The organism is Leisingera sp. SA215, assembly GCF_055902035.1.
Window position 1 is genome coordinate 1 of sequence record NZ_JBVVXU010000025.1, and the last position, 57,671, is coordinate 57,671.

At 66.6% G+C, this 57,671-nt stretch carries 43 protein-coding genes (1 of these 43 running past the window's edge); 28 read left to right on the forward strand and 15 right to left on the reverse strand.

All coding sequences use genetic code 11. From position 1 onward, the window contains the following. Positions 1–6 precede the first annotated feature (6 nt). The 3 genes from AC0KW6_RS19150 to AC0KW6_RS19160 all read left to right on the forward strand — a co-directional run bounded on the left by AC0KW6_RS19150 (position 7) and on the right by AC0KW6_RS19160 (position 4,407). Positions 7–1,740 carry a type I secretion system permease/ATPase gene (locus AC0KW6_RS19150; RefSeq protein WP_323776287.1) on the forward strand — a complete coding sequence of 578 codons (1,734 nt, stop codon included), beginning with the start codon at positions 7–9 and terminating at the stop codon, positions 1,738–1,740. Then, positions 1,737–3,041, forward strand: a complete 1,305-nt coding sequence (locus tag AC0KW6_RS19155; protein ID WP_323776285.1) for an HlyD family type I secretion periplasmic adaptor subunit — start codon at positions 1,737–1,739, stop codon at positions 3,039–3,041. Before AC0KW6_RS19150 ends, AC0KW6_RS19155 begins: the two co-directional genes overlap by 4 nt. A gap of 124 nt (positions 3,042–3,165) precedes the next feature. Next, positions 3,166–4,407: a glycosyltransferase family 4 protein gene (locus AC0KW6_RS19160; RefSeq protein WP_474035710.1), complete on the forward strand. Its 1,242-nt coding sequence runs from the start codon at positions 3,166–3,168 to the stop codon at positions 4,405–4,407. A 365-nt stretch (positions 4,408–4,772) separates the two neighbouring features. On the opposite strand, the gene AC0KW6_RS19165 is transcribed toward AC0KW6_RS19160, so the two are convergent. Next, on the reverse strand, positions 4,773–5,456 hold the full coding sequence (locus AC0KW6_RS19165) for a response regulator transcription factor (protein WP_474035711.1): 684 nt from the start codon (positions 5,454–5,456) through the stop codon (positions 4,773–4,775). 691 nt (positions 5,457–6,147) lie between these two features. Here AC0KW6_RS19165 and AC0KW6_RS19170 point away from each other — a divergent pair. From AC0KW6_RS19170 to AC0KW6_RS19190, 5 genes are all read left to right on the forward strand, one after another. Next, positions 6,148–7,236, forward strand: a complete 1,089-nt coding sequence (locus AC0KW6_RS19170) for a helix-turn-helix transcriptional regulator (protein WP_474035712.1) — start codon at positions 6,148–6,150, stop codon at positions 7,234–7,236. Beyond that, entirely contained in the window at positions 7,233–7,925 is a 693-nt protein-coding gene (locus AC0KW6_RS19175; protein WP_474035713.1) for a hypothetical protein, read from the forward strand. The genes AC0KW6_RS19170 and AC0KW6_RS19175 overlap by 4 nt, the downstream gene beginning before the upstream one ends. A 181-nt stretch (positions 7,926–8,106) precedes the next feature. Continuing rightward, positions 8,107–10,539 (forward strand): calcium-binding protein, encoded by a 2,433-nt coding sequence (locus tag AC0KW6_RS19180; protein ID WP_474035714.1) that lies wholly within the window; start codon positions 8,107–8,109, stop codon positions 10,537–10,539. Positions 10,540–10,693: 154 nt separating this feature from the next. Beyond that, positions 10,694–12,466, forward strand: a complete 1,773-nt coding sequence (locus AC0KW6_RS19185; protein WP_474035715.1) for a type I secretion system permease/ATPase — start codon at positions 10,694–10,696, stop codon at positions 12,464–12,466. After that, positions 12,463–13,881, forward strand: coding sequence for an HlyD family type I secretion periplasmic adaptor subunit (locus AC0KW6_RS19190; RefSeq protein ID WP_474035716.1), 1,419 nt, complete (start codon positions 12,463–12,465; stop codon positions 13,879–13,881). The genes AC0KW6_RS19185 and AC0KW6_RS19190 overlap by 4 nt, the downstream gene beginning before the upstream one ends. A 367-nt stretch (positions 13,882–14,248) precedes the next feature. Here the strand turns inward: AC0KW6_RS19190 and AC0KW6_RS19195 are convergent, their stop codons facing one another. After that, on the reverse strand, positions 14,249–15,256 hold the full coding sequence (locus AC0KW6_RS19195; RefSeq protein ID WP_474035717.1) for a replication initiator protein A: 1,008 nt from the start codon (positions 15,254–15,256) through the stop codon (positions 14,249–14,251). 482 nt (positions 15,257–15,738) lie between these two features. Here AC0KW6_RS19195 and AC0KW6_RS19200 point away from each other — a divergent pair, with 482 nt between their 5' ends. Further along, a complete protein-coding gene (locus AC0KW6_RS19200; protein ID WP_474035718.1) occupies positions 15,739–17,163 on the forward strand; it encodes an AAA family ATPase in 1,425 nt (474 codons plus the stop codon). Between the two features lie 64 nt (positions 17,164–17,227). Further along, positions 17,228–18,400 (forward strand): ParB/RepB/Spo0J family partition protein, encoded by a 1,173-nt coding sequence (locus AC0KW6_RS19205; protein ID WP_474035720.1) that lies wholly within the window; start codon positions 17,228–17,230, stop codon positions 18,398–18,400. Positions 18,401–18,588: 188 nt separating this feature from the next. Here AC0KW6_RS19205 and AC0KW6_RS19210 read toward each other — a convergent pair whose 3' ends face one another. Beyond that, complete coding sequence (locus AC0KW6_RS19210) at positions 18,589–19,899, reverse strand: UDP-glucose dehydrogenase family protein (protein WP_474035721.1); 1,311 nt, start codon at positions 19,897–19,899, stop codon at positions 18,589–18,591. A 342-nt stretch (positions 19,900–20,241) separates the two neighbouring features. Beyond that, positions 20,242–21,243, reverse strand: coding sequence for an NAD-dependent epimerase/dehydratase family protein (locus AC0KW6_RS19215; RefSeq protein WP_474035722.1), 1,002 nt, complete (start codon positions 21,241–21,243; stop codon positions 20,242–20,244). A gap of 218 nt (positions 21,244–21,461) precedes the next feature. Between AC0KW6_RS19215 and AC0KW6_RS19220 the strand changes: the two genes are divergently transcribed. Continuing rightward, complete coding sequence (locus AC0KW6_RS19220) at positions 21,462–22,556, forward strand: glycosyltransferase (RefSeq protein WP_474035723.1); 1,095 nt, start codon at positions 21,462–21,464, stop codon at positions 22,554–22,556. Between the two features lie 38 nt (positions 22,557–22,594). On the opposite strand, the gene AC0KW6_RS19225 is transcribed toward AC0KW6_RS19220, so the two are convergent. After that, a complete protein-coding gene (locus AC0KW6_RS19225) occupies positions 22,595–23,443 on the reverse strand; it encodes an ABC transporter permease (RefSeq protein WP_474035725.1) in 849 nt (282 codons plus the stop codon). A gap of 105 nt (positions 23,444–23,548) precedes the next feature. Here AC0KW6_RS19225 and AC0KW6_RS19230 point away from each other — a divergent pair, with 105 nt between their 5' ends. The 3 genes from AC0KW6_RS19230 (at position 23,549) to AC0KW6_RS19240 (ending at position 27,758) form a co-directional block, all read left to right on the forward strand. Then, positions 23,549–24,967 (forward strand): KpsE/RkpR family capsule polysaccharide export protein, encoded by a 1,419-nt coding sequence (locus tag AC0KW6_RS19230; protein ID WP_474035726.1) that lies wholly within the window; start codon positions 23,549–23,551, stop codon positions 24,965–24,967. 114 nt (positions 24,968–25,081) lie between these two features. Then, positions 25,082–25,735, forward strand: a complete 654-nt coding sequence (locus tag AC0KW6_RS19235) for an ABC transporter ATP-binding protein (RefSeq protein ID WP_474035728.1) — start codon at positions 25,082–25,084, stop codon at positions 25,733–25,735. Positions 25,736–25,916: 181 nt separating this feature from the next. Next, positions 25,917–27,758 (forward strand): glycosyltransferase, encoded by a 1,842-nt coding sequence (locus AC0KW6_RS19240; RefSeq protein WP_474035729.1) that lies wholly within the window; start codon positions 25,917–25,919, stop codon positions 27,756–27,758. A 71-nt stretch (positions 27,759–27,829) separates the two neighbouring features. On the opposite strand, the gene AC0KW6_RS19245 is transcribed toward AC0KW6_RS19240, so the two are convergent. The 3 genes from AC0KW6_RS19245 to AC0KW6_RS19255 all read right to left on the reverse strand — a co-directional run bounded on the left by AC0KW6_RS19245 (position 27,830) and on the right by AC0KW6_RS19255 (position 31,169). Further along, positions 27,830–28,855 (reverse strand): hypothetical protein, encoded by a 1,026-nt coding sequence (locus AC0KW6_RS19245; protein WP_474035730.1) that lies wholly within the window; start codon positions 28,853–28,855, stop codon positions 27,830–27,832. A gap of 106 nt (positions 28,856–28,961) precedes the next feature. After that, entirely contained in the window at positions 28,962–30,110 is a 1,149-nt protein-coding gene (locus tag AC0KW6_RS19250; protein WP_474035731.1) for a hypothetical protein, read from the reverse strand. A 126-nt stretch (positions 30,111–30,236) separates the two neighbouring features. Beyond that, positions 30,237–31,169: a sulfotransferase family protein gene (locus AC0KW6_RS19255; RefSeq protein ID WP_474035759.1), complete on the reverse strand. Its 933-nt coding sequence runs from the start codon at positions 31,167–31,169 to the stop codon at positions 30,237–30,239. Positions 31,170–31,380: 211 nt separating this feature from the next. On the opposite strand from AC0KW6_RS19255, the gene AC0KW6_RS19260 reads away from it, so the two are divergent. Genes AC0KW6_RS19260 through glf form a run of 3 tightly spaced genes read left to right on the forward strand, consistent with a single transcriptional unit; the run spans position 31,381 to position 34,613 of the window. Next, positions 31,381–32,229 (forward strand): glycosyltransferase, encoded by an 849-nt coding sequence (locus tag AC0KW6_RS19260; protein ID WP_474035732.1) that lies wholly within the window; start codon positions 31,381–31,383, stop codon positions 32,227–32,229. 42 nt (positions 32,230–32,271) lie between these two features. Beyond that, on the forward strand, positions 32,272–33,453 hold the full coding sequence (locus tag AC0KW6_RS19265; RefSeq protein WP_474035733.1) for a hypothetical protein: 1,182 nt from the start codon (positions 32,272–32,274) through the stop codon (positions 33,451–33,453). After that, positions 33,450–34,613, forward strand: coding sequence for a UDP-galactopyranose mutase (glf, locus tag AC0KW6_RS19270; protein WP_474035735.1), 1,164 nt, complete (start codon positions 33,450–33,452; stop codon positions 34,611–34,613). The genes AC0KW6_RS19265 and glf overlap by 4 nt, the downstream gene beginning before the upstream one ends. Positions 34,614–34,634: 21 nt before the next feature. Here the strand turns inward: glf and AC0KW6_RS19275 are convergent, their stop codons facing one another. From AC0KW6_RS19275 to AC0KW6_RS19295, 5 genes are all read right to left on the reverse strand, one after another. Next, a complete protein-coding gene (locus AC0KW6_RS19275; protein ID WP_474035736.1) occupies positions 34,635–35,630 on the reverse strand; it encodes a glycosyltransferase family 2 protein in 996 nt (331 codons plus the stop codon). A gap of 13 nt (positions 35,631–35,643) precedes the next feature. Then, positions 35,644–36,174, reverse strand: a complete 531-nt coding sequence (locus AC0KW6_RS19280; protein ID WP_474035738.1) for a hypothetical protein — start codon at positions 36,172–36,174, stop codon at positions 35,644–35,646. Between the two features lie 5 nt (positions 36,175–36,179). After that, on the reverse strand, positions 36,180–36,917 hold the full coding sequence (locus AC0KW6_RS19285) for a sulfotransferase family protein (protein ID WP_474035739.1): 738 nt from the start codon (positions 36,915–36,917) through the stop codon (positions 36,180–36,182). 22 nt (positions 36,918–36,939) lie between these two features. Then, positions 36,940–37,746 carry an ATP-grasp fold amidoligase family protein gene (locus tag AC0KW6_RS19290; protein ID WP_474035740.1) on the reverse strand — a complete coding sequence of 269 codons (807 nt, stop codon included), beginning with the start codon at positions 37,744–37,746 and terminating at the stop codon, positions 36,940–36,942. A 90-nt stretch (positions 37,747–37,836) separates the two neighbouring features. Next, positions 37,837–41,148, reverse strand: coding sequence for an exostosin domain-containing protein (locus AC0KW6_RS19295; protein WP_474035741.1), 3,312 nt, complete (start codon positions 41,146–41,148; stop codon positions 37,837–37,839). A gap of 171 nt (positions 41,149–41,319) precedes the next feature. Between AC0KW6_RS19295 and AC0KW6_RS19300 the strand changes: the two genes are divergently transcribed. After that, the gene (locus AC0KW6_RS19300; protein ID WP_474035742.1) at positions 41,320–41,862 is read left to right on the forward strand and encodes a hypothetical protein; all 543 of its coding nucleotides are present in this window, start codon (positions 41,320–41,322) and stop codon (positions 41,860–41,862) included. Positions 41,863–41,870: 8 nt separating this feature from the next. Here AC0KW6_RS19300 and AC0KW6_RS19305 read toward each other — a convergent pair whose 3' ends face one another. Continuing rightward, on the reverse strand, positions 41,871–42,950 hold the full coding sequence (locus AC0KW6_RS19305) for a glycosyltransferase family 10 domain-containing protein (protein ID WP_474035743.1): 1,080 nt from the start codon (positions 42,948–42,950) through the stop codon (positions 41,871–41,873). A 270-nt stretch (positions 42,951–43,220) separates the two neighbouring features. On the opposite strand from AC0KW6_RS19305, the gene AC0KW6_RS19310 reads away from it, so the two are divergent. From AC0KW6_RS19310 to AC0KW6_RS19340, 7 genes are all read left to right on the forward strand, one after another. Next, a complete protein-coding gene (locus AC0KW6_RS19310) occupies positions 43,221–44,186 on the forward strand; it encodes a hypothetical protein (RefSeq protein WP_474035744.1) in 966 nt (321 codons plus the stop codon). Between the two features lie 3 nt (positions 44,187–44,189). Next, complete coding sequence (locus AC0KW6_RS19315) at positions 44,190–45,011, forward strand: hypothetical protein (protein ID WP_474035745.1); 822 nt, start codon at positions 44,190–44,192, stop codon at positions 45,009–45,011. Further along, on the forward strand, positions 45,008–45,949 hold the full coding sequence (locus tag AC0KW6_RS19320) for a hypothetical protein (RefSeq protein WP_474035746.1): 942 nt from the start codon (positions 45,008–45,010) through the stop codon (positions 45,947–45,949). The genes AC0KW6_RS19315 and AC0KW6_RS19320 overlap by 4 nt, the downstream gene beginning before the upstream one ends. Before the next feature lie 99 nt (positions 45,950–46,048). Next, positions 46,049–47,167, forward strand: coding sequence for a GDP-mannose 4,6-dehydratase (gene gmd, locus AC0KW6_RS19325; protein ID WP_474035747.1), 1,119 nt, complete (start codon positions 46,049–46,051; stop codon positions 47,165–47,167). Between the two features lie 4 nt (positions 47,168–47,171). After that, entirely contained in the window at positions 47,172–48,161 is a 990-nt protein-coding gene (fcl, locus tag AC0KW6_RS19330) for a GDP-L-fucose synthase (protein ID WP_474035760.1), read from the forward strand. 80 nt (positions 48,162–48,241) lie between these two features. Beyond that, positions 48,242–48,979, forward strand: coding sequence for a hypothetical protein (locus AC0KW6_RS19335; protein WP_474035748.1), 738 nt, complete (start codon positions 48,242–48,244; stop codon positions 48,977–48,979). 171 nt (positions 48,980–49,150) lie between these two features. Beyond that, on the forward strand, positions 49,151–50,587 hold the full coding sequence (locus tag AC0KW6_RS19340; protein ID WP_474035749.1) for a mannose-1-phosphate guanylyltransferase/mannose-6-phosphate isomerase: 1,437 nt from the start codon (positions 49,151–49,153) through the stop codon (positions 50,585–50,587). Between the two features lie 74 nt (positions 50,588–50,661). Here the strand turns inward: AC0KW6_RS19340 and AC0KW6_RS19345 are convergent, their stop codons facing one another. Then, complete coding sequence (locus AC0KW6_RS19345) at positions 50,662–51,843, reverse strand: peptidase G2 autoproteolytic cleavage domain-containing protein (RefSeq protein WP_474035750.1); 1,182 nt, start codon at positions 51,841–51,843, stop codon at positions 50,662–50,664. A 282-nt stretch (positions 51,844–52,125) separates the two neighbouring features. Between AC0KW6_RS19345 and AC0KW6_RS19350 the strand changes: the two genes are divergently transcribed. The 3 genes from AC0KW6_RS19350 to AC0KW6_RS19360 form a co-directional block, all read left to right on the forward strand. Beyond that, positions 52,126–54,417: a calcium-binding protein gene (locus AC0KW6_RS19350; RefSeq protein WP_474035751.1), complete on the forward strand. Its 2,292-nt coding sequence runs from the start codon at positions 52,126–52,128 to the stop codon at positions 54,415–54,417. A gap of 1,109 nt (positions 54,418–55,526) precedes the next feature. Next, positions 55,527–56,939, forward strand: a complete 1,413-nt coding sequence (locus AC0KW6_RS19355; protein ID WP_474035752.1) for a mannose-1-phosphate guanylyltransferase/mannose-6-phosphate isomerase — start codon at positions 55,527–55,529, stop codon at positions 56,937–56,939. A gap of 277 nt (positions 56,940–57,216) precedes the next feature. Continuing rightward, positions 57,217–57,671: the 5' end (the start) of a hypothetical protein gene (locus AC0KW6_RS19360; protein WP_474035753.1), read on the forward strand. It continues 922 nt past the right edge of the window; the window shows 455 of its 1,377 coding nt (coding positions 1–455); its start codon is at positions 57,217–57,219; the stop codon falls past the right edge of the window.

Sequence of the window (57,671 nt, forward strand, 5' to 3'; positions counted from 1 at the left end):
CTGACCATGAATAAAAGCATTTATAAGAGCGGCTACGATGAGCTTCGTTCTGTGCGGCGGCAGAGCCGGGGGCTGTACTGGTTCACCGGGGTCTTCAGCTTTTTTGTGAACCTGCTGATGCTGACCGGGCCTCTGTATATGATGCAGGTCTATGACCGGGTGCTGGGCAGCCGGTCGGAGGCGACGCTGCTGGCGCTGTCCTTGCTGGTGGTGTTCCTCTACGGCATGATGGGGCTGCTGGACTACGCCCGCGGCCGGATCATGGCACGGGTCGGGGCGCGGCTGCAGGCGGCGCTGGACCACCGGGTGTTCGATGCGATGATCCGCCGCTCGGCGGTGGCGCCGGATCCGGCGGCGCAGACCGGGCTGCAGGATCTGGAAGCGGTGCAGCGGCTGATCTCCTCGCCGGTGCTGACCGCCGCCTTCGACCTGCCCTGGACCCCGGTGTTTCTGGCCGGCATCGCCCTGTTCCACCCCTGGCTGGGCCTGCTGGCGCTGGCGGGCGGCGCGGTGCTGGTGGGGATTGCCATCCTCAACCAGCTGTTCACCAGGGCGCCGCAGCAAAAGGCCGGCATGACCGGCCACAAGGCCAATCTGATGTCCGAGGAGATCCGCAACGAGGCTGAGATGATCCAGTCGATGGGCATGCGCGGCGCCTCGTTCCAGCGCTGGAAGCTGGCCCGCGATGCCGCCCTCGCGGACAGTGTGACGGCCAATGACACCGGCGGCGGCTTCACCACGCTGACGAAGACGCTGCGGCTGTTCCTGCAGTCGGCGATGCTGGGCCTGGGCGCCTATCTGGTGCTGCAGGGCGAGGTGACGCCGGGGGCGATGATTGCCGGGTCGATCCTGATGGGCCGGGCGCTGGCGCCGATCGAGCTGGGCCTGGGCCAATGGGCGATGGTGCAGCGGGCGCTGAAGGGCTGGCACAGCCTGGCCGAGCTGCTGAGCAAGGTGCCGGAGGAGGACGCGCGCACGGCGCTGCCGAAACCCAAGGCGCTGCTGGAGGTGCAGGGGATGGCGGTGGTGCCGCCGGGCAGCAAGACGCCGCTCCTGCGCAACGTCAGCTTCCGGGTGCAGCCGGGCCAGGCGATCGGGGTGATCGGGCCGTCGGGCTCGGGCAAATCGACCCTGGCGCGGGCGCTGACCGGGGTCTGGACGCCGGCGGCCGGCTCGGTGCGGCTGGACGGGGCGGCGCTGGATCAATACGCGCCGGATGTGCTGGGCGGCCACATCGGCTATCTGCCGCAGCGGGTGCAGGTGTTTGACGGCACCATTGCCCAGAACATCGCCCGGCTGCAGCAGCAGCCGGATGCCGAAAAAGTGGTGGAAGCGGCGCGCAAGGCCGCCGCCCATGAGATGATCCTGAAGCTGCCCGACGGCTATGACACCAAGGTCACCGCCACCGGCGGGCGGCTGTCGGGCGGCCAGTTGCAGCGGGTCGGGCTGGCCCGCGCGCTCTATGCCGATCCGGTGATCGTGATCCTCGACGAGCCGAACTCCAACCTCGACAACGAGGGCTCGATTGCCTTGAACCGGGCGATCAAGCAGATCAAGGCCGAGGGCCGCTCGGTGCTGATCATGGCGCACCGCCCGGCGGCGATCCAGGAATGCGACATGCTGCTGGTGATCGACAAGGGCACCCAGACCGCCTTCGGCCCCAAGGACAAGGTGCTGCAGGAAATGGTCGCCAACCATCAGACCATCCGCCAGGCCACTGGCACAGGAGGCGTGCGATGAACGGGCACAGCAACTGGCCGGCCCGGCGGCCGCTGATCATCGGCCTCCTGGCGCTGCTGGTGCTGGTCGGCGGCTTCGGCTCCTGGTCGGTGCTGTCGTCGATTTCCGGCGCAGTGGTGGCGACGGGCCGGATCGAGGTCGACCGCAACCGCCAGATCGTGCAGCATCTGGATGGCGGCATCGTTGCCGAGATCCTGGTCGAGGAGGGCGATACGGTGGCCGAAGGCGACACGCTGATCCGGCTGGATGCCAATGAGCTGACCTCGCAGCTGGTGATCACCGAGGGCCAGCTGTTCGAGCTGATGGCGCGCCGCGGCCGGCTGGAAGCCGAGCGCGACACCGCTGCCGCGATCCGCTTTGAGCCGGAACTGCTGGCGGCGGCGGAGCGTCTGCCGGATGTCAGCGATCTGGTGCAGGGCCAGCGCCGCCTGTTCGAGGCCCGCAACGACACCACCGCGCGCGAGATCGAGCAGCTGGAGAAGCGCCGCACCCAGATCCAGGAGCAGATCCGCGGCGTCAAGGCGCAGCAGACCTCGATGAATGTGCAGCTGGAGCTGATCGGCGAGGAGCTGGAGAACCAGCAGTCGCTCTTGGACCGCGGCCTGGCGCAGGCGGCGACGGTGCTGAACCTGCGCCGGACGCAGGCCGATCTGCAGGGGCGGCTGGGCGAGCTGGTGGCCTCGGAAGCGCAGTCCGAGGGGCGTATCACCGAGATCGACATCGAGATCCTGAAGCTGGCCACCAGCCGCCGCGAAGAGGCGATCAGCCGGTTGCGCGACCTGCGCTACCAGGAACTGGAGCTGGCCGAAAACCGCCGCTCGCTGCAAGGGCGGCTGGCGCGGCTGGAGATCACCGCGCCGGTCTCCGGCATTGTCTACGGGCTGCAGGTGCAGACGCCGCGCTCGGTGATCCGGCCGGCCGATCCGGTTTTGTACCTGGTGCCGCAGGACCGGCCGCTGGTGATTGCGGCGCAGGTGGCGCCGACCGATATCGACCAGCTCTACACCGGCCAGCAGGTGACCCTGCGGTTCTCGGCGCTGGACCAGCGCTCGACGCCGGAGCTGTTCGGCCATGTCACCCAGGTCTCGGCGGATGCCTTCGAGGATCAGGGCAGCGGGGTTTCCTATTACCGGGCAAGGATCGAGCTCAATCCCGGCGAGCGCGGCCGCCTGCCTGCGGGCACGGTGCTGATTCCGGGGATGCCGGTGGAAAGCTACATCCGCACCGCCGACCGCTCGCCGCTGGCCTATCTGGTCAAGCCGCTGGCCGATTATTTCAACAAGGCCTTCCGCGAAAGCTGACGGCCCTCTGCAACCGGAACTGTGAAACCGGCGCGGTTTCACAGTTCCGGTGTTGCATGGCCAGGAATGCGCAAAGCCGCGCAGACGCTTGCATCCGGCGGCCGGGCTTGGCAAGCATGCTCCCATGAAAATCCTGTTTGTGCATCAGAACATGCCCGGCCAGTACCGGGAGCTTGCGCCCTGGCTGGCGGCGCAAGGCGGCCATGAAATTGTGTTCCTCACCCAGCGCAAGGACGTGCAGCTGAAGGGGATCAGAACCGTCACCTACACACCCTTCCGCACCCCTGCCAAGGATGCCTTCGGCCTCTCCAGGGACTGGGAGGCGGCGGCGGGCGCGGGTCTGGGCGCGGCGCTGGCGGCGCGGCAGCTGAAAGCGGCCGGCTTCACCCCTGACATCATCCTCGGCCACACCGGCTGGGGCGAGCTTTTGTTCATCAAGGACGCCTATCCGGATGTGCCGGTGATCGGCTTTTTCGAGTATTTCTACCGCACCTCCGGCGGGCTGGTCGGCTTTGATCCGGAAAACCCGCCCAACGACCAGGCCTATTTCTTTGCCGAGGCGCGCAACACCGTGCCCTATGCCAGCATCGAACTGGTCGACCAGGGCCATGTGCCCACCGCCTGGCAGCGCGACCGCTTCCCCGAAAGCTTTCATGACCGGATGTATCTCTGCCATGACGGCATCCGCACCGACAGGCTGGGGCCGGACCCGGAGGCCACGGTCGGGCTGGGGCGGCTGGAGAAACCGCTCAGCCGCGACGACGAGGTGGTGACCTATATTGCCCGCAACATGGAGCGCGCCCGCGGCTTTCACATCATGATGCGGGCGCTGCCGCGGATCCAGGCGCAGCGCCCGGGCGCCCGGGTGCTGATGATCGGCGGCAATGACACCTCTTACGGCGCCGAAAGCAAACACCCCGGCGGATTGCGCGGCGAGATGGAGGACGAGCTGGGCGGCAGCGTCGACTGGAGCCGGGTGCATTTCCTCGGCAAGGTGCCCTACGACGACCTTACCCGGATCATCCAGATCAGCCGCTGCCATATCTATCTGACGATGCCCTTTGTGCTCAGCTGGTCGCTGCTGGAAGCGATGGCGATGCAGGCCACGGTGGTGGCGGCGGATGTGGCGCCGGTGCGCGAGGCGATCAGCCATAATGAGACCGGCCTGCTGGTCGATTTCTTCTCGCCGGAGAAGCTCGCCGATCAGGTGGCGGACGTGCTGGCCAAACCCGCGGACTACGCCCATATCGGCCCGGCGGCGCGGGCCCATGTGGTGGAGAAGTATGATTTCCTGACCCGCTGCCTGCCGGAGCATATCGCCCGGATCAATGCACTCGTGCCGGAGGCACGGCAAATCAAACTGTAGCCGGAGGCGCGGCACATCAAGGTCTAGCCGCAGGCGCGGCGGGTAAAATTGCCGCCGCAGGCGCGGAATACAGACCCTAAAGGCCGTTTCCCGCCCGGTCCGGGTCAAGGGCGGCGCAGCCGCCGCGCCAGCGGCTTGCCCTTGACGCGGCACTTCGGATCACAATTGAAAACGGCCTTGAAGGCACCCCCGTCCTTCAAGGCCTTCTCAGCAAAACAAGCGGCGCCCTTGGGCTCCGTCCGTTCGAATCTGAAATGATCCGCCGGATCATTGCCACTCCGGTTCTCACTCCCCGGAGCCTTTCCGGGCAGCCTGCTCACTCCGAAACCTTTGCAGCCCGTCCGCGGCGGTGCCGCCTGCTGCCGTCAGTGGCGGCGCAGATCCGGCGCCTGCGGCGGCAGCTGCTCGGAGGCCCAGAGCGCGGCCTGGGTGCGGTTCTTGGCGCCGATCTTGCGGAAGCAGGTGCGCAGATGCACTTTCACCGTGGCCTCGCAGATGCCCAGCTCATTGGCGATGCTCTTGTTGGTGGCGCCCTCGGTCAGCTTGCCCAGGATCAGCTGTTCACGCTCCGACAGGCCATGGCCGTTGCCGGGCCCGTTACCCTGCCCGGTATTGGCCCCGCTGCCGGATCCGTTGCGCCACGGCTGCACCGTCCTCGCCGCGGCCCCCTCCGCCGCGGCCCCGGGCAGCACAATCCGGTAGCCGTCCTGCACCACCTGCAGCGCGGCAATCAGCGCATCGGCCGATTTGCGCTCCGGGATCACCGCTTCGGCATATTGGCTCAGCTCCGCCTGGACCGCGGGCGGGCATTGGTCGCCGGTGATCAGGATCAGATAGGCCCCGCCCTTCTGCGCGCGAAAGGCCCGCAGCTCCGCCTCCAGCGCCGCGCCGGCGCCATGGCTGTAGAACAGCACCAGGTCCTTTGGCGGCAGCGGCGGCAGCTCCGCCAGACGGCCGCAGCAGCGTCCGGTCTCGTAATCATGCGCTTCACAGATGGCCAGAAACATGTCCCTGAGAAGCCTGCTTTCCCCCACAATATGGACAGGCATCAAAAAACTCCTTTACTCGTAACACCAGCCGGATCCTGGATCCGGCGCCGTCCCTCCAGGCGCGCGCTTTTACCGCTGCCTGCCTGCGCAGGCGGCCCTGATTGCGATGCGCCGCCGCTCCCTGGAACACAGTTCACCCGCCTGCCGCCATTTCGGCCCCGGCCGCGCTCTGCGCCGCCGTTTCCGGATCGTGATAAAAACAGAACATGCCCGCAAAAAAACCTGTTGGGGCGGGCTGCGCAGACGGGCGTCCAAACACTTTTGATGCGCATTGCTGTGGATAAACCGTAGCGAATCCAGCCGATTTTGTTAAGAAACTTCCCCTCCTGGCGCAGGGCTTTCCGGCGGCACCGCGCCGCCTGCCGCGGCAGCCTCCGCCGTACCGGCTTGTTTTTCCACAGGTTCTGCCGGAACCGCCTGCCCCCGCCGGCGGCGCCCCCAATAGGGAAACGCTATGTTTCCAGGCTGGAATTTACAATTTAAGGAAACATTAACTACAATAAAAACAACCCAGGATTTTTTGATTCGAGCCCCGCTGCCGCAAACGGCTACCCCCTTGGTGGTATTCTGCAGCCGCCGCCCGCTGCCGCCCGCCGCCGCTCCGGCCTTTGGCGTACCCCCTCTGCCCGGTTTGACACAGCCGCCGCCGTGCTACCTTCAAGACATTCATTATGTCATGCCGGGGGGCAACATGGTTATGTTGAGTGCGTCCGTTGCGCAAACGGGCAAGGTATTGTTTTCCAAGTCTCTTCAAAGGCAAATCTCTTCTCTGGCCCGGCTGGCGCTGGTGCAGCCGGGGCATCGCGGCGCCCCGGTGCTGACCAGCGCCGCCAGCCTGGGCGCACCCTGCCCGGACACCGCTGCGGCGGCGCTGCGGCGCCAGCTGCAGCCGGGGGCTGCCACGGGCTTCCGGCCCCGGCGCGCCGCCGGCGCCGCAGCCCGGGCCCTGGCGGCCCGGCTGCCGGATGCCGGGCCGGCCGCAGATCTGGCCGCCGATCTGGCCGCGGGCCGCGGCTGGACCCTGTTTTCCTGCAGTTTCGAGGACGGCAGCGAGGATCTGATTGCGCTGAAACTGGAAGACGGCCCGCATGATGCCCATTGCGGCGACATCCTGCAGGCGATCTGGCCGGTGCTGCGCGAGGATGCCTTGCGCGAACTGGCCGGCGAGACCCAGGCGGCGGTGACCAGCGCGCTGTTGTGGACGATTTCCAAAAAGACCGACAGTGCGGTGCTGGTGCTGGATACCGAGGGCAGGCTGCTGCATTGCAATGAAGCGGGGCGCGACATGCTGGACGGCGGCGATCTGCTCAGCGACGGCACCGGCCGCCTCAGCTGCGCCAGCCCGGGCGAGACCGCGGGGTTTTATGCGGCGGTGGCCGAATGCGCCCGCAGCCGCCGCGGCGGCTCCGGCCAGCAGCCGCGCGAGCTGATCCTGTTCCTGGAGGACCGCCGCAGCGGCATGCGGCTGCCGGTGTCGCTGACCCGCTACCGCTGCGCCGGCGCCGACATGCCGCTGGTGGTGGCGATCCTGCCGCGCCAGCCCGACCGCACCCGGATCGAGATGCTGGCCCAGAAAATGGGGCTGTCGCCGTCGGAGGCGCGGGTGGCGGCGCTGATCCAGCTGGGGCTCTCCAACCGCGAGGCGGCGCATATCGCGGGCCTTAAGGAGCAGACCTTCAACACCTATGCCAAGCGGGTGCTGGCCAAGCTGCAGTCGGGGGGCCGCGCCGAGATGGCGCAGCGGCTGACCTGGCAGGCCTCATTGGGGAGAGCGTCATGAACAAGCTGACGCTTGACGCGCCCGTGCAGGGCCCGCCCGCCCCGGCCGGCAGCCCGCGCCCCGCAGCGGCCGCGCAGGGCCCCTCTGCACAGGACCGGCCCGCGGCGGAACAGGCCCCGGAACAACAGGCCCCGGCGCAGCAGAAAACCGCCGGCCCCGCCCCGGAAACCCGGACCGCCCAAGAGGCGCCTCAGCAGGCCAGCGCGGCCAGCCCCGGCCCAGCAGACAAACCGGCCCAGCCGCCGCGGCTGAGCGCGGCGGTGCTGGCGCAGATCGCCGCCGCCCTGCGCCAGGGCGGGCCCGATGGCGCGCCGCTGGCGGCACAGGCGGATCTGGTGGCGCTGCACAAGCGCATCGCCGAGATGTTCACCACTCTGAACGAGGGGCTGGGCGCCCAGGCGGCGCAGAAGGCCGCCGCCGACCGCGCCGCCCTGAGTGCCCGCATCGACCAGCTCGAGGATGCGGTGAACCGGATGGAGGGGGCGCTCAGGATCGAGTTTGAGCCGGTGCTGAAATCGGCGCTGGCCGAGGCTTTGGCGCAGGCCGCGCCGCCGCCGCGCCGCCGCTGGCGGCTGGGACTGGCGGCAGCGCTTCTGGCCGCGGCGGCCCTGGCGGCCGGCGCCTGGTGGCACCTGCCGCTGCAGGCGGCTGCGGCAGCGGCGGCGCAGATAATGGAGGGATGGCTCTAAACAGCTGATTTTGTCCCCATTTGGGGGCATCGCAGACCCGGCCTTTGCGCTGCAATACATCCAGAAGGCATAGTTTCGCCTTTTTGCCGAACCGCCTTGCGCGGCCGCGGCACCGGCGGGGGCAAGACCCGGGCAGCAGCTGCTGCCCTGCCCCGGACAGTTAATGAGGAGGACGTTTACCATGGGTATCGAAGACAGAACGCCAGACTGGGAAGTCTGCAACCCGGACTGCGACATCCGGTTCAGCGACAGGAAAACCGACCCGGATTACAATGACGGCACCACCGAAATCGGCGGCACCGACGGCAATGTGATCAACCTGAACGACCATGACGCCGGCGACAATGCCCGCGCCGGGGCTGGCGATGACGCGATCTACGGCAACGAGCGCAACAACCGGCTCGATGGCGAAGCCGGTCAGGATTATGTCGAAGGCCAGGACGGCGACGACGCGATCGAAGGCGGCACCGGCAATGACACCCTGTTCGGCGGCGATGCCGACGGCAAGGGCCATTATGAAACCGTGATCACCGGCTATGAAACCCGGGTCAACAAGGAAACCTGGGAAGAATACCAGGTGCCGGTCTACGGCAAGGTCTACATTGATGACGGCGACGACTGGATCGACGGTGAAGAAGGCTGCGATTACATCGACGGCGAAACCGGCAATGACACCCTGCTGGGCGGCGAGGAAAGCGACAGCGTCTTCGGCGGCAAGGGCGACGACCACATCTTCGGCGACGATGCCGACGGCAACTACAGCTATGCCGACGGCGACCGCGGCGACTACCTCTATGGCGAGCTCGGCGACGACTGCATGGACGGCGAAGGCGGCGACGACTGGATGTGGGGCGACATGGGCCAGTCCGGCGAAACCAAATATGACGGCCATGACACCATGTACGGCCGCGACGGCGACGACCGGATGAACGGCCAGGGCGGCCACGACCGCATGGCAGGCGGCCTCGGCGACGACCTGGTGATCGGCGGCTCCGGCAACGACGAGATGTTCGGCGACGAACGCCAGTCGCAGAACGACGATCTTGATTTCGGCGCCGACAGCGGCACCGGCAACAAGACCGAACAGGTCGATGGCGACGACTGCATGCTGGGCGGCACTGGCAACGACACCATGGACGGCCAGGGCGGCGACGACACCATGTTCGGTGAAGACGACGACGACCTGATGCAGGGCGGCCGCGGCAACGACCTGATGGATGGCGGCGCAGGCCGCGACGACGTCAACGGCGGCGCCGGCCATGACACCATGCGCGGCGGCTCCAACAACGACGTGCTGGAAGGCGGCGCCCAGGGCGACCTGATCTTCGGCGACAGCGGCACCAACCTCGGCGCCGATGTCAATGGCTACCGGATCGACTGGGACTGCTGCGACGAGGACGAAGTGCCGACCGAGGCCGCGCAGGGCCATGAAGTCGACGGGCTGAAAGAAGTCGATTGCCCGGATTGCTACACCCCGGAAGACGAAGGTGAAGACGGCAATGACCGCATCCGCGGCGGCTCCGGCGACGACACCATGTTCGGTGAAGGCGGCGATGACGTCATCGTCGGCGGCCGCGGTGCCGACTACGGCTATGGCGGCGACGGCAATGACCGTCTCTATGGCGGCAAGGGCGGCGATCTGCTGCACGGCAATGAGGGGGATGACTGCGTCCACGGCAATGCCGGCCATGACCGCCTCTATGGCGATGGCGGCAATGACACCATCAAGGGCGGCGGCGACAGCGACAAAGCCTGGGGCGGCACCGGCGACGACGTTGTCAAAGGCAATGACGGCGATGACTTCCTCTTCGGCGAGGACGGCAACGACAAAGTCTGCGGCGGCGACGGCAATGATGTGGCCCATGGCGGCGACGGCAGGGACACCGTCAAAGGCGACAAGGGCGACGACTTCGTGGACGGCGACGGCGGCAATGACAAGGTCTACGGCGGCGGCGGCAACGACGTGCTGGAAGGCGGCGAAGGCAATGACTACCTGAACGGTGGCTACGGTGCCGATTGCCTGTATGGCGAAGCCGGCAATGACAGGTTGGACGGCGGTCAACAAGACGATTTCCTGGACGGCGGCGCAGGTGACGACACCCTGTTCGGCGGCGACCGTAACGGCAACGACTTCCTGAAAGGCGGCGAAGGCGATGACTGCCTCTATGGCGGTGACGGCAAGGATGTCTTCATCATCGACCTGACCTGGAACGGCATGTCGTTCAGCTCCAACGATGGCAATGACACCATCAAGGACTTCGACATCGACCAGGACCACGATGTGCTGCTGTTCCGTGTCACCAATGTCGGCGGCGGCCTCGGCACCTCGGCGCAGGATGCCTTCGGCGCCCTCGACGGCGGCGGCGCCACCGTCACCGACAACGGCACCGACACCAGCATCAGCGCAGGCGGCGCCACGGTGAACATCCTCGGCCTGACCGGCAACGAGGCGCCGTTCACCTCGCTGGGACAGGACGCCATCCCGATCGGCGGCGTCGGCATCAACGCGGTGACCACCGGCGATGCGGGCTCTTACGAGGCGATCCGGGTGCTGACATCCGACACCGGCTTCGATGACAGCTTCGACAATATCTGGAATCACGCGGTCATCTGAGCCTTAGGAACGGCGGGCCCGGGGGCAACCCCGGGTCCGTCCAGCCCTGGTTCAGGACAGCGATTTGGTCCCCGGCCAAGGATTGCATCCTTGGACCAGGGCGCTGGTCTCCAGATTTTATAGCTTCAATTCGTGCAGCCGGGGGGCTACGACAATGAAGATAAGACGGGTTTTTGATGGTCAGCGGGGCGTGCTTGCCGCCATCTTCACGGCAAGCATCTTTGTAAACCTCCTTGTCCTGACAGCGCCGCTTTATATGCTGCAACTGTTTGCCCGGGTCATGGCCTCGGGCAGCATTCCAACCTTGATTGCTCTGACCACCGGCGCGGGCCTCGCGCTGGTGTTCTTTTTTCTGTTCGACATGATCCGCCAGCGCCTGGTGGCGCGGCTTGGCTCCCGGCTTGAGGCGCGGCTCAGCCCGCTGGTGCTGGACGGCATGATCAGCGGCCGGATGCCGCCTGCGCTGCGTCAGGCCGAACCGGTCCGCGACATTCAGGAGCTGCGCGGCTTTGTCACCAGCCCGGTGTTCCTGGCGCTGCTGGACGCGCCCTGGTCAGTGATCTTCCTGGCGCTGATCTTCCTGTTCAGCCCGGTGCTGGGGCTGGTGGCGCTGACCGGCATCGCGCTGCTGTTCACCCTGGGCCTGCTCAGCGAGATCATGGCCCGCAAACCCTTGGAGGAGGCCGGCAAACAGGCCTCTGAGACCAATGCCGCGGTGGCCGAGATGATGGCCAATGCCGGCCTGATCCATGCCATGGGCAAGACCGCGCCGCTGATCAAGCGCTGGCAGCTCAAGGCGTTTTCGGCGCTGGTGTTCAACACTTTGGCCACCGACCGGATGGCGCTGATAACCTCGCTGGCCAAGGCGGTGCGGATGGGGCTGCAGATCGCGGTGCTGGGCGTCGGCGTGGTGCTGGTGATCAACAACCAGCTGACACCGGGGCTGATGATTGCCTCCTCGATCCTACTGGGCCGCGCCGCAGCGCCGGTGGAACAGTCGATCGCCGGCTGGCGCGGCTTTCTGAAGGCGCGCAGCGCGCAGGCGCGGCTGAACATGTTCCTCGCCCATCTGGGCGCCGCGCCCGAGCGGCTGACCCTGCCCGAACCCGAAGGCCGGCTGTCGGTGGAAAACGCCACCGTGGTGCTGCCGGGGCGGCCCGATCCGCTGCTCCTGGACATCACCCTGGCGCTGAAGCCGGGCCAGTCGCTGGGGCTGATCGGCCCCTCCGGCGCCGGCAAGACCACATTGGCCCATGCGCTGGCAGGCTTGCAGCCCCTGGCGCGCGGCCATATCCGCATCGACGATGCCGCCCTCACCGACTGGGATCCGGCGCAGATCGGCCAGCACATCGGCTTCCTGCCGCAGCGGGTCGAGCTGTTCCAGGGCACGGTGGCGGAAAACATCGCCCTCCTCGACCCCGAGGCCCGGCCCTCGGATGTGGTGGCCGCGGCCAAGCTGGCGCAGGTGCATGAAATGATCCTGTCCCTGCCCGGCGGCTACAACGCCCCGGTCGGCCCGCGCGGCGAGTTCCTGTCGGCCGGCCAGCGCCAGCGCATCGGCCTGGCGCGCGCCTTTTTCGGCACCCGCAAGCTGATCATCCTGGATGAGCCCAACGCCAATCTCGACCCCGAGGGCGAAGAGGCCCTGGCCCGCGCCATCGAGGAAGCCTGCGCCCGCGGCGCCGCGGTGGTGGCGGTGACCCATAGGCTCAGCCTGTTGCGCCGGGTCAGCCATGCCGCCCTGTTGCAGGACGGCCGGATCGTCCGCTTCGGCGAGGCCCGCCAGGTGATCGAGGCGGCGCAGGCCCGGACCCAGGCCGCCCGGTCCCAGGACGACCCCAAGATCGCCCCCTTCCGCCACCGCAACGCGGAGGACAGCCCGGACAGGGGGGCAGCCGGCCCGCAAAGTGAAGGAGCAAGCGCATGAGCCTGGTGGAACATGAGGACCGCAGCCCGGCACCGCAGCCCGGCAGGGCCGCCGCCAGCAGCGGGTTCCGCGACCTGATGCCGGCCGGCGGCAGCCAGGATGTGCCGCTGCCGCAGCGCCCGCCGACCCGGGTGCGGCGGCTGGTGCTGTGGATGGCGGTCTGCGGCTTCGGCCTGTTCGGCGGGCTGGTGTTCTGGGCCGCCAAGGCGGAGCTGACCAGCGCGGTGGTGGCCTCCGGCGCCTTCAACGTGGCCGGCGACCGGCTGGCGGTGCAGCATCTGGAGGGCGGCATCCTGCGCGAGCTGAATGTGGCCGAGGGCGCCCGGGTGGCCAAGGGCCAGGTGGTGGCCCGGCTCGACGGCCGCCGCATCCAGGCGCAGCTGGCGATCCTGAACGGCCAGCTGGCCAGCCTCCTGGCGCAGCAGGCGCGGCTGCAGGCGGAACGCAAGAACAGCGACGTGCTGCAGCCGGGGCCGGAGCTGGCCCGGCTCACCGCCCAGGCGCCCGAGCTGGCGCAGCTGGTGGCGCTGCAGCAGGATCTGCTCACCTCCAACCGGGCGCTGTATCAGGGCCAGATGGACATCATCGAAGGCCGCGTCAGCCAGCTGGAGGATCAGCTGGAGGGCCGCGATGCCCGCATCCGCGCCACCGAGGAGCAGCTGGCGCTGGTGCAGGAGGAACTGGCCGACCTGACCGGGCTGCTTGAAAAGGGCCTGGTGCCAAAAACCCGTATCAGCCAGCGGCAGATGCAGCAAAGCGGCCTCTTGGGCACCCTCGGGGCGCTGGAAAGCGACCGCGGCAATGTGCTGGAGCGGATCGGCGAAACCGAGGAGCGGCGGCTGCAGGCCGGGCGCGACCGGGCGGCGCGGCTGGCGGCGCAAAGCCAGGACGTGCAGGAGCAGCTGCTGGACCTGCGCCAGCGCCTCGACGCCGCTTGGGACGTGGCCGAGCGCCAGATCATCCGCGCGCCGCGCGATGGCCGGGTGGTGGGGCTCTCCATCAACACCCTGGGCCAGGTGGTCGATCCCGGCCAGACCATCCTGGAGCTGATGCCCGAGGATGCCGGCCTCTTGGTGGAAACACGGGTTGCGATCGCCGATATCGACGAGGTCTCGATGGGCAGCCAGGCGCGGGTGCAATTGACCGCCTACAGCTTCCGCAGCACGCCGCCGGTGCGCGGCGAGGTGGTGATGGTGGCGGCAGGCAGCAGCACCGACCTGGCCACCGGCGAATCCTATTACCCGGTGCATATCCGCATCCAGGACGCGGATCTGGCAGCCCTGCCCAATGTGAAGGCGCTGCCCGGCATGCCGGCCCAGGCGATGATCGAAACCGGCCGCCAGACGCTGGCCGATTACCTGATCAGCCCGGTGCTCTCCAGCATGTCGCAGGCCTTGAAGGAAGGCAGCGGCTGAGGCCGCGCCGCAAGGACGGCAGGCGGCGGCCCCGGGGGGAGGACCGCAGCCCCTCCGCGGGCCCGCTTCAGCCGCAAGGCTGAGGCGGGCCTGCTGATGTGCCGCCGCCCCCTGCCCTCCCCTCAGCCCGCCGCACACAGCCCTTCCGGAAATAGGTCCGGTTCGGACCAAATGTTTCGCGCGCGAAACATTTGGTCAATAGTGCTGACCTTTTTGAGAAACCCGCATTCCGCCAGTCCAAGGCCAGGCGGAGGCCTGCGGCGCGGCTATCGGAACACAGAAAACGCGGCGGGCCGCCTTGGGCACCGCCGCGTCTTCCTGGCCGCAAATACTCAAAATCCAGCCCCAGCCCGGGGCGCGGCGGCGGCTATTGCGCGGCGCGTTTGCGGACCCAGCCCAGGAACGCCGCATCCGGCACCCTGAGCCGCGGCGCCCCCGAGCGCAGCCACATAGCGCGCCACTCCGCCTCCAGCGCATAGGCATCGGCGCCGGGGATCAGCGCCCGGGCCTCTTCCAGCGTCTGCGGCTTCAGGCTGGGCGCATTCAGCACCGCCTCGGTGACCGCCGCCTTCTGGGAGAAGCGGATCAGATCGCCCTCCAGCTCCTCCAGCGCGTAATCCGGCAGGGGCTGGGCGGTGATCATGTCGCGGATCATCTTGCGGAACACCCGGCGGGGCGAGGCCGAGCCGGATTTCTTCAAAAGCGTCTCCACCGAGACCTGCCAGCTGTTCTGCCGTCCGCAATGCTTGCGCGCCAGCTCATAGATCCGCCGCTCCAGCGGTTTCCTGAGCCGGAAATAATCGCGGCTCAGCGTCAGCACCGATTTCGACAAGACCGCGCGGTACAGCCAGTCGGAAAGCGTCACCGCCACATTCACCATCTTGCCGCCGCGGGCCTTGCGCACGATCTCCCATTTCTCAATCAGGCCGAACCCGCTGGTGACCTCCTGGCCGCCGGTGACGATATTGGTGGTGATGCGGGTGCCCGCGAGCCGCTCGAACGCCTCGCGCAGGCGCCGGTAGGCGTCGCCCGAGGTTTCGCGGTTGGTGGCAATCAGCAGGTCATGCGCTTTCAGATGCAAGGTCCGGCTCACCTGGCGGCCGGCATTCAGCGCCGCCATCAGCTGGCTGATGCAGAAGATCAGGATGTCCTTGTCGTGGATCGTCGCCAGCCCCTTGACGGAGGGCGTCACGGTGATCTCGGCGCCATTGTGCTGGTAGTTCAGAATCCGCCGGTCCGGCCTCGTGCCAAGCGAGAACAGCGGATGCTCCATCGACGCCAGATCGTTTTTGGGGATCGCCCCGAAGATATCGCAAAGGAAAAAATCCCCCTGCCCCTCTGGCGGAATCCCGCCCGCTGTCAGCTCTGCCGCCATCTGCCTGCCCGTGATCTGCTCTGCCGGCCGCCGGATTTCTGCGAATCCTGTGCGGCCTGTTTTATCGTGGTTTTGATTACGCTCACCCTAAGGTTATCCACAAGCCGCGGCAACGGGGGTTCGGAATCGCTTTATCGGGGGTTCGGAGTCGTTTGATCGGGGTTTCAGAGTCACCGCCCCCCAAAAAACCGCCCTCAACCCCAATGAAAAAAGGGCTTTGCGCGAGGCCTCCTCTCCCTATAACTAATAAATAACTCATAATTAACAGGGCAGATTTTTTTGACCGCCCTGAAATCCCCCCGCTGCCCCTGCCGCAACTGTTGAATTTGCTTAGAAAAATCAGGGGTGATGCGCATAATGCTTCCATGTGCGGTGTTTTCTGGTATCCTCTCCAAAAGGCAGCACATCGGGCGGCAAAGCCGCAGACAGCAGCAAATCACACGGGCAGGGCCGCAAGGCCCACACACAGCAGGCAGATCCTCATGGCGCGAGATATCCACAGGAAAGACCTTCCTCGGGCAGGCGGCAGCCTTCCCCCCTATTTCAGCATCGATCCGGATGCGGCGCTGGCCGACCTCGATCCCCCCGCCAGCACCGCAGGCTTTGCCGAGATCGCCGCCGCCTGTGCGCAGGGCCGCGCCGATCTGGCCAGCCGCGGCATGAACGAGGAGGGCCGCAAGGAGCTGCGGCTGTTCTCCACCTGGGAAATCACCCGCTATCTGATCCCGGTCGCCCAGGCCCATTTCCGCCGGGTGCTGAAGGCCAATCCCGATCTGCCCCAGGGCCGCTCGGAAACCGAAGGCGGCGCCAAATGGTTCACCCTTGACGAGGTGCTGACCTTACGCGCCCATTTCGGCAGCCAGGGATCGAAGGCCAAGGAATACATCCCCTACCGCCCCGAAGGGCTGCCCGCAAAAATGGTCGCGGTGGCGAACTTCAAGGGCGGCGTCGGCAAGACCTCCACCGCCGCGCATCTGGCGATGTCCGCCGCCCTCGACGGCTACAAGGTGCTGGTGATTGATCTCGACAGCCAGGGTTCGATGACCTCGATCTTCGGCGGCCGGGTTGACGACGAATGGCAGACCGCCTTCCCGCTGCTGGCGCGCCACTACGGCGAACATCTCAGGGCCGAGAACCAGCGCCGCCTCGACCGCGGCGATGCCCCGCAGCCGCTGGACGAGGCGCTGGATGCGGCGATGGAGATGACCGCCCAGGACGTCATTCAGGAGACCCACTGGCCCAACATCGATCTGATCGGCGCCCAGCTGAACCTCTATTGGGCGGAATTCCAGATCCCGGTCTGGCGGATGGCAGCGCGCAGCTGGAAGCTGTGGGATGCGCTCACCGAGCGGCTGCAGGCAGACGGGGTCTTGGACCAATACGATGTGATCTTCATCGACACGCCCCCGGCGCTTGGCTATCTGACGATCAACGGGCTCTCCGCCGCCGACATCCTTTTGGTGCCGATGGGCGCATCGTTTCTGGAGTTCGATTCCACCGGCCGCTTCTTTGACATGCTGCATTCCACCTTTGCCTCGATCGAGGAGGGCGAGAACCTCGCCGCGCGGGCACTTGGCCGGCCCGGTCTCAGCTTTGAATGGGACGCGGTGCGCACCGTGATCACCCGCTACGACAGCGCCCAGCAGGGCGAGCTGGCCGCACTCATGCAGGCCTATATGGGCCGGGTGCTCAGCCCCCATAAGCAGGATTACACCGCCCTCATCGGCCAGGCCGGCGAGCAGGTCTCGGGCATCTACGAGGCCGACTACCGCGACTTCAACCGCGAGACCTATGCCCGCGGGCGGGAAACATTCGATGAAACCTATGCCGCCTTCAAGAAGCTGCTGATCGGGGTCTGGCGGCGCGAGGCGTTGCAGGATGAGCAGGATCAGCGCGCGGCGGGCTAAGGCCCTTACAAGGACTTTCCGGTATCATGCAGGCCGGAGACATGAGGACAGGTCAGGATAGAACATGGCAAAACGCAAACGGCTCTCCCCGGCGCAGACCGGTTACCTGACGGCGGCGCCTGCGGGCAAACCCGCGCTTGGCGGCCCGGCCAGCGTCGGCGCCGCACCGATTGCCCAGGTGGCCTCCGATGCCTCGGCCCAGGCGGCGCTGCAGGAATTGTCCGGGGTGCTGGAAAATGCCCGCGCCAAGGGGCTGATGATCGAACAGCTGCCGCTGGAGCGGGTCGACGAAAACCATCTGGTGCGCGACCGTATCGAACAGGACGAGGAAGAGCTGCAGGCGCTGATGGCGTCGATCCGCAGCCGCGGCCAGCAGACCCCGGCGGAAGTGGTGCCGCTGGAGGATACCTTCGGAGGCCGCACCCACGGGCTGATCTCCGGCTGGCGCCGGCTGACCGCCCTGCGCAGGCTCTATGAAGAAACTTCAGACCCGCAATTCGCCACAATCAAGGCGCTGGTGATCAAGCCCGACAGCGCCGAAGACGCTTATGTGGCGATGGTCGAGGAGAATGAAATCCGGGTGAACCTCAGCCATTACGAGCGCGCCCGGATCGCGGTGCGCGCCTGCAAGGAGGGCGTCTTCACCCGCCGCAAATACGCGCTGCAGGCGCTGTTCGGCAATGCGACCCGCACCAAACGCTCTAAGATCGGCAGCTTTGTCACCCTGGTTGAAGCCCTTGATGCGGTGCTGTTCTACCCCACCGCCATCAGTGAGAAACTGGGCCTGGCGCTGGTCCACAGGATCGAGGCGGACCCGGGCTTTGCCGGCCGCGCCACCCAGGCGCTGCAGGCCGCGGACCGCTCCAGCCCCGAAGCCGAGCTGGACGTGCTGATGCGTCTTGCGGACGGGGATGCCGGCGGGGATGCCCCGGCGCAAGCGGCCGTATCAGACACTGATATCCCCCCTGCCCCGGCCGATGACACTCCGGCTGTCCCGCCAGCCCGGCCGGCACCCGAGGCGCAGGTTCCGGCGCCGGTGCCGCCGCTGGTCAGCCGCCCGCGGGTGCGCGGCGCCTATGAGTGGGACGCCGCCCAGCCCGGCGAGCGGATCTCCCTGCCCGCGCCCCGCGGCGTGACCCTCGGCTATACCCCCAGCGAACAGAAGATTGAGATCAGCGGGCCCGGCGTCAACGCCGCCCTGGTGGAGACACTGCAGGCCTGGCTGAAAACACTCTGATCAGAATCTTCAGGCTCTCATCTTTCTCCAAATACTCCCGCCGGAGGCAAAAGGGCTTTTCCTCGGAAAAGCCCTTTTTAGACTCTGATATCTGCCAGGCGCGCGAGTCTGAAACAGGTCAGCACAGTTGACCAAATGTTTCGCGCGCGAAACATTTGGTCCGAACCGGACCTATTTTCAGGAGGGGCTCAGCAGCCCCGCCCCACCGCCACATAACTCTCGAACCCCGCCCGTTTGGCGGTTTTCGGCGAGTAGATATTGCGCAGGTCCGCCATCCGCGGCACCTCCATCTTGCGCGCCAGTTTCTTCAGATCCAGCGCCCGGAACTCGTTCCACTCGGTCAGCAGCACCACCAGATCGGCATTCTGCGCCGCTCTGTAGGGATCCTCCTCCCATTTGACGCCGGGCAACAGCGCCTCGCCCTCGGCACGGCCCTGCGGGTCCACCACCCGCACCTTGGCGCCGCCGCCGACCAGGGCCGGCACGATGGTCAGGCTGGGCGCGTCGCGCATGTCATCGGTATTGGGTTTGAAGGTGACCCCCAGCACCGCCACGGTCTTGCCGTTGAAAGAGCCGCCGCAGATGTCGCGCAGCTTTTCCACCATCCGGGCTTTCACCTCGTCATTGACCCGCATCACCGTCTCGGTGATCCGCATCGGAAAGCCATGGTCCTGGCCGATCCGCGCCAGCGCCGCGGTGTCCTTGGGAAAGCAGGAGCCGCCATAACCCGGGCCCGCGTGCAGGAACTTGTTGCCGATACGGCCGTCAAAACCGATGCCGCGGGAGACTTCCTTGACGTCCGCGCCGACCCGCTCGCACAGCCCGGCCACTTCATTGATGAAGGTGATCTTGGCCGCCAGAAACGCATTGGCGGCGTATTTGATCATCTCGGCCGATTCCAGATCGGTGGACAGGACCGGGTAGTCGCGCAGGTACAGCGGCCGGTAGATCTCCGCCATCACCTCGGCGGCGCGGTCGTTCTGCACCCCGACCACCACCCGGTCGGGTTTCATGAAATCCTCGATCGCGGCGCCCTCGCGCAGGAACTCGGGGTTGGAGGCGACATCGAACTCCGCCTGCGGATTGGCCCTGGCGATCACCTGTTTCACCTGCCGGTTGGTGCCCACCGGCACGGTGGATTTGGTCACCACCACCGCATAACCGGTGAGGGCTGCGGCGATCTCTTCGGCCGCTGCCATCACATACGTCAGATCCGCATGGCCGTCGCCGCGCCGGGTCGGGGTGCCGACGGCGATGAACACCGCCTCGGCGCCCGCAACCGCGGCGGCCAGATCGGAGGTGAAACTGAGCCGCCCGGCGGAGACGTTCTTCTCCATCAGCTGCTCCAGCCCCGGCTCGTAGATCGGCACTTCGCCGCCCTGCAGCCGGGTGATTTTACTCTCGTCCTTGTCGACGCAGACCACATCATGGCCGAAATCCGAAAAACAAACGCCGGACACCAAGCCGACATAGCCGGTGCCAATCATTGCAATACGCATGGAATGCCCTTTTCCCAATCCCCGTCCGGCGGCATGGCTGCCGCCATTATCATGAGTTTAGGGGAATATACCGCGCCGGACAGGGCGCAAGCCGGTTTTTGTGCTGCGGCCGCAGCAGGCGGAGAATAGGTCCGCTTCGGACCAAATGTTTCGCGCGCGAAACATTTGGTCCGAAGCGGACCTAAGTGGCGGCGATGAAATCCATCTGTCCGGCGGCAGGCGGAGGCCTGCGGCGCCTGAGTATCTTTAACCGATAAGACGCAGAGAAGCGGCGCAGGCCCTTCGCGTCTTTCTGGTTTTAAATACTCAAATCCTCCGGCTGTCCCCCCGGCTGGCCCCGGGTCAGAGCCGGTAATAGTCCCGGTACCAGGCGGCAAAACGGGCAACGCCCTCGGCAACGCCGACCCGGGGCTGATAGCCGGTCAGCTCGGTCAGCAGGGTGGTATCGGCCCAGGTGGCGGGCACGTCGCCGGCCTGCATCTCCATCATGTTTTTCTGCGCTTCAATGCCAAGGGCCGCCTCAAGGGCCGCGATATACTCCATCAGCGGCGTCGGCTGGCTGGCGCCGATATTGACCACCCGGAACGGCGCCACCGGGCTGAGACTGTCCTGCTGCGACACCGGTTCCGCGCCCGGCACCGCATCGATCAGCCCGGTGATACCGGTCACCAGATCGTCGATATAGGTGAAGTCGCGGCTCATGCGGCCATGGTTGTAGACGTCGATCGGCTGGCCTGACAGCATTGCCCTGGTGAATTTGAACAGCGCCATGTCGGGCCGGCCCCAGGGGCCGTAGACGGTGAAAAACCGGAACATGGTGACCGGCAGGGCGTAAAGATGCGCATAGGAATGCGCCATCGATTCATTGGCCTTTTTGGTGGCGGCATAAAACGACATCTGATGGTCGGCCTGCTGGCGCTCTTCAAACGGCATGTCGCTGTTGGCGCCGTAAGCCGAGGAGGTGGAGGCCATCAACAGGTGCTTCGGCGGATGGGCGCGGGCGGCTTCCAGCAGTTCAAAGACGCCGATCAGATTGGCCTCCAGATAGTCGCGCGGCGCGTCAATCGAATGGCGCACGCCGGCCTGGGCGGCCAGGTGGATCACCGCATCGGGCTGATGCTCTTCGAACAGGGTCATCAGGCGGCCGGGGTCTTCCAGCTTGCCGATCACCGGGGTGAACCCCGGGGTCTGCGCCAGCATCCCGTGGCGGCGCTGTTTCAGCGCCACGTCGTAATAGGGCGACAGGCAATCGAGCCCGATGACCCGCCAGCCTGCCGCCAGCAGCCGCGCCGCCAGGTGATATCCGATGAAGCCGGCCGAACCGGTGATGAGAGCTGTCTGCATGGGTCTTAGGTGGCGGCTTCCCGCGCGGCTGTCAAACGCTTTGGCAGGCGGAACAGTGGCGGGACGGGGGCGGAAAGGCGGGCCGGGGCCGGCGGTCCGGGACGGCCGGCAGGGGTAAAGGATTTGACAGCGGCGGGGATTTATGAGCTTTCGGGCGCGCGCAGGCGGCCTCGGGTGCCGCGGCATCACAGACCATCAGACAGGCAAGGAGCCCCCCGGTGAATACAGCACAGGCAATCGGCACAGTTGCGGCAGAACCGGCCGCCCAGGGCGCCGGGACCGGAGTCGGGCAGGACGCGGACCGGGGCGCGGGCCGGCTGGTGGCGGTGGTGGTGACCCACAACCGGCTGGACAAGCTCAAGGCGACGGTTGCGCGGCTCTTGGAAAGCCCGGCGCATGAGCTGGCGGCCCTGGTGGTGGCGGACAACGCGAGCAGCGACGGCACCGGGGCCTGGCTGGCGGCACAGGACGACCCGCGGCTGGATGTCTGCGTGAGCCAAACCAACCGCGGCGGCGCCGGCGGGTTCGAGATGGGCATGCGCCGGGCGATGGAGCAGCACGCGCCGGACTGGCTGGTGGTGATGGATGACGATGCCCGCCCGGCGCCGGGCGGTCTGGCTGCGTTCCGCAATCTGGCCGCGCATCGCGATGACGGGGCCGGATGGGATGCGGTGGCGGCGGCGGTCTATTTCCCTGACGGCCGGATCTGCGAGATGAACCGGCCCTCGCGCAACCCGTTCTGGCACGCCCGCGAATTCCTGCGCACCCTGTTCGGCGGCGGGCGGTCCGGCTTTCATGTGCAGCCCTCGGATTACGAAGGGCCGGGGATGCAGATCGATGTCACCTCTTTTGTCGGCTTCTTCATTTCCGCCGATGCGGTGCGGCGCATCGGCTATCCGGATCCGGAATTGTTCATCTATGGCGATGACGGGCTCTATACGCTGGGGCTGACCAAATCGGGCGGCCGGATTGGCTTTGAGCCTTCGGTGCGCTTCGAGCATGATCTCAGCACCTTCCAGGGCAAGGGCGGCGGCCGGGACAAGGCCGACGCGGCGCAGCGCGGCCGTTTTATACCGCTGTGGAAGGCCTATTATTACCACCGCAACCTGCTGCTTCTGTACCGGATGGCGGCGGGCTGGCTGTTCTGGCCGGCGCTTCTGGTGGTGCTGCCGAAATGGCTATTGAAGGTGCGTCAGCACGGCGGCGCCCGCAGCGCCTTCCTGCGGCTGATGGGCCATGCGGTGCGCGACGGGCTGCGGCGCCGCACCGCAGTGCCGCATGACCGGGTGCTGGAGCTGTCCGGCGAGGGTTGAGCGGATCCGCGCCGCGGCCGGGCGGGCTTGCTCTGCCGTCAGCGGTTCAGGATCACCCGGTGATAGCGGCCCATCAGCACCAGCCCGAGCGCCAGCAGGACCAGGCTGATGAGCAGAACATAAGCGATGCTCGCATAAGATGCGGAATAGGTGGGGTAGAAGGCGCTGCGCATCAACCCGGTCAGATGCAGCAGGGGGTTGTACCACAGGATGTCCCGGGCCAGCGGCGGCAGGTCCTCGTAGAGGTAGAGAATCCCGGAGGCCAGGAACAGCGGCCGGGTGATGATCGACCAGATCATATCCCATAGGGGGTAAAGCCCCATCAGCACGCAGTTCAGGGTGCCGGCACCGAGGCCCAGAACCATGCCCAGGCTCAGGGCCATCACCGCAACCGGCAGATCCAGAACCGCCCGGCTGTCAATCACCGACAGCACCCCGCCGATCAGCAGAAAGGTGATCAGAACGCCGGTCAGGCTGTTCAGCAGGAACCGGGCCAGCACCGCATCCACCCAGGTGACTGCCGGAAATTTCAGCAGCGGTTTGGAATACGCGATGGCCCGGGCGGTGGTGTTGGAGATGGTCTGGTAGAGGTTAAAGATCATATAGCCGGTGGCATAAAACAGCAGGAAGCTGGTGCCGAGAGAGGGGGTGCGGATCACCAGAGAAAAGCCGATCGACAGGAACAGAATCGCCGCCAGCGGTTCCAGCACCGCCCAGAGATAACCGCCGGGCGTGCGGCCGTAGCGGGTCGACATCTCGCGCAGAATCAGTGCGCCGATGGTGCGCGCGGCTGCAAAGCGGCGGTGTGCGGACTTGGGGATCTGGGCCGCAGGAATTGCGGCCGGGGCGATCGGGGCCGCCGGAGCAGCTGGAGGGGGGCTGGCCATGAGGATATGCGGTCATTGTGTGGTTGTGAATGGATGCGTCGCAGGCGATACTATGAAAGAAAGACGGGGCAATTACAAACGGCTGCAGGCCGGGGTGCGCAGATTATGAAACAGGATCGTCCGGCGGCGCGGCGCAAGTCTGCCGCCCAATTCCGGTCTGGCCGCAAACGCGCGGGCCAGAGCAGCCCGGCAGACCCGCAGCAGCCCGCAGCGGATGCGGGCAATGTGAAACCTCTGCCCGGTGCGCTTGGCCCCCAGGATACTGGCACAGACCCTGGAAGCGGCGGCGGCAAGGGCGGGGGAAAACGCAACAAGCTGCGCAAATGGCGCAGCCGGGCCAAGGCGGCCCTGACCGAGCTGGAAACCCTGCGGGCGGAGCAGTCCGTCTATCCGGTGGCCCGCCCGGCGCAGATGAAGAAACGCCATTGGGGGCTGATCGCCAGTTTTGCACTGATGGTGCTGGCGCCGCTGGCCGCTGCGGTGTTTTACCTGTTTGCCGTGGCCGAGGATCAATATGCCTCGACCGCCGGCTTCACGGTGCGCAGCCAGGACAGCTCGGGCGCCAATGATCTTTTGGGCGGGCTGGCCAGCTTTGCCGGCAATACCGCCGCCTCGGACAGCGACATCCTTTATGAATTCATCCAGAGCCAGGAAATGGCCGCCGCGGTGGAGGCGCGTCTGAACCTGCGCGGCCATTACAGCCAGCACTGGCCGGCGGACTGGGTGTTCTCGGTCTGGCCGGACGCCAGCCTGGAGGAGCTGGTCTGGTACTGGCAGCGGATCGCCAGGATTTCCTATGACAGCGGCTCCGGGCTGGTCGAGGTGCAGGCGGTGGCTTTTGAGCCGGAGATGGCCCGGGCGGTGACCCGCGCCATCGTCGAGGAAAGCCAGATCCGCATCAATGCGCTGAATGAACAGGCGCGCGCCGATGCGATGCGCTATGCCGAAGCGGACCTGGCAGAGGCGGTGGAGCGGCTCAAGGGCGCGCGCGAGGCGCTGACCCAGTTCCGCACCCGCACCCGCATTGTCGATCCGGAGGCCGATATTCAGGGCCGCATGGGGGTGATGAACAACCTGCAGCAGCAGCTGGCCGAGGCGCTGATCGAATACGACCTGCTGGCCGGCTCGGTGGCGCCGGGCGATGTGCGGCTGAAGACCGTGCAGCAGAAGATCGGGGTGATCCGCGAGCGGATCGATATCGAGCGCCAGACCTTTGCTTCCAGCAACACGGATACCGGCGCGGTGGGCGAGGATTACCCCTCGCTGATCTCCGAGTTCGAGCGCCTGACGGTGGACCGCGAATATGCCGAGGTAGTCTACCGGGCGGCGCTGACCGCGCTGGAGACGGCGCGCGACGATGCCGCCCGCCAGAGCCTCTATCTGGCAACCTATATCAAGCCGACCCTGGCTGAAGAGGCGGAATACCCGCGCCGCTTTGTGCTGAGCGGGCTGGCCGGGCTGTTCCTGGTGCTGATCTGGGCGATTTCGGCGCTGGTCTATTATTCGATCCGCGACCGCAGCTGAGATCATGCTTGAGGAGGCCTGTGCGATGAGACGGTTGCCGGATGCCATCACCGCGGCGGCGCGCCCTTCGGGCCGGGCGGCGCAATCCCCTGCCGGCGGGCCGGGCGGCCCGGCATGATCCGCTTTGAGAACCTCACCAAGAGCTTCTGGCTCAAGGGCGAGCGCAGGATTGTCATCGACAATCTGAACCTCACCCTGCCGGCAGGCAAATCCCTGGCGCTCCTGGGCCGCAACGGGGCCGGGAAATCGACGCTGCTGCAGATCATCGCAGGCATCATGCGCCCGGATCACGGGCGGGTGGTCAGCGACGGGACCCTGTCCTGGCCGGTCGGGCTGGGGGGCTCGTTCCACCGCGAGCTGAGCGGCGCGGAGAATGTCCGCTTCATCGCCCGGATCTACGGGGTGGACACCGATGATCTGGTGGCTTTTGTCGAGGATTTTGCCGAGCTGGGCAAATTCTACCATATGCCGATGCGCAGCTATTCCTCCGGCATGCGCTCGCGGCTGACCTTCGGCGCCTCGATGGGGATCCGGTTCGACACCTATCTGGTGGATGAGGTGACGGCCGTAGGGGACAAGGCCTTCAGACGCAAAAGCCGGATGGTGTTTGCCGAGCGGATGCGGCATTCCAGTGCGATCATGGTCAACCATTCGATGAACCAGGTGCGTGAGTTCTGCGATGCCGGGCTGGTGCTGGAGCAGGGCAAGATGCGGTATTTCGACGATCTGGAAGAGGCAATTGCCGTGCATGAGGCCATGCTGGCATAGGGAATGCCCCTTGTTAGAGCCTGTTTTGCATGTTGCGCGCCCGGCAGGGGGGAGACTGCGCCGCGGCATTCCCGGCGGAATTTGCCGATTCCAGCCGCCGCGGGAGAACGCGGACGTGTACTTCCTGGCACGGCTGCAGTATGCAGCGGGCGGTTCTGGACGGGTGTAAGAGGGGACAGGTATGAAAGACGCAGCGGCGGCCGCGGCCGGGTTTACCACATTGCAGGCGCTGATGTGGCCTGAGCCGGGGATCTGCACCGAGCGGGAGCTGTATCTGCGCGCGCAGGGCCCGGCCGGGCCGGTGGACGCCCCGGATGGCGCCCCGGGCGGCTACCGGTTTTTTGCGGGCAGCTGCGCCCGGTTCGACACCTGGTTCAACCTGTTCAATGCCGGCACCTGGAAACGCCAGTGCAGCCTGCAGAGCCTGTTTCTGCTGCTGGAGGGCGAAGGCACCTTCACGGTGTCGGTTTTTTCAGCGCCGCGCGGCCGTTCCTGGGACCGGACGGATTGCATTGCCGAGCTGGTGCCAGGCGAACCGGTCCGGCTGGATCTGTCGGCGGTGCTGGAGGAGGCCGGGGACACCGCGGTGCTGTTTTTCGAGCTGCAGGCCGCGGGCGGCGACGCCGTGCTGACCCAGGCCGCCTGGCAGACGGCGGATGCGCCGCGGCGCACGCCGCGGCTGGCGCTGGCCGTCACCAGCTTCAAGCGCGAGGCGGAAGTGGCGCGCACGGTGGAGCGCTTCAGCGCCTTCCGCGCGCGCTCCTGGATGAAGGATCACGTGCAGCTGATCGTCACGGATAACGGCCAGTCGGTGGAGCTGCCGCCGCAGGACGGGGTCACGGTCATTCCCAATGAGAACCTGGGCGGCGCGGGGGGCTTTACCCGCGGCCTGCTGGAAGCGCGCGCCCGCGGCGCGTCCCATTGCCTGTTCATGGATGACGATGCCTCGATCCATATGCAGAGCCTGGAGCGCAGCTGGATGCTTCTGGCCTATGCCGAGGATCCCGCCACCGCCATTGCCGGCGCGATGATCAGCGAGCAGCACCGCTGGGCAATCTGGGAAAACGGCGCCTGCTTCTTTACCCGCTGCCTGCCGCTTCACATGGGCACCGACCTGCGTGATTTCGAACAGGTGGCAGAGATGGAATGGGAGGTTTCCGGGCCGCCGCCGCAGGGGCTTTACGGCGGCTGGTGGTATTTTGCCTTTCCGGTGGAGCAGGCGGAACACCTGGCGTTTCCGTTCTTCGTGCGCGGCGATGATGTCAGCTTTTCGCTGGCCAACGGGTTCAACATCGTGCGCCTCAACGGGGTGGTGTCCTTCCAGGAGAGCTTTACCGAGAAGGAAAGCCCGCAGACCTGGTATCTGGATCTGCGCAGCCACATGGCGCATCACCTGAGCCTGCCCGCCTTGGATGTCGGCGCCACGGGGGTGCTGAAAATCGCTGTCTGGTTCTTCCTGCGCAACCTGCCGCGGATGCATTACGACACGCTTGCCGCGATCAACCTGGCGGTCGAGGATGTGATGCGGGGGCCGCAGTTCTTTGACGAAAACGCCGACATGGCCGGGCGCCGGGCGGACATCAAGGCGCTGACGGCAGCCGAGGCCTGGCAGGATCTGGAGCCGGATGCGGTGCTGCCGCCGGTGCGCCATCAGCCGCCTGCCGCCTGGCGCCGGCATCTGATGAAGCTGACCCTCAACGGGCTGCTGATCCCGGGCTTTGCCCGGCTGGGGCGGCGGATCACCGTGCAGGCCGAAAGCCGCGGCGCGCTGGGGATCTGCTGGGGCGCTGCTGAGATTACCTTTTTGAATGCCGCGCGCAGCAAATATTACACCGTGCGCCATCGCAAGAAAGCGGCCTGGCGCGAGACGCTGCGGTTTGCCAAAAACGCCCGCGCCTTCCTGAAGGCCTATGACCAGCTGGCCGCCGATTACCGCGCAGGCTACGGGACGCTGACCAGCAACGCCTATTGGCAGGCCAAGCTGGGGCTGGCCGAAGCGTCGGAGCGCCAGGCCGCGGAATAGGGGCCGGCGCCGGGGGGCGGCTCTTGCAGACCCCGGCGCCGGCCGCATGGCCCGGGCCGGGGATCTTGGTCTTACCCTTGCTTTTCGGCTTGTGCGGCTTCCCGTTCCGCCAATTCAGCCGCCTGATGGGCAATCACCGTTTGCATCAGCGGGGTGACCAGGTCGCGCATCAGCGCGTAGCTGTCGGCGGGCAGTTCCATCCGCGCCAGCGGCGCATCAGCAGCCGGCAGCGGGTCGAAGAACAGCTCTTCGCGGCCGAAATAGCGCTGTGCGACGGCGCGGTTGCCTGCGGCATAGCCGGCCATCACCGCGGCGCGTTGTTCAGGTGGCATTAGCCGCTCCGACTGCTTCTTGCTGCCGCCGTACAGGGCCTTGTCGATTTCGGCGCAGGCCGCGGTCAGCACGCCGCGATAGCCGGGCTGCGCCTCGTCCAGCGGCAGGCAGCGCATGAATTCCGAAATCGCGGGCGAGTAGCTTTCGTTGATATGCGCGGGTGCCCGGAACCCCTCCCGGTCGGTCAGGCCGATGCTGTCGCAGAAGGTTTCGATCGGGCCGCCCTTCATCTGGTCCCGCTCATGCACGTTCACGATGATGTTTTCCTGCCCGAACAGCGCCTCCAGATGGCGCAAGTAGCGGTCGTAGTGGATCCAGTGGAAATCCTCGCGCACCGCCATGAAGTCATCGAAGGTGCAATGGCTCAGCTTCCGGTTCCACTGCCATTTGATGTTCTGAAAGAACCAGCTCTCCAGCCAGCTGTCCTGGCGGCGCAGGGTGAAGACCAGTTTGACGTCGAACCACTCGCGGAACGCCGCCAGCACGGAGAGATCGCGGCGCATGCAGACGTCCTCGTCGCTGAGGATCACTGTGTGGATCGGATGCGGCCGCTTGTCGGCCCGGGCGGTGAGGGTCTGGGCCACGTCCGCAGGGCTGCGTTCACCGCTGAACAGCTTGTTCATCAGCTTCAGATGGCGGCGGACCTTGAACGGGTAGAAGACCCCTTTTTCCTGAAGCGGATCGAAATTTGCATGCAGATATTCCTGCAGGGCAGAGGTCGCGGTCCGGTGGGCGCCGATATGGAGGATCAGTGTGCGTTTCAACCTGGGTACCTGTGATGTTCTGCGGCCGGCGGCCTTTGACTTTACGGGGGGTGCTTAGCGTTTTTTCGGGCCAGTGCCAAAGAAAATCCCCGGCCCTGGCCTGGCCCTAGGCTGTATCCGGCCGGGCCAGGGTGGCGGTGATTTCATCCAGAGTTTCCCAGACCGCCTTGGCGTTCTTGCGATGGGCCGGGGAACCGGCGGCAATGTCGTCGGGCGCGCGCTGGGACACCGAGACCTGGTATTCCTGGCGCCAGGCCCGGGGCATTCTCCGGATCAGGGTTGCGATGCGGGTTGCAGCTTCCTTCAGCCGGGTTTTCTGATCCGGGCTGAAATGGGCATCGGCAGAGAAATCCTGCCCGTCTTGAGAGGTGCCGTCGCGGCTGCGCAGCAGTTCCTCCTCCAGGATGGGCTGGTCGAAAAACTGGCGGTCTATTGCGCCGGCATCGTCCCGGAACGCGTCCAGCAGGTGGCTGGCGCTGGCCTGGTCGAGCGCGGGTTTTTCGCCGCTGCGCCCTTCCTGTGCCGAGAGGCTGCGCTGCAGCGCGCCGCCAAGAGCCAGCCTGTGATGGTCCGCCAGCTCCTGGCGGCGCCAAATCTGCTGCACGAGGCGCAGGCCGGACAATTCCGCGACGGAGAGCGCCTCATTGACCGTGTCCAGGGGCAGCAGTTCGAATTTCCCGCCGCCAAGGGCGTGATGGAAGAAATCGGACACCGCGTCGCCATCGCGCAAGGCGCTGCGCACAAAAGGGCGCAGGATCATGCTGCTGCCAAAGACGCTGCGCCAGGCTGGGAAGCGCTTGGCATAATAGAGCGTCGGCACGGTGGTGATGAAGCGGCAGAATTCCGGCAGGGAGCCGTCGAAAGTGCCAGTCTTCAGCCGCTGGCCATAGGCCGAGAGGGCGCGCGAGGCATGCGGGCGCACGTAGGAGATCGTGCGCACGGGCAAGCCGGGGAAATACGCCGTCAGCACCTGGCGCAATTGGTGCGGGCTGCGCCGGGCCAGGAATTCGGTCGAGATCACGCCGGTGCCGCCGTCGCGGGCGGCAAACCAGTCGCGGATGCCGCCGAATTGCGCCTGCACGAAAGCGGGGTCGGCGTCTGCCTTCAGCGCATTGGCCAGCGGCGCGTTGTTGAGATGCTGCTGGGGGATGAGCCGTGCCGTGCTGCAGCGCCAGGCACCGGCGTTCAGCACCGATTGGATCGAGCTGGTTCCGGTCTTCGGGTCTCCTGTGTGAACAAGCAGCTCCTGTATCATTGCCGCCTCCCGTCAGGCGTCGAAACGCGTGAAATCGAATGTGCTCCAGCGGGCATACCGCGCCGTCGTGCGCCGGGTGCCATGTCTCTGGGTAGGCAGCAGACGCAGCGCATGGTGCGCGTGGCGTCAGTCATCGGAGGCGCTCCCGGTGTCGTTGGAGAGGGGGTAGCCGAAATATTCCCAGGCCCGGACCAGATTGCGTGTCCGGTAGCCTTTGGGGAAGTCGGCGATATATTTGCCGTTGGAGTTCTTCACCGCGCTGAAGCGGTCCGCCAGCGGCAGCGGAGCGGGGCGTTTTTCGAGGTCGCAGAAGGCGGCAATCCGCGCGGCCGTGCCGTCCGGATCCTCGCAGAAATCCTCGTAGCGGGCCAGGATGCAATCCTCGCCAAGATCCTGGAAGGCCTTCATATAGGCGGTGTTCCAATGGGCCATCAGCTGCGGCACCGGCAGTTTGTGCCACTTGCGGGTGGACAGGGAAACGGCGCGGGGATCGCGGGTCCAGACGACGAAACGGGCGTCGGGGAACAGGCTGCGAAAATAGGGGATCCGCACGATATTGGGGGGTGATTTCTCCAGCAGCACCGGCGAGTCACCGCTGGCCCAGCTGCTCCATTGGGCCAGCAGCCGTCGGCCGGTCTTGCGGGCCCGCTCGGGTTTCTTCAGCGGCGCAAATTGCATCTGCGGATAAAAGGCAAAGGCGCCGGGCCCGCCGAAGGGGCGTTCTGCCATGTACACGTCTTGCAGGAACTGGCCTTCGTTTTCGGGCACTTTGGCTGATTGAAAGAAGCTGACACTGTAATGGGCGCAAAGATAGTCATGCAACAGCGTCGTACCGCTGCGGTGCAGACCACAGATGAACACCGGACGCTTGATGCGAACCGCCTCGGGCGGGGAGGTCCGCACCCGGCGGCGCTTCACCTGGAGGTCTGATTCCCCCAGACGTTCCAGCGTGTCGCGCGCCTGGCTGAACTGCCCGTCTTGCAGCAGCCTGTGGATCGTGCGGGCGGTTTCCCGGGCTTCTGCCGCCGCCGCAGGAGGGGAATATTTCTGTTTTTTCATCGCTACCTTGCTGTCCATCGGGCCGCGGTTTGCAGTTCCGGTCCTCATAGCGGGTTGCGGGCCGCTGCTCCAGCATGTTGTGGCAGGCCGGGAAGGCGGCCTATGGTGTGGCGGCAACACCCGGCCGTCCGGGGATATTAGTCTTGATGCGCTGGGGAGGGGCCGATAGTCAGAGCATGGTTTAACCTTTCGCACGCAGGATCGCATCGTCTTGAAGAATCAGATCATCGGCATTGTGCCTTTCTCCTATGCGGCCAGCGACCGGTTTCAGGCGGCACGGGATCACCAGGATGAAGCGCAGCTGTTGCGGGCGTTGTTCGACGAGACCCGGATCGCCTTTCGTTTTGGGATGCTGGAGCTGCTCAACGCACATTCGTTCCAGACCCAGGGCGACCGTGATTTCTCGGTGATCTACCTGGTCTCCGAAGGAATGCCGCCGGAGCACCGCCGACGTCTGGAGGACACTGTCTCGGGGGTGCCCGGGGTGCGCATCATCGCGCTGCCGCAGATGCCGCTGGCCGAGGCGGTGCGGCGCGCCTTTGAGCAGGTCATTGATCCGCTGGCCGAACATGTCAGCCTGTTCCGGCTGGATGACGACGATGCGCTGGCGGTGGATTTTGTCGCCAGCCTGCGCCGCCGTGCGCGCCGCCTGATCAAAGCCGGGATGATCCAGAAGCCCACCGTGCTGAGCGCCACCCGCGGGGTCTACTGGAAAAACGATGGCAAAGGCGGCTCGCAGCTGATCGACATTTGCGACCGGGTGCCGCTGTCGATGGGCTACACCATCGTCAGCCCGCGCGAAGACATCGGCCATCACTACCTGAAGGGCCACCGCGATGCGGCGATGTTCTACCCCTGTTTCATGGACCCCTCGCGGATCATGTATGTGCGCTCGGTGCATGGCGACAACGACGGCGGCATCTCCAACCTGAATCGCGGCCAGGTGCTGGATGATGACCGCGCCCGGCAGGTCATGCGCCGCCGGTTCGAACTGGACGCGGATCTGCTGCTGGCGCCGGAGGGCGCGTTGGAAGGCAAGACCTTCAGCCAGCGGAGCTGACACCACGATTTCCGCGGGCAGCAAACGGGAGCGGCTGGAAACATGATCAAATCTCTTGTTTTTCACATTGGGGATCCCAAGAACGGGAGCTCTTCGATCCAGCGTGCCTTGTTTGACCGGAACTGGAGCTGCGAGCAGGTCAGCATCGCCCCGCAGCAGGAGCTCAATGCGTCCGGTCTGGCCAATACCCTGCTGAAGGATGATCAGCCTGGGCGGCGCCGGAAGCTGTTCCGGCAGAAACGGGACTGGGCGCGCCGGGAAGAGGCTGATCTGGGCGTGATCTCGGCCGAATTCTTTGCCAGAGTGCGCCCGCGGCGGCTGCAGCTCTGCCTGCAGGAGCATTTGCCGGAGCATGCTGCGGGCGCACGGATCTTGGCCTATGTGCGGCCGCATGCCGCGTGGGTCGTTTCTGCCTATGGCACCCGGGTCAAGACTGGCGGCAGTTTGGGTACATTGCCGGAGTTTGCTGCACAGATTTGCCGTGGCAAATTCTTGGATTATACTCCGCGGTTCTCGCGCTGGGAACGCGCCTTCCACGACCGTTTTATACTGCGCCCGTTTATACCTGCGGAACTGTACCACGGCGATGCGGTGGCGGATTTCTTTCAGCAGATTCTGGACGGGGCGCCTTTCTCGCTGCAGGAGGAGCCCGCGGCAGCGAATGCCTCACTGTCGGTAGAGGAAATCTCTGCCATGCGGGTGATCCAGGAGGCTTGGATGCGCCTGGAGGTGCCTAAACCTTTGCGGCTGGCCTTGGGCGGGGCCTTGGGGCGGACGCTTGAGGGGCTGCCCGCCGACCGGGCGGGCAGCAAGCTGCGGCTTGACCGGCGAAGCGCAGAGGAACTCCGTACGCGCTTTACCGAGGACGCGCGCGCCCTGGACAGCGCCTTTTTTGGCAAGCCCCTGATGGCGGAGGCGCTGGACGGGGCGGTGGCGGCCGCGCTGCCAGAGCAGCAGTCCCTGGAGGCTGAGGACTATTTTACCGCCGCGCAGCTGGCGGAGATGCGGGAGGCGGCCGCTGCGCTGGTGCCGCCGCTGCTGCAAGACACCCCGGCCTGGCGCAATGATTACCGGTTCCGCAAGGCACCGGGATCGAGTGATGGCCAGACCGCCGCTGGCGGGCAGCGGCAAAAGGCGCAAGTCGATGATGTATGGGCGCAGCTCAACCGCCTCGCGGGGCTCATGGGCAGGGCGCAGAGCGAAGACAAGAAGGTGACCACATGAATTTTCTGATGGTAGGCGCAGGCCTCTCGGGCGCGGTGATCGGGCGGCATCTGGCCGAGGCAGGCCATGACATCACCGTGATCGACAGCCGCCCGCATATCGGCGGCAACTGCCATACCGAGCGCGATGCGGACACCGGCGTCATGGTGCATGTCTACGGGCCGCATATCTTTCACACCGACGACGCCGAAGTGTGGAACTACGTCAACGCCTTCGAGAGTTTCAAACCCTACAAGAACCGGGTGAAATCGACCACCCGCGGGCTCACGGGCGATAGGGAAGTGTTCTCGCTGCCGGTCAATCTGCACACCATCAACCAGTTCTTCCGCAAGACCCTGCGCCCGGAAGAGGCGCATGATTTCATCACACAGGAACAGGCCGATACCTCGATCACCGATCCGCAGACCTTTGAAGAGCAGGCGATGCGCTTTGTCGGCAAGGACCTGTATGAGGCGTTCTTCAAGGGCTACACCATCAAGCAATGGGGCATGCACCCTTCGGAGCTGCCTGCGAGCATCCTGAAGCGGCTGCCGGTGCGCTTCAACTATGATGACAACTACTTCTTCCACCAGTTCCAGGGGATGCCCGAGAACGGCTATACCGCGATGATCGGGAAGATCCTCGATCATGAGAACATCACCGTTCAGCTGGAGACAGCGTTCACTGCGGAAATGGGCGAAGGCTTTGACCACGTGTTCTATTCCGGGCCGCTGGATGGCTATTTCGGCTATGAGCTGGGCCGCCTGGGCTACCGCACCCTGGATTTCGAGCGCTTCACCCACCAGGGCGATTACCAGGGCTGCGCGGTGATGAACTACGGCGAGGAAGAGGTGCCCTATACCCGGATCACCGAGCACAAGCATTTCAGCCCCTGGGAAAGCCACGAAGGCTCGGTTCTCTACCGCGAGTTCTCGCGGCTGGCGGAGCCCGGCGACATTCCCTATTACCCGGTCCGCCAGGTGAAGGAGAAGGAACTGCTCGCCGCTTATGTGAAGCTGGCGGAAGAGACGGCGGGCGTGACCTTTGTCGGCCGTCTGGCCACCTACCGTTATCTCGACATGGATGTGACCATCCGCGAGGCGCTGGACGCCGCCCGCAGCTTTGCCGATTGCCTGGACAAGGGCGAAGCGGCGCCGGCCTTCTTTACCGCGCCGTTGTGAGCGGCGGCTGCCCGGCCGGTTTCAGCCGGGCAGGGAAAACAGCTCTGCGGCCCGCTGCCAGTCGGCGGGCCGGTCCTGTTTCAGGCGGCGGCACATCTCCCGGCTGAGGTGGCGCTGCAGGAAGGCGCCGCCCCGGCTTCTGAGCTCCGCCTGCAGATCCTTGGCCAACGTGCCCTGCACCCAGTTCAAAAGCCCCAGCGCAAAACCGAAGAAGGCCGGCGCGTAAAGATCCTTGGCGGGATCCGGGCTGGCGGCGATCTCCAGCGCGATCTGTTCCAGCGGTTCAAACACCCGCAGCCGTTCGCCGTCCAGCCGGTTGGTCAGCCGGCTGCCGCCGGGCTGCACGAAATGGGTGACGCCGGTGCAGGCGCTGCTGAGGATGGTCCGGGCCCGCAGGAAGCTCTGCCAATGCAGGGCGATGTCGTTGTGCACCAGGGTTTCAGAACAGCGGATGCCCTGCTCCAGCAGGAACTCCGTGCGGTAGATCTTGTTCCAGGGGTAATTGGCGGTCTGCGCCAGCAGCGGCGCGGCGCTGTCCGGCACCGGGCGCAGGCTGCCCTGGGCCAGCCCCGCCTGAACCCAGAAATCCTGATCAAAGGGCATCTGCCCCCACTGCCGGCCCTGCGCCATCCGGCTGTCGTGGTGCTGGAAGATGCAGAAGTCGAACGGATCCGCCTGCGCCAGCGCCTGGCACAGGCTGCGCAATTCGCGGGCGGGCAGGTCATCGGCATCCAGAAACAGCAGATGCCGGGTTTTCACATGCAAAAGCGCCCGGTTGCGCGCCGCGCCTGCACCCTGCACCCGGTCCTGGCGCAACAGGGTCAGCCGGGCAGGCTCCAGCCCGCTGTCCCGGGCCAGCGCTGCGGCATCAGGGGCGGGCAGGGAGCCGTCATCGGCCACGATCACCGCCTTGGCGATGCCAAGCGCCGCCAGATGCCGCAGCAGCCGGGACAGATTGCCGTTGTCATCATGGCTGGGGATGGCGACGGTCAGGTCGAGGGGCGGATCAAGGGGCATGGCGGACTCCGGCTCAGACGGCAAACAGATGCAGGTGCATCAGGCTGAGATCAAAGTTCTGACAGGGCAGGAACAGCACCATCTCATGCCAGGGCGCATCCAGCGGCAGCTGGGGCCGGCTGTCGAGATGCAGCGCATCCACATGGCTGTGGGCGCGGCCGGTGGCCAGGATGTGGCGGTCCAGGAAACAGTCGGCAAAGCCGCCGTCCGGCAGGCCAGCCCGCAGGCAGGGGCGCAGCATCACCGGTTCCGGCGCGGCGGTGCGGCAGACAAAGCCGAGATAGCTGATCTCCTGCAGCGGCGGCAGCTCCAGCGCCAGATGCAGCCCGAACCAGCTGCCGCGGCCTGCCGGCGCGGCATGGAGATCAAGAAAGGAGCCGGCCGCAGAGCTGTAGCGGCCCGCCATTTCCAGCGCCGGGTCGGCATCGAGGAAGATCCCCGGTGCCAGATCCGTGCGCGCGGGGCTCAGGGATCCGTCCCGGCGGCTGGCAGCAAAACTGCCGAGCCCGGGGCTGAGGGCAGGGGACAGGGGGGCAGGCATCATGGTGGTCACCGGTCATCCTCCGCTGTGTCTTGCAGCGGCGGCGGCATCAGCGCGCAGAGCTGCTTGTAGGCGGCCCAGTCGGCTTCGCGGGCCACTTCGGCGCGGATGTCGTCGCGGCGCGGCACCAGCTTGCTGTTGAGGGTTGCGAATTTCTCCGCAAACGGTGCCAGCGTCTCCGGCTCCAGGTTGCTGAGCCCCAGCCGGGTGAACAGCGCGTTGATGGCGCGGGGGCTGGCGTAGATGTCCTCATACTGCACAAAAGTGAACTGCTGCAGCTGCGCCGGCGCCAGGGCGGCGATGCGGGCGACGCTGTCGTTCCAGGCCGCCAGGCCCGCGCGCCAGTCCAGGGTCCAGGTGTCCCCGGGGTCCTGGAACCGGGCCTCGTAGCTTTCCACCACCGACAGCGGGTTGCGCAGAATGTAGATATGGCGGGCCTTGGGAAATTCACGCAGCACATGGTCCAGATGGCGGAACATCGGCGGGTATTTGTCGCCGACATAGACCGCATTGTCATAGCGGCGGGGACGCTGCGGGACAAACAGGCCGCCATGGGCATGGGTGTCGCCCTCGCGGATATCGAGAAAGCGCTCCTTTTCGAAATGGCCAGGGCTGATCCTGTTCTGGCGGAACTTTTTGAAGTAGCGCTCCTGGCCGATCAGGATGTGGTTGTGCTGATTGAGGATATTGACCAGGGCGCTGGTGCCGGCCCGGGCGGTTCCTGACAGAAAGAGATGCTGCGGCATGGTCTGGAAACTCCTGTCCGGATCAGAACGGGTCCGGGTAGCGGTCCATCAGATCGCACAGCACATTGCTGCCGATCCGGGTGAACTGCAGCCCGGCATTGGGGTAGGAGGTGAACTCGCCGAACACCACGCGGCTGGCGGTGATGTAGAAATCCAGCCGCATGAAACAGTTGATGTCGCGGGCGATGCGGGCGGAGAGCGCGAGAAGCTCCTCGAAATGGGCCGGTTCGGGGATCACCGGCGCCAGCTTGTTCTCGCGCTGGAAATGATCATAGGCCACCCAGTCCTGGCTGTAATAACGGTGGCTCCACTCCGCCTTGGGGCCCTGGCGGTTGACCACCTGGATCACCCAGGGCCGCCCGCCTGCCACATAGACCTTGAAATCGCGCGGCACGGTGAAGGCGGGGTCGAAATCCTGGATGAACTCCTCGGCGATGACCTTGCTGCCCGGTTTGAAGAAACTGCCGGCTTCATAGCGGCGGCGGGTATAGGCGGCGCGGTCCGCCAGCGGCACCGCATCGCCGGTGAACACTTCACGGCTGCCGTCGAACAGCAGCACGCCGTCATTGTTGGCAGCATTGTTGGGCTTGACCACCACCCGCTCCGGCAGGGCGGTGAAATCCAGCGCCTCCAGCCCTTCGGCCTCGGCGAAGCGCTCGGGCAGCGGCAGCTCCAGGCGGCGGGCGTAGTTGAACATCGAGGTCTTGTTGACCAGGCCGGCGATGTATTTGCGCCGCTGCTGCCGCTTGGGGTCTTCCTGCGGCGCAGCGCCCTTGTACCAGCGGGCCAGCCGGTCATCCATGCGGCGCTTGAAGTCAGTGTTTGGCATAGGCGTCCCATATTGGTCCCGGCTGTGCGGGGGTGAGCGGAAAACAGGCGGGCGGGGGCAGGCGGAGCTGTTGGCAGTCTGCCGGCAATCTCATGGCAGGCAGCTTTCCAGTGCGTCCGTGACGGCATCGGCGATCCGCTGCCGTTCGCGGGCGATGGCGTCCGGATCGCTGAAGCGGACCTGCAGCAGGCGGGCGGTTTCCAGCCAGGCTTCGGCGCAGGCGTGGTCCGGGGTGAAGCTGGTGATCCGCTCTGCGGCTTGGGCGGCGTCCAGCCCGCAGGTGTTGATCATCGCCGCTTCCGGCACCAGCTCATGCACCCGGTGGCCGGGGCCGGCATAATAGGCCGGCATGGCGCCGGCCAGGAAAGCGTCAAACAGCTTTTCCGAGATATAGGCGTGCTGATGGGTGTTCTCATAGGCCGCCATCACCCGGGTGCGCATGTCCAGCGCCGCCAGCTTGTCCAGGTGCCAGTCGGCCAGCGCCTGGCGCTTGGCGCCGGGGCGCCAGCCGCGGCCTTCGCGCAGGGTGCCGGGCAGCTCTGTCAGCCGCGCCACCTCGGTGCGGTAGACGCTGAGCCCTTCGACCTGCTGCTCCGGCCAGACCCTGGAATAGGCGGGGGTGTCGCGCACCTCGGCATAAAAGGCGGCCGGCACCGGCGCCGCGTGCCAGTGCTGCAGCAGCGCCGCCGGGCTGAGCCGCGCATGGCGCGCCAGCCCCAGCCCGTAGCGGGCCAGGAAGCCGGTGCGGGTCAGCAGGAAATAGGGGATGGATTCAAAGTCGAAAATGGCGGAGTTGCTGTGGTTGAACACATGGTAGTCCAGCACCTGGCCCTCCAGCGGCATCTGCTGGCGCCGCGACATCAGGTCGGTGTTCCAGATGCTGTCCCACAGCGGTTCCTCGGACAGAACCACGGTTTGCAGATCCGGGTTCTGCTGCCGGGCGGCGGCCAGGGCGGGGGCCATCTCGCGCAGATCGGCGCTGAAGCCGGTCAGCAGGATGTCCGCCTCTTGCAGCGTTTCAACCAGGGCGATGCGGTCCCGGGCCAGTTTGCGGAACGGCGCATAGGCCAGCGGGGTGCGGTTGGAATGCTTGCCCGGCAGGCAGACCCGCAGCGGGCCGCGCCGGATCAGGGCCGGGACCGCGGCAGGGGATGCGGCCGGATCCCGGCCGCTGCGGCGGCAGAGCAAGGCCCGGGCCCGGTCCAGCTGCCGGGCCAGCGGATGATCTGCCGCCAGCGCGGCGCGGGCCTGGGCCTCGGCGGCCTGGGCCAGGGGATCAGCGCAATGGGTGTCCAGCGCCGCGCTGCCATCCAGCAGCAGGCGGCTGGACAGGCTGCTGAGGTAAAGCGCGGCGGCGGCCGGGCGGGGCGCCGCCGCCTGCGGCGCGGTCAGCTCCTTGGCCAGGCCGGGCAGCAGGGCGGGCAGGCGGGCGGGGCCGGTCAGCCCCGCTGCCGCCTCCAGCATGAATTTCTGCAGGTCGTAGATGAAACTGTCCGGGCCATAGAGCGCCCAGAGCTGGCGGCCGCCGTGGCGCAGCCGCGCCAGCGCCTGCCGGTCGGCGGCCAGCGCCGCCAGCCGTTCCGGCAGGGCGCGGATCGCTTCGGGGGTTTCGTCGCAGAACACGGCGCCGGCCTGCCACAGCGCCGGATCGCCCGGCGGTGCCCAGCTGTCTGCCAGGATCACCGGCACCGCGCCGAGGCCGAGGCTTTCCCACAGGCGGATCGAATTGGGGCCGGTGCCCGAGGGGCAGAGCGAAAACACCGAGGCCCTGAGCGAGGCGCGGAATTCCTTGGAGGCGCTGCTGTCGACAAAGCCGGCGCCGTCGCGGCGGCTGCCGGAGCTGCCTGGCGCATGGATCTGATGGGTGTAGACCACCTTGTTGTAATGCCAGCTGTCGCGCCCGGTGATCTGCCCGCGCGGGTCGTTCTGCAGCAAGTCCAGGATCCAGTTGCGGCTGCCGGTCAGATAATGCTGGTTGGCGCGGGCGCCGATGAAGGAGAACAGATGCGGCCGCCCGCCGGTGTCCTCGCCATCCGTTCCGGCACCGGTTTCCTGCGGCCCGGCGGCCTGCACCGGAAACAGCGGGAAGGGATGCAGGCGCAGCCCGCCGCGGTCCAGCGCTGTCCTGTCCGCACGGGTGGCGTGGGACCAGAAGATCTCGGTGGCCCCGGCCAGGCGGAACAGCTCCAGCTCCTCCTTCATCTTGATGTGCTGGCAGACGGTGACTTTGACCGTGTCCTTGGGCACCCGGGCGCAGAAGGCGCGGAACTGCGCCAGATGGGCGGGCAGATCGGCGGTCTTGCGGTGCAGCTTGTCGATCAGCGTGGCCCAGGGATAGGCCAGATAGGTCACCCCGTCCGGCACCGCGCCGGCACGGGCCAGCTGGTGAAAGGCGTGCTGCTCGGTGACGGCCGGGTATTGCCAGCCGCTGTCATAAGCCAGGATGTTGTTCCGGAATGTGATGCTGCCTGCGGCCTGGGCGGGCGCGGCGGTGCTGCGGGCAATTTCCCGGGAGGGCTGCGGGGCGGCGTCCGGACAGGCCGGTGCGCTGCCCAGCACGGCGCTGCAATGGCGTGCCAGCGCAGGCAGGGCGTCCTCGCCGGTGATCACCAGGCTGCCTTGATCCGGGCAGCGGCTCAGGCGGCGCCAGGCCGGCGGGGTTCCGGCTGCGGCCCGGCCGGCCAGGTCTTCCAGGGCGGCACGGCGGCGGCTGGCGGGCAGCAGCGCTTCCAGTGCCGCCGCATCCGGCAGCAGCGGCTGGGGGCTGGTTCCGGCCTGGGCCAGCTGAACCAGGCCCGCATGCTGGCTGAACCGGCGCCACAGGATCCAGGCCGCGGTGCCCGGATCCGGGTCCTGCAGTGCCGGGTCCACGGCCGCCTTGCGCCACAGCCAGGGCCGGAAAAACGTCCCCGCCGGGGCCAGTGCCTCCCAATGGGTGCCATCGCTCAGCCCGGCTTGCAGCACCGGATCCGGCAGCGGCGCGGCGCCGGCGCTGCTCAGCCAGGAGAGCTGCTCAGGCGGGAAGTGCTGCATTGCCTCGGCCACGCCCTGCAGGGTCTCCGGCGGCAGGGTGCCGCCCGGCATCATCCAGCTGAACAGACTGTCTTCGGGACAGGCGTCGATGCCCGCCGCCAGGCCCGGCATCAGGCCGGGGGCCTGGGCGGTCCCGTGGCTGAAGATCAGCTCTGCGCAGTCTGCGCGGCGGCGGCCGCTGCGGAATTGCGCCTGCCACCAGTCCAGCTGCCGGGTGCTGTCCGCGCTGCCGTCCGGAGCGGGCAGCACCGCATGGCAGTGCAGGCGGAACGGGCCGGCCTGCTCTGCCAGATTGTGCAGGGTGCGGTCGAGACCGCTGCAGCCGTCCAGGCAGGGCAGGATCACGGCAAGGGTGGGCAAGGCGGGCATGGGGGATCCGTGCAGACTGAAATCTTCCGCGCAACCGCGGCGGCAGTACCGCCTGTAGCAGCCTGCTCCGCAGTTCTCAACCGGGGCTGGGCCGGAGAGGCCGGGCCGGCTTGCAATCCGCGGCGTTTTCCGGGAAGTTGGCCGCCGCATGATGACATGAGGATCTGCCCTGTGACCCGACCGGAGCCCCCTGCCGCGCTGCCTGCGCTGGCCTCTTTGCGTGATCAGATTACCGCCCTGGCGGAGGGGGACCCGCAGGAGGTGCGGGCCGGGCATCTGGATCTGGGCCCCGACCTGTGGCTGTCCTGCGACCCGGCCGGCAGGGCGCGGATGCGGCTGGGCGGCGGCAGCGGCGGCGGCCTGGTGTTTGAGCTGGCTGAGGCCGACAGCGGCGGCTGGGCCTGCCTGGGGATGCGGCTGCAGGCGCAGGAGCTGCAGCAGGCGCGCCATGCCGGCCTGCGGCTGGCGCTGCACAGCGGCGGAATGATCTCCTGCCGGCTGGCGCTGCGGTTTTTCCTGCCCGAAGGCGGCTTCCGCGACATCCACGCGGCGGCGCCGGTACTGCTGCCGCCGGGCCGGCGCGAGGTGCTGCTGCATGTGCCCTGCGACCCCGGGCTGGCGGTCCGGGCCACTGGCTGTGAGCTGAATCTGTTCCTGCTGGATGACAGCCTGGAGGCAGAAAACCTGCAGATCGAGCCGCTTTTGATGCTGTAGACCCGCGTTCAGGCGGCGGCGGGGTCCGGCCAGGCGCTGCTGTCCTGATCCAGGATGCTGCGGAATTCCGCCAGCAGCGCCGCTTGCAGCCGCTGGCGCTCCAGCAGCCAGTTGCGCGGATCGCCCAGCAGGACCGACAGCTGCCGCTGGGCCGCAGCATAGGCTTCGCTGGTGCGCTCCAGCCAGGCGGCATCGCCCCAGTCCAGCCCGTCCAGCCGGGCCGCCGCCGGGCCGGCGGAGAGACCGTGCAGATTGAGCCAGCTGGCCGCGGGCAGGCCCAGATCATGGACCCGGTGGCGCGGCCCGGCGGTATAGGCGGGCAGGGCGCCGCAGGCAAAGGCGTCGAACAGTTTCTCGGTGATGTAATCGGGCTGATGGGTGTTCTCGAAGGCGCCGACCACCCGGGCGCGCCCGTCCAGCAGGGCCAGCTTGTCCAGGTGCCAGTCGGCCAGCTGGCTGCGCACCGGGCGGCCGGTCTGCCAGCTGTGCCCCAGCCGCTCGATGCGGCCCTGGCGGCAGGCCTGCGCCACCTCGGTGCGCCAGTGGCACAGGCCGGTGATGTCGCCCTCCGGCCAGCGCAGCGAATGATGGGCGCCGTCCCGGCGCTCAAACAGAAAGGCCAGGTGGCTGCGCCGCTGCAGGAAGGCCCGGCGCCAGTCCGCCGGGGTCTGCCGGGCGTTGCGGGCGAATTTCGCCGCATAGGCATTGGCAAAGCGGTGGTTCGTCAAAAGGTAGTAGGGGATCCGGGCAAAACGGAAGATGGCACTGCTGTGATGGGTCAGCTGATGCACCGGCAGCCGCCCCCAGGGGCTGTCCGCCAGGCGGTGGCGGGCCAGCGGCTGACGGCCCCAGAGCGTGTCCCAGAACGGCTCTTCCGACAGCAGCACAACGGGGCGGCGGCGCTGGCGCCAGTCCTCAACCAGCTCCCGGGGCGCATGTTCGATGTCCAGGATATGGGCAAAGACATAGAGATCGGCCTCGCCAGGGGTCTCCGCCTCTTGGATATGGCCGTCAAACAGCGGCGCCAGCGCCGGGTAGCTGAGCGGCGTGCGGCGGATGTGCGCGCCGGTTTTGAAAATCCGTATCATGTGCTGCCGTCTGCCTGCCTGCGGGTGCCGGTTTCTGCCTGGTGCTGCCGCAGCCCATAGCAGCCCGGCACCGGGATGTCCTCCCCAAAGGCGGGGCAAAGGCGGTTCGAAGGCGGGCGGGGGGGATTGCGCCGGGAGCCGTCTTGCTATTCGGGCGTGCGCGCCCGTAAAAGGTTTCCGGTACGGGCGGCCCCTGACAGGCAGGCGCCGCGGCGGACAGCGGGTTGCGGAGAAGCCGGTGCAGCGGCAAGGCGGTTGAGGATCAATCATATGGCAGGCGATAGGGCAGAGGCGGCCCCTTTGGCGGCGGCTGGGGCAAGCCGGGGGATATTGTTATGGGCGGCGCAGGCGCCGCTGGGGGCGGCCCTGCAGGCTGTCTTGCAGGCGCAGTATTCCGTAACCCTGCTTGAGGCACTGCCTGCGGCGCTGCCAGAGGGGGGCGGGGCGGTTGTGCTGCTGGCGCGTCCGCCTGCCGATGCGTTTTGCGCCGGACTGCAGGACGGGCTGGCGCCGGCTGCGGCCTTGGCCGCCGCGGGACAGGAAATTGAAACGGTGCTGGCGCTGCAGATGCAGCACCGCCAGCGGGTGCTGCTGCTGGACGGCGGCGCGGCCCGGCAGACGCCGGAAGCGCTGCTGGCCGGTTGCGGGCTGGCGGCGGAGGACGCCGCGCAGCGCCGCCTGCAGGAGGCCGCGGGTGCCGCCCCCGATGCGGTGCTGCTGGCGCTGGCCGCGGCCCGGCTGCAGGCAGATCCCGGCCTGCGCCGCCTGGCCGGGCAATTTGCCGCTTCTGTGCAGGCGGGGCAGGCCGCCGCGGATCCTGATGCGGCACTGAAGGTTTTTCTGGCCGGGCAGGACGCCGCCGAGGAACGGGCGCTGCTGCAGGCGCAGCAGCACAGCATGTATGAACAGATGGAAGCGCTGTACCGCGAAAAGCTGCAGCTGGAGCGGCAGCTGGAACAGGCCGGAGGGCGGTTCACCAGCCTGCAGGCGCAGTCCGAGGCGGCCCAGGCGCAGCTGCAGGCCGAGGCGGAGGCCCTTAAGGGGCGGCTGCGGGCCAAGGCGGAGGTGCTGGAGGCGGCCGGGCACCGGATTGGCGGCCTTGAGCAGGTGGCCGCCGCCCAGGCGCAGACTGCCGCCGGCCTGAAGGCGCAGGTGCAAACCCTGCGCAACTCGCGCTCGTTCCGCCTGATGGCGCCGCTGCGCAGCGCCCGGCGCGCCCTGCGCGGAACCCGCTGAGCCATGGCGGCGTTTGCTCTCTCTTTTCCGGCAGATTACGTGCTGCATATCGGTGCGGGCAGCGGCGGTGCCGCCGAAGGCTACCTGCAGGCGGGTCTTGATCCGGTGGTGCTGGCCGAGGCGGATCCCGAAGCCATGCCCGGGCTGCAGGCCCTGGCAAAGCGGTTCGCGCCGCTGCAGGCCATTGAGGCGGTGGTCTCGGCCAAGGGCGGCCCGGGCATTTTCCACAGCTGCAATTTCGCCGGTCTTAGCAGCCTGTCAGAGCCGGCAGAGGCGCTGTACCAGCTGTTTCCGGGCCTGCAGGTGCTGGCGGAGGAGGCGGTGGAGACGCAGGCCATTGCGGATTTCATGGCGCGCTGCGGCCTGTCCAGGGCGGGGAGAGGGCTGCTGGTGATCGAAGCGCCGGGCCAGGCGCTGGCGCTGCTGCAGGCGCTGGAGCAGGCGGACTGCCTGCAGCATTTCCAGACGCTGCGGCTGCAGGAAGGCCGGGAGCCCTTGTACCGGGGAGCGCCGGGGATGGCGGCGCTGCGGGAAGGGCTGGAGGAGCTGGGCTATGCCAGCTGGCTGGAGGCGGCGCCGGAAGATCCGGACCGGCCCTATGCGGTGGCCTGGCGGAATGCGGCGGCGCTGGCCGCCGGACAGCAGCGGGCCGCGGCAGAACAGAAGCTGCAAGCCTGCACTGCCGATCTGGCGGAGCTGCAGCAGCGCTATCGGGCGCTTTTGCACGCGAAAGAGGCGCAGGAGGATCTGCTGCGGCGGCTGGCGGACCGGCTGGCGCCGCTGGCCGGTGACGCAGGGGCCGCGGCGCCGGAGCCAGAGGAATGAGTACGGGCGCCGGGAGGGATGCGCAGGCGCGGCTTGAACGGTTTCTGGCGGCGGGCCCGGGCCGGGAGGCTGCCGGGCTGGCGCCGCCGGAAGCGGCCCGGCTGCTGGCAGACTGCCGCGCTGCCGCGGCCGGTCCTGCGCGGCCGGTCCTGCGCAGCCTGCATCATTTCGCCTGCACCGGCGGCACGCTGTTTTCCAAATCCATCGCCGCCCTGCCCTGTGTCCGGCTGCTGAGCGAGGCTGATCCGTTCAGCACCCTGGGCTATCAGGGGGCCTTTGCGCCGCGCGATCTGATCAGCCTGGCCAAGGCAGGCTCCAGCCCGCCGGGGCAGGAGGTGCTGGCGCGGATTTTCCAGGCCGGCCTGGCGGCGCTGGCGGCAGAGACCCGCAGCGAGGGGCGCGATCTGGTGCTGCGCGATCACAGCCACAGCCATTTCTGCACCGGTCAGGACCAGCCGCCGCAGCGGCCTTCGATGAGAGAGCTGCTGGCCGCCGATTACCGCCTGCTGAGCCTGGTGACGGTGCGCCATCCGCTGGATTCCTGGCTCAGCCTGCTGCGTCAGGAGTGGGTGCATTTTGCGCCCGCAACGCTGCAGGAATACGCCCGCCGCTATCATCTGTTCCTGGATCACTATGCGGGCACCGAAATCCTGCACTACGAGGCGTTCACCGCCGCGCCCGAAGCAGGCATGGCCCGGATCTGCCAGCTGCTGGAGCTGCCCGCCAGCGCGGATTTCCAGCGCCGGATCGCGGCTCAGAGCCTGTCCGGCGACAGCGGCCGCAGCGGTGCCGCCATTGCCGCCCGCCCGCGCCGCGCCGTGCCCGCAGGGACGGCGGCGGAGCTGGCTGCGGCGCCGGCCTACAGCAGTCTCTGCGCCCGGCTGGGTTATGACCCGGACCCGCAGGCCCCCGCCTGGCCTGGCCTGGCGGCGGGCTGAGCCGGGAACCGCGCTTCTCCGTTCCGCCGCTGGTCTTTTCTGCCCTGCTGGCCTAAGCACAGGGCCAGGCACACAGGCCTTCAGCAACGGGTCATATTTATGAAAAAAGCTCTTATCACCGGTGTCACGGGCCAGGACGGCTCCTATCTTGCAGAGTTCCTTCTGGAGAAGGGCTATGAGGTGCATGGCATCAAGCGCCGGGCGTCGTCGTTCAACACCCAGCGGGTGGACCATATCTATCAGGACCCGCATGAGCGCCAGGCCCGCTTCAAACTGCATTACGGCGATCTGAGCGACACCTCGAACCTGACCCGGATCCTGCAGGAGGTGCAGCCCGACGAGGTCTATAACCTCGGCGCCCAGAGCCATGTGGCGGTGAGCTTTGAGAGCCCGGAATACACCGCCGATGTGGATGCCATGGGCACCCTGCGCCTCTTGGAGGCGATCCGCTTTCTGGGGCTGGAGAAGAAGACCCGCTTCTATCAGGCCTCGACCTCGGAGCTTTACGGCCTGGTGCAGGAGACGCCGCAGCGCGAGACGACGCCGTTCTACCCGCGCTCGCCTTATGCGGTGGCCAAGCTCTACAGCTACTGGATCACCGTCAACTACCGCGAGGCCTATGGCATGTATGCCTGCAACGGCATCCTGTTCAATCATGAGAGCCCGCGCCGCGGCGAGACCTTTGTGACCCGCAAGATCACCCGCGGGCTGGCCAATATCGCGCAGGGGCTGGAACCCTGCCTTTATATGGGCAATATTGATGCGCTGCGCGACTGGGGCCATGCCAAGGATTACGTGCGGATGCAGTGGATGATGCTGCAGCAGGACGCGCCTGAGGATTTCGTGATCGCCACCGGCAAGCAGTATTCGGTGCGCCAGTTCATCCAGTGGTCGGCGGCCGAGCTGGGCATCCATCTGGAGTTCTCCGGCTCTGGCGTCGAGGAGATTGCCACCGTGGCGGCGATCGAGGGCGGTAATGCCCCGGCGCTCAAAGCCGGCGATGTGGTGATGCGGATCGATCCGCGCTATTTCCGCCCGGCCGAGGTGGAGACGCTGCTGGGCGATCCGGCCAAGGCCAAGGAAAAGCTGGGCTGGGTGCCGGAGATCAGTACTCAGGAGATGTGCGCCGAGATGGTTGCCGAGGATCTGAAAACCGCCCGCCGCCATGCGCTGTTGAAGGAACACGGCATGGATCTGCCGGTCAGCACCGAGGGCTGAGATGATGGGGAACACGGGGACCCGGATCTACATTGCAGGCCACCGCGGCATGGTCGGCGGCGCCATCCTGCGCCAATTGCAGGCGCGCCGGGCCGCAGGCGAAGACCTTACGCTGATCACCCGCACCAGCGCCGAGCTGGACCTGACCGATCAGGCGGCGGTGCGGGCGTTTTTCCAGGCGGAACAGCCCGATCAGGTCATTCTGGCAGCGGCCAAGGTGGGCGGCATCGTTGCCAACAACTCCTACCCGGCGCAGTTCATCTATGAAAACCTGATGATCGAGTGCAACGTGATCCACGCCGCCTATCAGGCGGGCGTGAAGAAGCTCCTGCAGCTCGGCTCCTCCTGCATCTACCCCAAGATGGCAGACCAGCCGATGGCGGAGGAGGCGCTTTTGACCGGCGTGCTGGAGCCCACCAACGAGCCTTATGCGATTGCCAAGATCGCCGGCATCAAGCTCTGCGAAAGCTACAACCGCCAGTACGGGGTGGACTACCGCTCGGTGATGCCGACCAACCTTTACGGGCCGGGCGACAATTTCCACCCGGAGAACTCCCATGTGCTGCCGGCGCTGATCCGCCGTTTCCACGAGGCCGCCCGGGCCGGTGCGGAAAGCGTCACCATCTGGGGCTCGGGCACGCCCCGGCGCGAATTTCTGCATGTGGACGACATGGCGGCGGCCTCGCTGTTTGTGATGGATCTGGAGGCGGCGTCCTACCAGCGCGAGACCGATGCGATGCTGTCCCATATCAACGTCGGCTGCGGGACGGATGTCTCGATCCTGGATCTGGCGCAGCTGGTGGCAGAGGTGACGGGGTTTGAAGGGGAGATCCTGACCGACCCGTCAAAACCCGACGGCGCCCCGCGCAAGCTGATGGATGTCACGCGGTTGAAGCGGCTGGGCTGGCAGGCCGGGATTGGGTTGGAGACCGGGGTGCGGGAAACCTATGAGTGGTTCCTAGCGCAAGGTCTGGATAATCTGCGGGCCAAGTGATTTTCGGCCAGTGATGTCAGGCCAGTGATCTTCAATAAGCGGCTTTCAGGCCGTATCCGTTTTCAAGAAGGAATTTTCCAATGATCCTCGTTGTATACGGTCAGCAGAAGTCGGCCAGCACTTATCTGGCGCATCTCGCCAGAGCGGTTTGTGAAGCTTCAGGTGTGCCTCAGGATGCCTTGCGCAAGCGGGTTCTGACAGGGCCTCTGGAACGCCACCGGGTCTTTTGGCGGGACAACCACCTTTTTAATTTGCCGGGGGTCGCCGACCGGCTTGAGCCGGGCGAAAATCTGTCGATCAAAACTCATGCGGAATTTCAGCCCCGCTATACTGAGGTTCTTGACCGTCCCGATGTTCGGGTGCTGATCTCTTATCGACACCCTGGAGATGCTGCACTCTCTGCCTTTGAAGCTGGAGAGCGCGCCCGGAGAGAGGGCGACAAGAACAAGCCTTTCTTTTCCGCAATCCAATCGCACCGCGAAGGCATCGACGTGATGGCGCGGCTGCTGGAGCGGGCCACTATTCCATGGCTGAAATCCGGTATGGGCATTCCGTTCTCCTACGACGAGATCACCCGTGAGACGCAAGGTGTGCTGGAGGTTCTGCGCAACTTGGTCAACTGTCAGAGAGAGGCGCTTGAAGCCAATGAAACCCTGCAGGCCCTGTTGTCGGGAGAACGGCGTGTTTATAACTTCAACAAAGGGGTTTCAGGCCGCTATCAGGAGATGTTCAGCCCGGCAGATCAGGCCTATCTGCAAGAGCGGTGCGGCAAATTCATGCGTTTCTGTGATGGGGAACTCCCGGTTGAGGCGCTTTGAGATTGCCCGGTTGCGCCGGCTTTCACCGCTTGCAGAAGACGGCTCCAAGGCGCTGGAGTTCATGCTGAGGCGCAATGTGAAAACAACCGCGCTGGAACTTTCCGGCGGGCTATACATGCGGGGGGCCGGGGATTTCTCGGTCCGGATTCTGCGGGGAGGCAACGCAATATAATGATCCATCCCATCCTTCTCTGCGGCGGCTCCGGCACCCGGCTCTGGCCCTTGTCGCGCAAGAGCTACCCCAAGCAATTTGTGCCGCTCACCGGCGAGGAAACCTTGTTTCAGGCCTCCGCCCGGCGGCTGTCGGGGGAGGGGTTTGCCAGCCCGGTGGTGCTGACCAATTCCGATTTCCGCTTCATCGTGACCGAACAGCTGGCCGGTGCGGGGCTTGATCCCGGCGCGGTGCTGATTGAGCCGGAGGGGCGCAACACTGCGCCCGCGGTGCTGGCGGCGGCGTTGTGGCTGGAAAAGACCGACCCGGAGGGGCTGATGCTGGTGGCGCCTTCGGATCATGTGGTGCCGGATGCGGCGGCGTTCCGCGCCGCGGTGGCGGCAGGCGAAGCGGCCGCGCGCGCGGGACAGCTGGTCACCTTCGGGATCAGGCCGGACCGGCCGGAAACCGGCTATGGCTATCTTGAGCTGACCGAAGATCCCGGCGATTTCGCGCCCCGGCCGCTGCAGCTGCGGCGCTTTGTCGAAAAGCCGGACCAGGCCAGCGCCGAGGCGATGCTGGCCTCGGGCCAGTACCTGTGGAATGCGGGCATCTTCCTGTTCTCGGTTGAGGCCATTCTAGCGGCCTTCCGGCAGCACGCGCCGGAACTGATGGCGCCGGTAAGCCAGGCGGTGGCGCAGGGGCAGCCGGATCTCGGCTTCCTGCGGCTGGATCCGCAGGCCTGGGCCGGGGCGCCGGACATTTCCATCGATTACGCGGTGATGGAAAAGGCGGAGAACCTCTCCGTGGTGCCTTTTGCCGGCGGCTGGTCGGATCTGGGCGGCTGGGACGCGGTCTGGCGCGAAGCGGCGCGGGATGGCGATGGCGTGGCCACCAGCGGCAACGCGACCGCGATCGACTGCGCCGACAGTCTGCTGCGTTCCGAGGACAAAAACCTCGAGGTGGTCGGTATTGGCCTCAGGGACGTGATTGCGGTGGCAATGCCGGATGCGGTGCTGGTGGCGGATGCTTCCCGCGCCCAGGACGTGAAACAGGCGGTGGCGGCGCTGAAGGCCAAGGGCGCACGCCAGGCCACCGAGCTTCCCAAGGACCACCGCCCCTGGGGCTGGTTCGAAAGCCTGGCGGTGGGCGAGCGGTTTCAGGTGAAACGCATCCATGTGCATCCCGGTGCGGCGCTGAGCCTGCAAAGCCATCACCACCGCTCGGAGCATTGGATCGTGGTGGAGGGCACTGCCAAGGTGACGGTGGACGGCACCGAAAAACTGGTGACGGAGAACCAGTCGGTTTACGTCCCGCTTGGCGCGGTGCATCGGATGGAAAACCCCGGCAAATTGCCGATGGTGCTGATTGAGGTGCAGACCGGCAGCTATCTCGGCGAGGACGACATCATCCGCTACGAGGATGTCTATGCCCGCGGCCAGGGCGCCAAGGGCTGAGGCGCCAAGGGATAGGGGGCTCCCGCGCCTTTGCGCTGCATCACAGATGCGGCGCCGGGAGAGCCCGCCGGGGGTCAGCGGACCAGCCATTCCTCAACCTCAGCCGAGACCTGCCGCATCCGGATCCAATGCGCAGCGGCGGGCTGGCCTGTCCTCAGCCGCAGCTTGCCCAGCAGCCCCACCAGCGCCCATTCCGGGCGCGCGGCGCGCGGCAGGTAAGGCTGGGACGGATCATAGGCGGGGTTTTCCTGCGGGCGGCCTGAGGCATCGCGCAACAGGCCGCCATAGGCGTCGCGCAGCCAGCGCCTCTTCCACTCCCCGATGTCGCCATCGCCGATCACCGCCGGATTGCCGCTGATCACGCCCACAGGCACCTCCCCCGCGGCGGCCGGGCGGATCTTTGCGCCCTCCAGCACCACCGAGATCCCGCGGCGGTCCTCGGCCGCCGGGTTGCCGTCGGCCCATTCGAACCATTCGGCGTAATCGGCGCCGCCGCCGGACCAGGCGCCGGAGCAGCTGCCGCTGCCATCCGCGCCCAGCCGGAAATCGGCGCTGCCATCGCCTGCCAGCAGGTAATCTGTGCTGCCGCCCCGGATCTCCAGATGCGCGGCCGGGCTGGCGGTGCCGAAACCTGCGCGCCCGTCCGGTTTCAGCGCCAGCGCGGTGCTCCAGGCGCTGCCGTCGGCGGAGATCTTGATGGAGAAATCATCCGAGCCCGCCAGCCCGATTTCGGCGCGGCCGCTCCAGTCCGACTGAAACAGCAGCGCGGCGGTGTCGGCGCTGGCGGCCTTGTTCAGCTTGAGCTGATGGCCGGCCCCGTCATGGGAAAAAAGCGTGGCCGGCCCCGCAACCGACAGCGGATTGGCGGCATCCGCCGCAGTGCCCACCCCGAGGGAGCCGAGGTTCTGGGTCTGTGCGGGCGGCAGCACCCAGCTGCTGCCGTCCCAGATCCTCAGTTCTCCTTCGGCGCGGCCCCAGGCGCGCCAGCCGGGTGAGGGGGAGAGGAACAGCCAGCCCTCGCCCTGCCAGACCGCGATCTCATACCCATGCCCGGCCCAGGCACCGGCGGGCGCTGCCGCCAGCGCATGGCTCTCGCCTGCAGCCGGGCTGGCGGGCGGGGCGGCGGCCTCGAAGCTGTCGACGCTGAGCTGCACCAGCGCATCCAGCAGCTGCAGCGCCTCGTTATGGGTCACATGTTTCTGCGCCTGGGCGGGCATCAGATAGGGCAGGGCAAGGATCGGCGAGGTCTGGGTCATGGGCGGGGCTCCGGCGGCGGCAGAAAACGGGTTCCGCGCCAGAGTGCCAGAGCCGCGTCAAGCGGACGCTAACGGGGCGTGCGCTGCTTGCGCAACGGGCAGGCAGGCGGCAGGCGGGAGCCGCCGCGGGCCGTCTTTGTTGCCGGGCCGTTTCCGGTCTGTTCGTTCAATTGTCTTCAATCTGTAAACAATGTCCCTGATTTTGCCCGTTTTGCTTCCCGTTTTGCGCCCGGGGCGGCGGCCAGTTTCAGCCCCGGGCCGCAAGCGCAAAGGAGCGGGGTTATGGCATTGGCATTCACCGGGCGGTTCGCCGCAGAGGATCTGATTTTCGGCGCTGATCTGCGCGATCTGGACATCGCCGTTCAGGACGGCCAGGCGGTGCTTTATGCGGCCACCGGCATGAACGGCGGCCTCAGCCGCTGGCAGCTGGACGGCACCGGCGCCCTGCCGCAGCTGGCGGGCCGGCAGCTGCATGAGGAGGCCGGGATCCGCACCGGGGCGTTCCATCTGGCTGAGGCCGGCGGCGGGCTGCGGCTGCTGCAGGGCCAGACCAGCCAAAGCGCGCTGACCTTCTATCAGATTGCGGGCGATGGCAGCCTGGGCCGCCAGGACAGCGCGGCGCTGGCAGGCGCGGATGCGGGCGGCTTTGGCGCGGTGGCGGTGCTGGAACTGGCGGATGGCAAATCCGCGTTTTATGCGGTGGGGGCGGCCAGCGGCGATCTGCAGGGCTGGCAGCTGGATGCGGCGGTCGAGGTGCAGGGCCAGGCCGGTGCCGCCGGCGGCCATGCGGATTACCGCCTGGATCCGGCGGCGCTCTTGGCCACGGTGCAGACGGCGGGCGGGCCGGTGCTGCTGGCGGCGGATGCGCAGGGGCTGCACAGCTACCGGGCCGATGCCGCCAGCGGCGCGCTCACCCCGGGCAGCGGCCTGGGCGCGGCGCAGGGGCTGTCGGTCTCCGGCATTACCGTGCTGGAAGGGTTCGAGGCCGGCGGCAAGGCCTGGGCGCTTCTGGGGGCGGCGGGCAGCAGCTCGCTTACGCTGATGCAGGTGGGGGCGGAGGGCGGGCTGCAGGTCTCTGCCCAGCTGCAGGACACCGCGATGACCCGTTTCGGCGGCCTCAGCGCGCTGGAGGTGGTGGAGGCCGGGGGCCGCGTGCTGGTGCTGGCGGCGGGCAATGACGGCGGCCTCAGCCTGTTCACCCTGACCCCGGGCGGCGCGCTGATCCATCTGCAGAGCCTGGAGCACGCGCCGGGGCTGGGCCTGCAGAATGTGACCGCGCTGGCGGCGGTGGCGGCGGGCGGCTTCTTGCAGGTCTTTGCCGCCTCGGCTGCGGCGGGCGGCCTCAGCCAGTTCACCCTGCCGCTGGCGGATCTGGGCGATGCGCGCCGGGCCGGGGCTGGCGATGCGCGGCTGGATGGCAGCGCTGCCAATGACGTGCTGGAGGGCGGCCGGAGCGGTGCAGACCTCTATGGCCGGGCGGGCGATGACGTGCTGGTTGCCGGGGCGGAGGGCGGCTGGCTGACCGGCGGCAGCGGCGCCGATATCTTTGTCATCAACCCGGCGGCCGGGGCGGTGACGGTGCGCGATTTCACCCCTGGCGAGGACCGGCTGGACCTGTCGCTGTTCGAAGGGATCTACAGCACCGGCCAGCTGGACGCGCAGGCGCGCAGCACCGGCATGGTGATGGCGGCGGGGGACACCGGCATCGTGCTGATCAGCGATGCGGGCACGCCGCTGGCGCTGGCGGATGTGTTCGGCCCGGACCTGCGGTTCGAATTCCCGCAGCGCCAGGAACCGGGCGAGACCCTGCCCGGCGGCGGCTTTTACGGCACCGGCGGCGCCGACCGGCTGGACGGCACCGGCGGCGATGACCTGCTGAGCGGCGAGGGCGGCAACGACCGGCTGGACGGGGGGCGCGGCAATGACAGTCTGGCAGGCGGCAGCGGCGCCGACAGCCTGACGGGCGGCAGCGGCAAAGATCTGCTGGCAGGCGGATCCGGCAATGACCGGCTGGAAGGCGGCGGCGGCCGCGATCACCTGAAGGGCAGCAGCGGCAACGACCTGCTGAAAGGCGGCGCAGAGGGGGACCGGCTTTATGGCGGCGGCGGTGCCGACAGTCTCAAGGGCGGCGGCGGCAGCGATACCCTGGCCGGCGGTGGCGGCACGGACAGCCTCAAGGGCCAGGGCGGGCAGGACCACCTGAAGGGCGGCGGCGGCAAGGACAGCCTCAAGGGCGGCGGCGGGCGCGATGCGCTGGACGGCGGCAAGGGCCGCGACCGGCTCAGCGGCCAAGGCGGCGATGACCGGCTGGAGGGCGGCAAGGGGCACGACCTGCTGAGCGGCGGCGGCGGCGCGGATGTCTTTGTCTTTGCCCGCAGCCACGGCCGCGACACCATTTCCGATTTCCGCCCGGGCCGCGACCTGATTGATCTGCAGGGCGCCGCGGCGGACGGGTTTACCGGTCTGGACATCAGCCGCCAGGACGGCGGCACGCTGATCCTCACCGGGTCGGGCAGGATTTTTGCGGAAGACCTGAACCCGGGCCGCCTGGATGCGGATGACTTTTTGTTCTGAGGGGGTTTTGCGGGCACTGGCTGAGGGTGGCATCGGCTGAGGAAGGTATTGGCAGGATAGCCTGACGTATGCGCTTCTGACACTGAGGGCCTTGCGGGTGCGGGCCCTGACGCGGCGCTCTGTTGGGAAGGAGATCAGCCGAAGCGGCCGGAGAACGGCATTCGGGCAGCGGGTCTTTCAGCGGATCAGTCGCCCGATGCCAGGAAGATCAGGGGGGTGACGTTTGCCGGGCTGCTGGCGGCAGCCCGTTCGCAGCATCAATTTTATGCTGCCATCGGAGTACCGCTTCTCCAAAAAGCGGCGGGTGGATTAGGCATCTGCTCGAAGCACCTTACCGACCTCAAGGGCAGCGAGGTTCAGCCTGTCCCTTGCCGGGGGTGCAGCGCAAAATGTGGTCCGGGACCACACATCCGATGTCCAAGGAGACGAATGCAGGATAGGCGGATCGCCAGCAAGTAGACTACTATTGGATTGAAATGCCGCCCCACAAGAAACAAGCGAAGACTTTTTTGCCCAAGGACCGCCATGCCGGGCTTGCCGCTGTTGCGGCTGCCAGGGGGCAAACCGTTTCTGCATTTCCGGGTCAGGTGATGGCCCCGTAAAGTTACTGCGGCGGTCCGTGTAAAACGCGACATGGCGGCACATCGCATGACCGATGCCGGTCCAAGCTTTGCGCTTGGCCGGTAGATTTTATGGTGGCGATGGTGCACTTGCTCTGCGCCGCCGTAATTAATCTTTTATCATAATTCTCATTATGAGCCGTTTTGATGTACGCGCAAAGCTAAACTGTCACCCTTTAGCAATTCAGGAATGTCACTCTTTCCTGCCATGAGAACAGGCAGCGAAAGCTCGGTCTATGAGCTGAGCCTCGCAAGGCTTTTCAGCCCTTCGATATATGAGGTCTCCGGGCTGCAAAGCCTTGCTCCCGTCACGCCTCTTGGTGACATTCCCGCTTTGCGCAGCCGGTGACATTTCTGGATGGTTGCAACATTTGATGTGCCCGGGGCACATTCTAGAGCCCGCAGTTGAATTACCGGCAGATCTTGCAGGTCAAAGATTGATCATGGATGGTTTCAGGATAGCTTATCACTGTGTTTGGAGAGTGCTCAATGATTTACCCTATTATTCTGTGCGGCGGTTCGGGGACACGGCTTTGGCCAAGTTCGCGGCGGGCGTTTCCCAAGCAGTTCGCTGCATTTGCCGGAGAACAAAGCCTTTTCCAAACTGTGCTCTCACGCCTGAGCGGGCCGGATTTTGATGCCCCGATCCTTGTCACCAACGAAGATTTCCGCTTTCTGGTGGAAGAACAGGCGGCGGCTTCGGGGCTTCTGGATGGGCGCATCATTCTGGAGCCGGCAATGCGCAACACGGCGCCGGCGGTGCTGACGGCGGCGCTGACCCTCAAATCCCAGCCCGAGGCGCTGCTGCTGATTGCGCCCTCGGATCACATGATCCGCGACACGGAGGGGTTTCTGGCCTCTGTGGCGGCGGCTGCAAAGGCGGCGCAGGACGGCGTTCTGGTCACATTCGGCGTGGCGCCGGACCGCCCCGAGACCGGTTTCGGCTACCTCAGGCTGGCGGAGCCGGCCGTGGCCGGACAGGCTGTGCCGCTGTCCGGTTTTCTGGAAAAGCCGGACCGGGCGCAAGCCGCAGCCTTGCTGGAAGACGGCAACGTCCTGTGGAATGCCGGGATGTTTCTGTTCCGGGTCTGCGATATTCTTGAGGCGTACAAACTGCATGCGCCGCATATGCTGGCGCTTTGCGATGCGGCGATTGCGCAGGGGGAAGAGGATCTGGGCTTCTTCCGGCTTGGCGCCAGGCCTTACGAGGATATCGAGGCGGTCTCGATTGACGACGCGATCATGGTCAAGGCCGAAAACATCGTGGCTGTGCCGCTGGAATCCGACTGGTCCGACCTCGGCAGCTGGAATGCCTTGCACGCCCTGTCCGCAACCGGGCAGCAGCGCCTGACGGAAATGGGTCCGGTGACGGCGATCAACTGCGAGAATTCCCTGTTGCGGAGCGAAGAAGACGGGATCCAGCTGGTTGGGCTTGGCTTGAAGAACATTGCTGCAGTTGCCATGCGCGATGCGGTTCTGGTGGCCGATCTGGACCATACCCAGGACATCAAGGAAGCCGTTGCGGTCCTGAAACAGAACGGGGTGCCGCAGGCCGCGGACTATCCCCGGTTCTACCGGCCCTGGGGGTGGTACGAGACCCTGTGCCTTGGGGACCGGTTTCAAGTGAAGCGGATCATGGTCAAGCCGGGCGGCATCCTGAGCCTGCAAAGCCATGTGCACCGCTCGGAGCATTGGATTGTCGTTGCCGGCACCGCCCAGGTGACTGTGGGCGACACTGTGAAGCTCTTGTCGGAGAACCAGTCGGTCTATGTTCCCCTGGGGGAAATCCACCGGATGGAAAACACCGGAAAAGTCCCGATGTATCTGATCGAGGTGCAGACCGGCGCCTATCTGGGCGAAGATGACATCGTCCGGTATGAGGACGTCTACAACCGGAGCTAGTCCCGGCCCTGCCGCCAGGGGCTGCGCCATGCCGTGCAGCACAGCCCTAACCGGCCAGGGGCGTGGCGGGGCAGTGCCCGCAGCATGTTGCAATCCCAATACGGCGTGAAACTAATCCTGTCCGGAGGAAAATTTTCTGCGGCCCGCCGCTGGCAAAACGGTACACACTTCAAAGAACCGGCAAAGCAGGTGCGCAGGCTGCGTGCCAGAATTGCGGCGGAGCATACAGGGCCCGCTGGGACGGCGAACCCGGGATATAAGCAAGGTTGAGGCGCTCGTGGAACTTCATTTGATCAATCGCAGCATTCTGGCAAGTGCAATCTACCTTTGCTGGCTGCTGCCCGTTGCGGCCCAGGACAGCGGCACGGAAATGGTGTTCGGCTTCAGTCAGGGGCTGGAGACAACCGATAACCTTGATCTTGATCCCGTCAGCCTTGGCAGAACGACCTTCACCTCGACCGGGCTGTCCTTCGGGCTGACCCGGCAAACCCGGCTGGACCGTTTCGGGCTGCTCGCGTCGGGCGTGCTGCGGGGGGTGAGCGGACCGGGAGCGGAATCGGGGCTGGATGATCAGAGCCTCGATCTGAGCTATGGCCGCCAGGGGGCAAACGCCGGGTTTGAGGCCAATGCCGGCTACCTGCAGTCAAACATCGAGTTCCTGGAACCGCTTGACGATATTACCGATGACGATGGCGGGATCGACCTGCCGCCGGACCTGGACGATCTCAGCGG

What these genes read in the sequence shown, in the direction of transcription:
- AC0KW6_RS19150 (WP_323776287.1), top strand. Translation starts at nt 7, where the DNA reads ATGAATAAAAGCATTTATAAGAGCGGCTACGATGAGCTTCGTTCTGTG.
- AC0KW6_RS19155 (WP_323776285.1), top strand. Translation starts at nt 1,737, where the DNA reads ATGAACGGGCACAGCAACTGGCCGGCCCGGCGGCCGCTGATCATCGGC.
- AC0KW6_RS19160 (WP_474035710.1), top strand. Translation starts at nt 3,166, where the DNA reads ATGAAAATCCTGTTTGTGCATCAGAACATGCCCGGCCAGTACCGGGAG.
- AC0KW6_RS19165 (WP_474035711.1), bottom strand. Translation starts at nt 5,456, where the DNA reads ATGCCTGTCCATATTGTGGGGGAAAGCAGGCTTCTCAGGGACATGTTT.
- AC0KW6_RS19170 (WP_474035712.1), top strand. Translation starts at nt 6,148, where the DNA reads ATGGTTATGTTGAGTGCGTCCGTTGCGCAAACGGGCAAGGTATTGTTT.
- AC0KW6_RS19175 (WP_474035713.1), top strand. Translation starts at nt 7,233, where the DNA reads ATGAACAAGCTGACGCTTGACGCGCCCGTGCAGGGCCCGCCCGCCCCG.
- AC0KW6_RS19180 (WP_474035714.1), top strand. Translation starts at nt 8,107, where the DNA reads ATGGGTATCGAAGACAGAACGCCAGACTGGGAAGTCTGCAACCCGGAC.
- AC0KW6_RS19185 (WP_474035715.1), top strand. Translation starts at nt 10,694, where the DNA reads ATGAAGATAAGACGGGTTTTTGATGGTCAGCGGGGCGTGCTTGCCGCC.
- AC0KW6_RS19190 (WP_474035716.1), top strand. Translation starts at nt 12,463, where the DNA reads ATGAGCCTGGTGGAACATGAGGACCGCAGCCCGGCACCGCAGCCCGGC.
- AC0KW6_RS19195 (WP_474035717.1), bottom strand. Translation starts at nt 15,256, where the DNA reads ATGGCGGCAGAGCTGACAGCGGGCGGGATTCCGCCAGAGGGGCAGGGG.
- AC0KW6_RS19200 (WP_474035718.1), top strand. Translation starts at nt 15,739, where the DNA reads ATGGCGCGAGATATCCACAGGAAAGACCTTCCTCGGGCAGGCGGCAGC.
- AC0KW6_RS19205 (WP_474035720.1), top strand. Translation starts at nt 17,228, where the DNA reads ATGGCAAAACGCAAACGGCTCTCCCCGGCGCAGACCGGTTACCTGACG.
- AC0KW6_RS19210 (WP_474035721.1), bottom strand. Translation starts at nt 19,899, where the DNA reads ATGCGTATTGCAATGATTGGCACCGGCTATGTCGGCTTGGTGTCCGGC.
- AC0KW6_RS19215 (WP_474035722.1), bottom strand. Translation starts at nt 21,243, where the DNA reads ATGCAGACAGCTCTCATCACCGGTTCGGCCGGCTTCATCGGATATCAC.
- AC0KW6_RS19225 (WP_474035725.1), bottom strand. Translation starts at nt 23,443, where the DNA reads ATGGCCAGCCCCCCTCCAGCTGCTCCGGCGGCCCCGATCGCCCCGGCC.
- AC0KW6_RS19230 (WP_474035726.1), top strand. Translation starts at nt 23,549, where the DNA reads ATGAAACAGGATCGTCCGGCGGCGCGGCGCAAGTCTGCCGCCCAATTC.
- AC0KW6_RS19235 (WP_474035728.1), top strand. Translation starts at nt 25,082, where the DNA reads ATGATCCGCTTTGAGAACCTCACCAAGAGCTTCTGGCTCAAGGGCGAG.
- AC0KW6_RS19240 (WP_474035729.1), top strand. Translation starts at nt 25,917, where the DNA reads ATGAAAGACGCAGCGGCGGCCGCGGCCGGGTTTACCACATTGCAGGCG.
- AC0KW6_RS19250 (WP_474035731.1), bottom strand. Translation starts at nt 30,110, where the DNA reads ATGATACAGGAGCTGCTTGTTCACACAGGAGACCCGAAGACCGGAACC.
- AC0KW6_RS19255 (WP_474035759.1), bottom strand. Translation starts at nt 31,169, where the DNA reads ATGAAAAAACAGAAATATTCCCCTCCTGCGGCGGCGGCAGAAGCCCGG.
- AC0KW6_RS19265 (WP_474035733.1), top strand. Translation starts at nt 32,272, where the DNA reads ATGATCAAATCTCTTGTTTTTCACATTGGGGATCCCAAGAACGGGAGC.
- glf (WP_474035735.1), top strand. Translation starts at nt 33,450, where the DNA reads ATGAATTTTCTGATGGTAGGCGCAGGCCTCTCGGGCGCGGTGATCGGG.
- AC0KW6_RS19275 (WP_474035736.1), bottom strand. Translation starts at nt 35,630, where the DNA reads ATGCCCCTTGATCCGCCCCTCGACCTGACCGTCGCCATCCCCAGCCAT.
- AC0KW6_RS19280 (WP_474035738.1), bottom strand. Translation starts at nt 36,174, where the DNA reads ATGATGCCTGCCCCCCTGTCCCCTGCCCTCAGCCCCGGGCTCGGCAGT.
- AC0KW6_RS19285 (WP_474035739.1), bottom strand. Translation starts at nt 36,917, where the DNA reads ATGCCGCAGCATCTCTTTCTGTCAGGAACCGCCCGGGCCGGCACCAGC.
- AC0KW6_RS19290 (WP_474035740.1), bottom strand. Translation starts at nt 37,746, where the DNA reads ATGCCAAACACTGACTTCAAGCGCCGCATGGATGACCGGCTGGCCCGC.
- AC0KW6_RS19295 (WP_474035741.1), bottom strand. Translation starts at nt 41,148, where the DNA reads ATGCCCGCCTTGCCCACCCTTGCCGTGATCCTGCCCTGCCTGGACGGC.
- AC0KW6_RS19305 (WP_474035743.1), bottom strand. Translation starts at nt 42,950, where the DNA reads ATGATACGGATTTTCAAAACCGGCGCGCACATCCGCCGCACGCCGCTC.
- AC0KW6_RS19310 (WP_474035744.1), top strand. Translation starts at nt 43,221, where the DNA reads ATGGCAGGCGATAGGGCAGAGGCGGCCCCTTTGGCGGCGGCTGGGGCA.
- AC0KW6_RS19315 (WP_474035745.1), top strand. Translation starts at nt 44,190, where the DNA reads ATGGCGGCGTTTGCTCTCTCTTTTCCGGCAGATTACGTGCTGCATATC.
- AC0KW6_RS19320 (WP_474035746.1), top strand. Translation starts at nt 45,008, where the DNA reads ATGAGTACGGGCGCCGGGAGGGATGCGCAGGCGCGGCTTGAACGGTTT.
- gmd (WP_474035747.1), top strand. Translation starts at nt 46,049, where the DNA reads ATGAAAAAAGCTCTTATCACCGGTGTCACGGGCCAGGACGGCTCCTAT.
- fcl (WP_474035760.1), top strand. Translation starts at nt 47,172, where the DNA reads ATGGGGAACACGGGGACCCGGATCTACATTGCAGGCCACCGCGGCATG.
- AC0KW6_RS19335 (WP_474035748.1), top strand. Translation starts at nt 48,242, where the DNA reads ATGATCCTCGTTGTATACGGTCAGCAGAAGTCGGCCAGCACTTATCTG.
- AC0KW6_RS19340 (WP_474035749.1), top strand. Translation starts at nt 49,151, where the DNA reads ATGATCCATCCCATCCTTCTCTGCGGCGGCTCCGGCACCCGGCTCTGG.
- AC0KW6_RS19345 (WP_474035750.1), bottom strand. Translation starts at nt 51,843, where the DNA reads ATGACCCAGACCTCGCCGATCCTTGCCCTGCCCTATCTGATGCCCGCC.
- AC0KW6_RS19350 (WP_474035751.1), top strand. Translation starts at nt 52,126, where the DNA reads ATGGCATTGGCATTCACCGGGCGGTTCGCCGCAGAGGATCTGATTTTC.
- AC0KW6_RS19355 (WP_474035752.1), top strand. Translation starts at nt 55,527, where the DNA reads ATGATTTACCCTATTATTCTGTGCGGCGGTTCGGGGACACGGCTTTGG.